The following is a 57,671-nucleotide window of genomic DNA, read 5'->3' on the forward strand; positions in this document are numbered from 1 at the left end:
GGATACACGCAAACTCAGCTAAATGGCGTGGCGAGGAGGCTAAATGAACGACCAAGGAAGACGCTAAACTATCAAACACCGGCTGAACGATTTAACCAACTTGTTGCGTCGACGGATTGAATCCGCACCGAGATTGAGACAGGCAGGTTCTCGGCCTTCACTTTATGGTTCGCTAATTTTCGACACCTAATGTGTTCATGAACACGTTCAATCTAAATTGAATCAATTCCTCGGTATGAACACAGTTTATGTACAGTCACCAATCAAGTTAACTAGACAAATGCACTAAATCCTTTATTAATCATTTTGATAGGTCTGGATTTTAGTTCATATGTACATTTTCCAGTTCTTAGAAGTCAAATGAAGGGGGCGATAGGACAATATCAAGCAGCTCTTGTGAACTCGATTTTCCTTGCTTGCATCAATTCGTCTCCGGCGGCTGCACGATAGGCAGCCAAACCCTGAACGCGGTGCCTTTACCCGCCTCACTCTGCACCTCGATCCGGCCGTGGTGTTTCTGCACGATGCCGTACGACAGCGACAGCCCCAGTCCCGTGCCCTTGCCGACCGGCTTGGTGGTAAAGAACGGGTCGAATATCTTCTGCAGGTGTTCGGGCGCGATGCCGCACCCAGTGTCGGCGATCTCTACCCACACCTCGTCGCCTTCGCGGCCGGTGCGCAGGGTGATGGTGCCGCGCTCCTCGATGGCGTGGGCGGCGTTCACCAACAGGTTCATGAACACCTGGTTGAGCTGCGATGCCAGGCACTCCACTTCCGGCAAGACGCCGTACTGCTTGACCACTTCCGCTTTGTATTTGATCTCGTTGTTGACGATGCTCAGGGTGCTGTCCATACCGTGGTGCAGGTCGGCATAGCGCCATTCGTCGCTGCTGTCCGCATGCGAGAAGTCTTTCAGGTTCTGTACGATCTTCTTGACCCGGGTGATGCCGTCCTGCGATTCGTCCATCAGCGCGCGCAGGTCGGTCTTGGGATAGGCGAGATCCAGTTTCTGCTTGGCCGCCTGTAGACGCGCCAAAACTTCTGGGTCGGTGATCGCCCCTTCCGCCTGCTCGTACAGTTCGATCATGCCGAAGGCGTCATGCACGTATTTTTTCAGCATGCCCAGGTTGGAATACACGTAGCCGATCGGGTTGTTGATCTCGTGTGCCACACCCGCCGCCAGCTGACCGATGGAGGCCATCTTCTCCGATTGCAGCAGTTGGCTGTGCGCATCTTCCAGTTTCCTGATGAGGATATCCTGCTCTTCCTGTTTCTTTTGCAGGATATGTTCTATGCGCCGGTGCTCCGCCAGTTCCTTGCGCAGTCCGCCATTGGCCTCGGTCAACTCTTTCGACATCAAATCAAGGGAGCGTTCGATCAGCAGGCGATCGGCATCGGCGTTGTCATAAGCCTCGTCCACAGCGGCGATGAATGCCGCAAGCCCCGCCGGCAGTTCGGCCGGATCTCCGAGGTGACGCTTGATCTGGCGTGCGAGCAGCCTGTGCATGGTTCATCGCTCCGAGAAAGTGGTGATCGTCATAGTCTGGTTGTGCAACTCGCATTTGGTGAACGCACCGTACGGACAGATCTCGCCGTAGGAATAAAAGCCGGCGAGCACAGTGTCTTCGCCCAGCACCTCGCGCACGCCTTCCACCTCTTCCTCCACACGCTGTTTGAGCACCAGCTTGCGTCCCACACAACTGACTAGCAGAGCCAGTTCGGGGTTGGACGCGCCCAGCGTCTCGCTGGTGGCGTGCGCCGCATCGGCTGCGCCGTCGATGAGGCGTTCGAAGTTGGCCTTCATCAGACGCGCATAGCCCCCTTCCGGCATGTCGCCGGCGAAGGTCATGCTTTGTTCTTCCTCGTTTATCACCATGACCGAACGCACCAGGCCGTAGCCCTCGCCGTCGGTGCGCAGCGCCAGCGGGAACAGCAGGGCTTCCGCCGGCCCGGCCGCATGTTCGCCCAGATATCGTTTGTACAATTCAAGGGCGGATTGCCCGTCCAGTTCATACAGCACGTTGCCTTTCGAGCGCGTGATCAGTCGTTCCGCGCCGAAGGAGTCCCAGCCACCGAGGGAGCCATAACCGACCTTGAGGCGATCACCGTAGAAACCCAGCGCGGCGATCATGCCTTCGGCGGGCGGGCCGTCGGCACAGACCAGTGTCTGTTTGAAGTTCGCGCCGTCGCCGGCCATGCCGCCGGTCACGGCCACGCCCTGCGGTAGGTTCTCGCGCAAACCGCGCGCCAACTCGGTGCCGTTGACCTTGAGCCCGTCCGACAGCACCAGCACATGCACCAGTTGCGGCTGCACCAGATCCTGCGCCAGGCGCTGGCCGGCATGCGCGCTGTCTGCGCTGCCGTTGACGGTCGTCTGCGCCAGCTTGATCGCGGTATGCTCGAAACGGACGGCGGTCACGACAAGCGAGTCGTCGCGCACGCGGGTGCCGCAGATCTCACCCGAGGTGGAACACCCGAGCAGCGGGGCGGCGGGATAGAACGCACGCACCTCGTCCATCCGCGCGGCATCGGCCAGCACATGGCCCGCGCCGAAGACCAGCACCAGCGAGGCATTACCGTCGACGGTGGCCGCCGATTCCTTTTGCCAGCCGTCACTGGCCGTCCAGTATTGCTGTTCGATGTACATGATCGCCCTCCGTTGGAGTTGATGGAAAAGCGGGCGTCAGACGCTACGCCTGTCCCGGCCTTTTTTCATAGACATACAGGGTCAATTTGTCGCCCTGTTGTTCGAAGTTCCTGATCTGCCCGATCAAAAGTTCGTCCAGCCGGTAATCCTTGGACAACAGCAGTTCGCCTTGTTTGGTCAGCAGATCGCGCGAAAGCACCATGCCGGGCCTGAGCTGCTCCGGATGCAGCGCCAGTTCCGGCCGCACATGGGCAGTTTCAGTGTTCGCTCCCATGACGCTGATGAAAGCATCCACCACCGCCGGATCGTAACGCCGCCCGCGGCCATCCTGGATGAACAGCAGCGCGTCGGCCTGTTTCAGATGCTTGTTCAACATCGTGCCGATCTGCACCGAGTCGTATTCGTTGGCCACCGCGATGATGCGCGCGCCCAGGGGGATCTCCAGCCCGGCCAGTCTGTCCGGGTAGCCGGAGCCGTCGAAATGCTCGTGGTGGCTGCGGATCAGCTTCGCGGCATTGTGCAATTGTTCCAGCGCCATCAGCGCCGTCTGCCCTTTGGCCGGATGTTTGATCACCGCGCCCCGCTCCTCGGCGGTCAGGGTCGAGAACGGCTTCACCAGCAGGTAGTCCGGAAAACCGATCTTGCCGACATCATGCAACAGCGCCGCCAGGAATACGTCCTGCACGTCCGGTTCCTTCATCTCCATCTGCCAGGCGATGGCTCTGGACAGTTCGGCGACCCGGCGCGAGTGCCCCGCCATGCCGCCCTCGCGCATCTCGATCAGGTTGGAGAACACCCGGATCGAGGTGATGAAACCCTGCTTGAGCTTCTCGTGTGCGGCTTCGAGGAAACTCATGGTCTGGCGCAGTTCCTCGGTACGCGCCTTGACCTTCGTTTCCAGGCTGGCGTTCAGCTCCTTCAGCTCCTCGTTCTGCCGGTAGGTCAGTTCTTCCAGTCGCTGCTTGTCCCGCTCCAGCTGTTTCTGATGCAGCGCGTGCCGGATCGTCAGCGTGATGTCGTTGTCTTCCCACGGCTTGGAGACGTAACGGTAGATATGCCCCTTGTTGATGGCCTCGATGGTGGCGTCTATCTCGGCATAGCCGGTCAGCAGGATGCGCAGCGTCGCCGGCCATCTTGCACGGACCTGCTCCAGGAACTGCGCGCCGTTCATTTCCGGCATGCGCATGTCGGAGACCACCAGGTCGACGGGCTCGCGCTGCAGGATCTCCAGTCCCTCGGCGCCGCTTTCCGCCGTGAGGATGCGGTAACCGAACGGGCGAAACAGTCGCTTGAGGGAGGACAGGATATTCGCCTCGTCATCGACGAACAGTATCGTCGCTGTCGTGTCTGGTGTCTCGCTCATACGCGCCCCGATCGTGTGTGCCGTTGCATATTCGATATCCTTTTCCCCGCTGCTGCGGCTGACGTGATCATTCCGTCCTGTTGCGCGCTTGCTCAACGGGCAACCATACGCGGAAGGCCGATCCCCTGCCCAATTCACTCTGCACTTCTATCCGGCCGTGGTGTTTCTGCACGATGCCGTAAGACAGCGACAGCCCAAGCCCTGTCCCCTGCCCCACCGGCTTGGTGGTGAAGAAGGGGTCGAACAGTTTCTTCAGGTGTTCCGGGGCGATGCCCTTGCCGGTATCCGCCACTTCCACCCATACCTCATCGCCTTGCCGTCCGGTGCTGACAGTGATGGTGCCGCGCTCCTCGATGGCGTGGGCGGCGTTCACCAACAGGTTCATGAACACCTGGTTGAGCTGCGATGCCAGGCACTCCACTTCCGGCAACTCGCCGTACTTTCTGACCACTTCCGCCTTGTATTTGATCTCGTTGTTGACGATGCTCAGGGTGCTGTCCAGTCCGCGGTGCAGGTCGGCGTAACGCCACTCGTCGGCGCTGTCCGCGTGCGAGAAGTCTTTCAGGTTCTGCACGATGTTCTTCACGCGGGTGATGCCGTCCCGCGATTCCTCCATCAGCGCGCGCAGGTCGGTTTTGAGAAAGGCGATGTCCAATTTCTGCCTGGCTGTCTGCAGGCGCGCCCGCACGGCCGGGTCGGTGAGCGCGTCTTCCGCCTGTTCGTACAGTTCGAGCATGCCGAAGGTGTCCTGCACGTACTTTTCCAGCGTGCCCAGGTTGGAATACACGTAGCCGATCGGGTTGTTGATCTCGTGCGCCACGCCCGCCGCCAGCTGGCCGATGGAGGCCATCTTCTCCGATTGCAACAGCTGGTTGTGTGCGTCTTCCAGTTTCTGGTTGAGCTGTTTCATCGCATGGATGTCCGCCTCCAGCGCCTGCTTGGCCTGCTCCAGCTCGGCCGTACGGTCACGCACGCGCAGTTCCAGTTCCGCCTTGCTGTCGGCCAGTGCCGCGGTGACCGCCAGCAAGCGCGTGATGTCGGTGCGGATGGCGATGTACTGGCGCGGCAGCCCCTGCTCGTCGAGCAGGGGCACGATGGTGGTCTCGACCCAGTAATGTTCACCGTCCTTGCTCCGGTTGCACAATTCACCCTGCCACACGTTGCCGGCAGAGATCGTTCTCCACATGTCGATGTAGAGTCCGTCCTCGTGCATGCCGGATTTGAGAATGCGGTGGTTCTGCCCGAGCAGTTCCTCGCGCCGGTATTTGCTTGCCTTGCAGAATTTCTCGTTCACGTAAACGATTTGCCCCTTGGCATCGGTGATGCTGACGATGGCATGCCTGTCCAGTGCGAACTTGAGGGAGCGCAACTCTCCCAGCGAAGCCTGCAACACCTTCGCGTCATGTGTGCGCCGGCGCAGTTGCGCCACCATGGGCCGGAACAGGAACAGATACAGCGCGGGCGAGATCAGCACGACCAGCATGGCCGCATCGGCGAACGCCTCCTGCAGCATGGAAAGCGGCGGGAGATAGTTCAGCAGCAGCATCACCGACGCTTCGGCCGCCACCACGGACAAGGCGATGACCAGCAGGATCAGGGCGGGAGAATTCTCCAGCAGGGATGCGCTGCGCTTTGAAAGATCCATGGTCTCCGTTGCCTCCTCGCAATATCCTTGTGCATCAATCCTGCGTCGCCAGCATCAGTCTTGCCGTGGCATCCAGTTGCTGCGGCTGCGGCAAACAGACCTCCAGTTCCGGCCAGCTCAGTTGCAAACTCTCGCGCAGCGTTTCCGGCAGACTCTCGATCAGCGCCTCGCCGCCCGCGCCGCGCTCCAGTTCCACCGCGATATGCACCATCGCGGTCACCGCCTCGAACGGCTCATGCGCCGGCGCGCGCCAATAGCGGATGGCATGTTCCAGTTTGGCCGGAAAATTCCAGCGCCTGGCCATATCCGCACCGATCTCGGCATGATCGAATCCCAGTTCTTCCCGCTCGCATTCGAGCAGATCCCGGCCGGAAGCCGCTTGCTGCGCCAGTACGTCGGCGAACTGTTCCGGCATGCATACATCCAGCACCAGTTGGCCGACATCGTGGAACATGCCTGCGCTGAACGACATCGGCCGCTCATTGCCCAGACATTGCGCCAACGCCTCGGTGTAGGTCGCCACCCGGAAACTGCGCAGCCAGTAGGCATGGCGGTCGAAACCCTTGCCCGCGGCGGCGGGGAAGGCGCGCATGAAGCCCGCCGACAGCACCAGCGAACGGACGGTGTCGAAGCCCAGCACCGTCACCGCTTCCTGGATCGAACCGATCTCGCGCGGCAGGCCGTAGAAGGATGAGTTCGCCACCCGCAGCACTCTGGCGCTCAAGCCCTGATCGAGCGCGATCTTGTGTGCCAGAACAGCGCTGCCGATCCGCTCGTCATTGAAACTTGCCAGCACCTCCTGCACCACCAGCGGCATGGCGGGCAACTGATGCAGGCGGTCGAGAATCGCGTTCTTATCCATCGTAATTCGCGTAGTCATATTGGTTCGGGCCAAATTTCGGAATGATTAGTTTCATATGCCGGCATCGATAACGAGAACGAAGCCTTTTGATAACGAAAACGCCCCCATCCTGCAGCACCAGCAGCTGGCTTGCCGACCATCGTCCAAACGGTACGGGTATTTTTCATCCGGCCTGTCGCATTCCGCGCCCGCCATGCACGCCAGCAATTCGGGCGGGATGACGTCGCTGGCCGTCTCGCCCAGCAAGGCACGCGCTCCCTGCTGCGAGAACAGGCTGTGCGCGGCCCGGTTGGCAATGGCGATCACACCGTCTTCGCCAATGCCGATGACTGCCACCGGCAAGTGTTCCAGCACTTCCTGCGACACCCGCAGCACGTTCAGGTTGCGCATGACTTCACTGGTTTTCTCCTCCACCCGCCGCTCGAGCTCATGGTTGATGCTCAGCAACTCTGCGTTCGCGCGCTGCAACTCCTGCGCCAGCCGGACGTTCTCCATTTTCAATTCGTAGCGCTGGAACGCCTCTTCCACGTTGGCACGCAGCAGTTCGTCCTCCCATGGTTTGGTGAGGAACTTATAGACCGCACCGCGGTTGATGGCGTCGGTCACCGAGTTGAGTTCGGTGTAACCGCTCAGAACGAGGCGCACGGTGTCGGGATACAGTTCGCGCACCCGGCCGAGGAACTCCACTCCGGTCATACCCGGCATGCGCTGGTCGGAAATAATCACGCCGACCTCGTTCTGCGCCAGCAATTCCAGTCCCGCCTCGCCGCTGTTCGCGCGCAGGATGCGGTAGCCATCCCGGCGCAACAGGCGCAGCAGGGCGGAAGTGATGTTCTCCTCGTCGTCGACCAGTAACAGTGTGCGTTCCATCACACCTCCAGTGGCAAACTCAGGGTTTCGCCGTTTTGCAGTAAACGTGTCATTTCCGCCGCGGACACCGGCCGGCTGAACAGATAGCCCTGTATCTCGTCGCATCCCATCTCGCGCAGGCGTGCAAGTTGCGTTGTGGTTTCCACCCCCTCGGCGATGACGTTCATCCCCAGGCTGTGCCCCAATGCGATGATGGCGGTGACGATGGCTGCATCGCTACGGTCGCTGGACAGGTCGCGCACGAACGACTGGTCGATCTTGAGGCTGCTTATCGGAAAGCGTTTCAAATAGCTCAGGCTGGAATAGCCGGTGCCGAAGTCGTCGATGGAGAACTCTATTCCCGTTGCGTGCAGTTTGTTCAGCGTGTCTATCGCCCCGGCCACGTTGTGCATCAGCAGACTTTCGGTCAACTCCAGTTCGATCATCCTCTGCGCGGGGTCGATGCCGTACTCCTCCAGGATGGCGGTCACCACCCCGGCAAAATCCGGCTGCCTGAATTGCAGTGTGGACAGATTGACCGCGACATGGAAACCGGAAAGTCCGGCCGCTTGCCATGCGCGCGCCTGCTGGCATGCCGTGCGCAGCACCCAGTCGCCCACCGGCACGATCAGGCCGGTCTCTTCCAACAACGGGATGAACTCGCCAGGAGAGATCAGGCCGCGCTCCGCGCTCTGCCAGCGCAACAGCGCTTCCATGCCGATGATCTTACCGTTCTCCAGATCGACTTGCGGTTGGTAATGGAGCACGAACTCTTCGCGCTCCAGCGCCCGGCGCAGCCCTGTCTCCAGTTGGAGACGCTGCCATGCCGAGGCGTTCATGTGGGCGGCGTAATACTGGAAATTGTTGCGACCCTCGGTCTTAGCATGATGCAATGCCGCATCCGCATTCCTGAGCAACGTCGCGGTGTTCGGCCCGTCGAGTGGATACAGGCAGACGCCAATGCTGAGTGTAACGAATATCTCGCTGTCGCCTATCGATATGGGGTTCTGCGCTATCGAATCGATTATCTTCTGCGCCACGTCGCCGGCGTCATGTGCGGCTTTCACGCCCGTCAGCACCACGCCGAACTCGTCGCCGGCGATGCGCGCCACGGTATCGCACGCGCGCACCTTGCCGACCAGCCTTTCCGCCACCACCTGCAGCAGCTGGTCGCCCATGGGGTGACCGAAAGAGTCGTTGATCTGTTTGAAGCGGTCCAGGCCGACCGCCAGCACGGCCACCATGCGCTCTTCCCGCTGCGCGCGGGCCAGCTCCTGATCCAGACGGTCGACGAACAGCAGGCGGTTGGGCTGGCCGGTCAGGGCATCGTAATGGGCGATATGCTCGATCTGGCTGTCCTTGTACGCCACCACTTCCGCCAGCTCAAGATTGACCCGCGCCAGCAAGTCGTTCGCGGCCTGTATCTCCTGCAGCAGAGTCTCCTTCTCCCACGCCAGTTCGTGGTGCCTGAAGGCTTCCAGCACCTCGGCCCGCAACGTTTCGTTGTCCCATGGTTTGGCGAAGAACTTGTAGATGGCACCGCGATTGATGGCATCCATCACCGCATCGAGATCGGCATAGCCGCTCAGCACGATTCGTATGGTGTGCGGATAGAGTTCCTTCACCCGGGTCAGGAACTCCACGCCGGACATCTCCGGCATGCGCTGGTCCGAGATGATGACGCCGACTTCGTGTTGCGCGAGCAGCGCCAGACCTTCCTTGCCGCTGCTCGCGGACAATATCCTGTAACCGTCTTTTCTCAGGACGCGCGCCAACGCGGAAATGATATCCGCCTCATCGTCGACCAATAACAGTGTGCGTTCCATACCCCTCCCGCAATACATGCTTAGGTCACACTCTATCACGTCATTCGCCGCCTATTAACGCCACGCGTAGCAATGCGCAAACTCTCTTGCAGGGGGCAGCATAACGGGCAAAAGTATTTGGCGATTCCGTTTCGCCGTATCTAGTCATAGCGGCAGGGGTTGGGTCAGATTTAAACGCAATTCAACAATATGTGGCAAACCAACTGGCAAACTCTTGGGGACTTGGGGGAGGTAGGATTAGCTTCTAGTGAATTAAGGAAGTGAGCACGCCTGAAGTGATGCAATGAAAATGAAAAAAGCCACGCAAAAAATAAAAAACTGCTACAGCTAACGCTGCAACCGCCTGATATTAAAACTAAATTTGTGCGCCCGAAGAGATTGGAACTTCCGATATTGATTCAATAGCAGACGAAAGCTCAAGTGACTGATTCGGCCGCAATGGCCGAGCTCCTGACTAGGCCACCTTCTCGCCCATATCGGTCAGTTGGTGTGCTGCTTATCAGCAGCCACTTCCAGTGGCCGTCATTGACCTGCTTGAAATGGTTGTCTATATAAACTCGGTTGCGGTTGGTCAACTTTAGCAAGTTAATAACTACGGAAGCTGGGTACCAGACATTGCCAAGATCTAACGGTTTATGTTTGTATCGCCCACGAAGCAGTCCAAGCAACCTTGCGTAGACTCGCTGAGAATAGGCGGTCAGAAAGGTCTCATTGGTTCGTCGAGAGAGCGGATGCGAAAACAGTCATCGCAGAGACGAAGCGTCCCTGGTCCAGCTGCTGGCATACTCACCAAGACGTAATCACGGGCCGGATCATCCGCACAGACACTGCACACATCTGAACCTCCCGCCCTCTGAATGGCTGCTTCCGACATTGCAGCCTGCTTTGGATCCCATTCTCGTAGCGAAGCAAACCACTCATGTGTGTGTGGACGGAGGAGTTTTGGAGGTGCCGGCTCGCGTAGCCCCTTACTCTCAAGCCAAGCAGTTGCTGCATTGATGCGCCGAGCATGAAGTAGGGTCAGGATGTCGTACAGATTCACCATCAGGGCAAAGTATTGGCGAGGGTGCAACGTATTCAAGGTCACGTAGCCCGCGTGGTTCAGGATAAATCGGTTTGGGCTCAACTCCTCGTCTGCCAGCACAACTTCGCAGTACCTCTGCTTGCGTACATCCGAGCCGTTATACCCCTCCACCATGGCAACGTGGTACTGCCAAGAATTCCTTTCGAGCTCATCTCTCCACAGTTCTAAATACCTTGAAGATCTCAGTGCTTGCACAAGTTGAGCATCTCCCTTTGGATGCTCTACCAGGTAAGCATCGATATCGTTCAGCGACTCGATCTCAGGGGACAGTTTGCGGGCCTCCTGGAGCAAGGCGTTGGTTGAATCGCGCATAGCCTGGACACTGTCAATATCCTCACACCGGTCAGCCTCTTCTTCTGGACTGAGATTCCTAAGCACATTTGGAACTTCAACAAGCGCGGCGCTATTCAAGAGCTCTCCTGGGTGGCAGAAGTCGGCATCCGATACTAGGTTCACGCCGGCATCGCGGTAGGCTTGCGCGACTAAACGCGAGCAGAACTGCCTTCGGCCTGCCACGAAACCCGCCAACACGCTCTTTGCAGCGCCGGCCACCGTATATCGAGTGCCAACCGCAGCTCTGGCGAAGAAGATGACAGAGCGTAATTGATCAGTCGACAGCGGCTTCACAGGTCGAAGCACATGACCTGCACATCCTGGCTCAAGAATGATTCGCCCAAGGTTACGTGCGTGAACACCGTCGCTTGTGGAATCGATCACGCTCGACGTATCCACACAAATCATGGCGTGGGAGATGTCCGTGCCGGTGAACTTACGTATCGTTTGGCTCATCGGGTCGGGCGTGGTCGTCAAGACAACATCGCCGGGCTGGATGAGGTCGGCGACGAATACCCTAGGCCGCAATTCAGATTCACTCATTTCACAACTCCGATTGACCAACGATTCGGTACCGGTACTGAACGATGGCCACAACCCAGAAGGCTTTCATGCCTGCTTGATTGAACCCGTTTTGCATCTCCTTGTAGTTGCAATAAACAGTTCCATGCGCCCTTCCTGCCCCCGATAAGCTTCAGCGACCGCCTAGCCTACCTTGAAACAGGCTCACCTTAGACCGGGTCGCACTGAATGAACTGCACGAGTGTCACAACGGCATGTCCAGCCATCCGCGCGTAGCTCAGCCTAGACTCGCCGGTGGGGTGGTCCATGTAGGCCACCATCTCGATAACGGTCGCATCTCTGCACCGTTATCGCATTTAACGCTTATCCCCGCGCCCGATCCTGATTCAACTGCACCGCATTGAGGTTCTGGTTTGCCTGCCCCAACGCCATCAAGCTGCTGATACTCATGTCCTTGAAGGATGAGCTGCCCAGTGCGGCATCGTCGCCGTCATCCACATGGGCTGTTGCCAGCGTCTGTGCCGCGTTCCAGTGCTGGATCGTGCTGTCCGCCGCCCAGGCCTGATCAAAGGCTGCGACCACGGCACTGAAGTCGTACTGGTCGAGCGTAGTCTTGATCTCTTGATGGTCGGACTTATGTTCAGACTTGCGTTTCGACTTTTCGTCGAACTCGGCAACCGCTTGGGAGATGATATCCAGCGTGAGCACGCTCTTGTAGTTGGCGGTGGTGTCGTACCAGTTACGCAGGGTGATCTGATCGGCTGCGCCGACTTCCAGGATGAGGTCGTTAGCATTTCGAGTCAGGGCAAGGTCGGCCATCTGGATGCCGTCGGTCAGGATCAGGGTGTTGTCCGTCCCTTCTCCACCGTAGACCGTGTCCTGCCCATCGCCGCGCCCGAATAGGATGCTGTCCGCGCCGTTGCCGGTGTGGACGATGTCATTCACGCTACTGCTGACGATGATCTCGTCCTGCGTGGTGTCTGGGACGGCGTGGTGGTCATGCTCGTCATCATCATGCTCATTGTCATGATGCTCGTCATCGCGATGTTCATCCTGTTCGTGCTTGCCTGTGTTGAGGGTGAAGACCTGCGAGACGCTGGCGCCGGCTTGGTCGGTAGCGGTGAGCAGGATGTCGTAGCTGTCCGAACCTTTTGCCTTGCCACTGAAGGTGCCAGTGGCGGCATCAAAGCTGAGCCATTCCGGCAGTTCCTCGCCGTTGGCAAGGGTGGCGCTGTAGCTGAGGCTGTCGCCATGCACGATGTCCCAGTCGTCGAAGGTGCTGGCCGGGATGGCGATGCTGAAGCGTTTGCCGTTGTCGACACGCTGATCGGCCATATGCGCCGTGACGATAGGGGCGTCGTTGACGTTCTGCACGTCCAGACTGAAGGTGCTGGTGGCAGTGGCTCCGTGGAGGTCGGTAGCTGTTACCGAAACATCCATAACCCCAACGTCCCAGTTGGAGGGGATGCCGCTGAAGGTCTGTGTGACGGCATCGAACTTGAGCCAGTCTGGCAGAGCAGATCCATTAGACATGGCGGCCTGATAGCTCAGCACATCACCTTGGTCGATGTCGGTGAAGGTACCGTCCGGCACACGATAGCTGAAGGCCTGGTCTTCCAGAGTGCTGGCATCGGTCAGCGGTACAGCGACGATTGGGGCATCGTTGGTGCCGGTGATGCTGACGGTCAGGGTTGATGGGGTCGAGGTGATGCCATCGGTGGCTGCGTAGTCGAAGGTGTCGGTAACGATCTGACCTTGGGCCAGAGATTGAACGCCCTGCGAGGCATTGTCCAGAGCGTAGCTGTAGCTGCCATCGGCATTCAAGGTGAGCGTGCCGAACTGGCCGATGAAGACGCCAGCGTTGGCGACCTGCAATACCGTTCCTTGGTCGATGTCGCTATCGTTGGAAAGCACGTTGCCGGTGGCGGTGATACTTAAGTCCTCCTGTACGGCGTTCACATCCGCAACGACTACCGGGGCATCATTGGTACCAGAGATGCTGAAAGTGAGTGAGGAAGGCGTTGAAGTTATGCCATCCGTTGCCGCGTAGTCGAATGTATCGGTGACGACTTGACCTTGGGCCAGAGATTGAACGCCCTGCGAGGCATTGTCCAGTGCGTAGCTGTAGCTACCATCGGCTTTCAGAGTCAGGGTGCCAAACTGGCCGACGAAGACGCCTGCATTGGCGACCTGCAGCACAGTGCCTTGGTCAATGTCGCTGTCGTTGGTCAGGACGTTGCCAGTTGCCGAAATCACCACATCTTCTTGTACGGCGGCGGTATCAACAGTGGTGATCGGTGCATCGTTGGTACCCGTGATGCTGACGGTCAGGATCGATGGTGTTGAAGTGATGCCATCTGTCGCGGCATAGTCGAAGGTGTCGGTTACTACCTGCCCTTCGGCTAGAGACTGAACACCGTAAGAGGCATTGTCTAGCGCGTAACTGTAGCTGCCGTCGGCGTTCAGCGTCAGCGTGCCGAACTGGCCGACGAAGACACCCGCGTTGGCGACCTGCAATACCGTGCCTTGGTCGATGTCGCTGTCGTTGGTGAGGACGTTGCCGGAGGCAGTGATATTCAAATCCTCCTGTACAGCATTTACATCCGCTGTAACCACAGGTGCATCGTTTGTGCCAGTAATGCTGACGGTCAGGATCGATGGCGTGGAGGTGATGCCGTCTGTTGCCGCATAGTCGAAGGTGTCAGTAACAACCTGGCCTTGAGCCAAGCTCTGAACACCGTAAGAGGCGTTGTCCAGTGCATAGCTGTAGCTACCATCTGCATTGAGAGTGAGCGTGCCAAACTGACCGACGAAGGTGCCCGCACTCTCCACACTGAGTACTGTGCCTTGGTCAATGTCATTGTCGTTGGCAAGCACATTGCCGGTCGCAGAGATCGCTACATCCTCTTGCACAGCGTTCACATCAGCCGCAACCACAGGCGCATCGTTAGTGCCTGTGATGCTCACTGTCAGAGTCGAAGGCGTTGAAGTGATGCCGTCCGTTGCTGCGTAGCCGAAGGTGTCGGTGGCGACTTGGCTTTGAGCTAGAGACTGAACGCCAAGTGAGGCGTTGTCCAGTACATAGCTGTAGCTGCCGTCAGCGTTCAAGGTGAGCGTGCCGAACTGACCCACAAAGACCCCGGCATTCGCCACTTGCAATACGGTGCCTTGGTCGATGTCGCTGTCGTTGGCAAGCACATTGCCGGTTGCAGAGATCACTACATCCTCTTGCACAGCGTTCACATCCGCAACGACTACCGGTGCATCGTTCGTGCCGGTGATGCTGACGGTCAGAGTCGAAGGTGTGGAGGTGATGCCGTCGGTTGCTGCATAGTCGAAGATGTCGGTGACGACTTGGCCTTGGGCAAGAGATTGGACGCCAAGTGAGGCGTTGTCCAGTGCGTAGCTGTAGCTGCCGTCCGCATTCAACGTCAGGGTGCCGTACTGGCCGATGAAGACACCCGCGTTGGCGACCTGCAATACCGTTCCTTGGTCAATGTCACTGTCGTTGGTCAGGACATTCCCTATCGCGGAAATGTTGATATCTTCCTGCAATGCAGTTGCATCATCAGCCACAGTGATCGGTGCGTCATTCACACCAGTGATGGTGACGTTAACCAATGTGCTGTCTGTTTCGCCTTTGCGATCACTGATGGTGTAGCCGAAGGTGTCTGTGACGGTCTGGCCTTGGGCAAGGGATTGGTAGCGCTGTCCAATGTCCAGAACGAGATTGCCATTTGCATCGTGTGCGACGGTGTTGCCCAGTGCACTGACGGCATCGAATCCTGCCAAGCTGATGACGTCACCCGTGTTCGGGTCGGTGTCGTTGGCAAGCAGTGTCGAGACCGGGATGGCAGTCTGTGCGGTATCTTCGTCAACGGTGATGTCATCCGGATTCGCGACTGGTGGACGATTCAACAGGCCTTCAATGCCGACTGCGTCCAAGAATGAGCCATCTGCGAATTCGATACGTTGCACACCTTGCCCTTGGGCGAACCAGTTGGTCAGTGTGATGGAGTCGGTCGTACCCATCACACTGATCAACATGTCGTTCCCGACACGGAATCCTTCGAGATTGACTTCGATCAGGTTGCCGCCCACAAAGAGCGTATCGAGACCCGATGCATCAACAATGGTGTCGGCCCCGTCACCCAGGTTGAATTCGTAGCGATCATTACCTGCACCACCCATCAGCGTATCGTTGCCTTGTCCACCAATCAGGGTATCCGCCCCTGCTCCGCCATCCAGTACGTTCGCACTGCTATTGCCAGTGAGGATATTATCCAGCGCATTGCCGCTTGCATTGATGGAGGCTGCGCCCGTCAGGGTGAGGTTCTCGACGTTGTCGGAAAGGGTGTGAGTGACGCTCGATTGAACGGAGTCGATGCCCGCGTTCATGGCTTCTATTACAACATCACCTGTGTCGTCGACGATGTATGTGTCATCACCTGTTCCACCGGCCATAGAGTCTGCGCCAACACCACCATTGAGGGTGTCGTTGCCAGCATCACCGATCAGTGAGTTGTTGCCAGAATTACCGATAATCTCGTTGTCGAGCGCATTTCCTGTACCACTAATATCGGCAGTGCCATCGAGGACAAGATTTTCGATATTAGCCCCCAGCGTGTAATTTGCACTGGCTTGAACAGTATCGAACCCCTCACCCGCAGCTTCAACAATCACGTCACCCGTGTTATCCACCACATACGTGTCATCGCCTGCGCCGCCCGACATCGTGTCTGCACCGGCTCCACCATCGATCAAGTTGTTGCCGCTATTGCCGACGATTACGTTGTTCAATGAATTCCCCGTAGCGCTGAGCGAATCTGCGCCTGTGAGAACGAGATTCTCCAGATTGTTGCCGAGGGTGTAACTGATGTTGGATTGAACCGTGTCAGTACCAGCGTTCAATGCTTCAGTTACCACATCGCCTGCATTGTCCACGACATAGGTGTCATTACCTGCACCACCTGCCATCGCATCTGCGCCAGCGCCACCATCCAACACGTTGTTGCCGTTATTGCCAGTGATCGTGTTGTCGAGTGCGTTGCCCGTGCCGTTGATCGCAGCCGTCCCGGTAAGGGTTAGGTTCTCGATATTGTCGGCAAGCGTATAAGTCGCGGACGAGTTCACGCTATCGGTTCCCTCACCAGCGTTCTCCACAATCACATCGGCCGTGTTGTCTACGTAATAGGTGTCATTGCCCCCCAGGCCGGCCAGCACATTAACGCCGCTGTTGCCTGAGATGACGTTGTCCAACGCATTGCCGGTGCCATCGATGGCAGCTGTGCCTGTTAGCGTGAGATTCTCGACGTTGTCAGAGAGCGTGTAAGTGGCGCTGGACTGTACGCTATCCGTACCGGAATTGAATTCTTCCACTATGACATCACCGACGTTGTCCACGACATAGGTGTCGTTACCCGCACCACCGGACATCGTGTCTGCACCCGTGCCTCCGTTCAGCACGTTGGCTGCTGCATTACCGATGATTATGTTGTCGAGCGCATTGCCTGTGCCGTTGATCGCGGCGGCACCCGTCAGAGTTAGGTTCTCGACGTTTGCAGTCAGTGTGTAACTGATGCCGGATTGAACCTGATCAATACCCGCATTCAACGCTTCCGTCACCACGTCGCTGGCGTTGTCCACCACGTAGGTATCGTCACCCGCTCCGCCCGCCATGCTGTCCGCACCTGCCCCACCGTCCAACACGTTCGCGGCTGCATTGCCCGTGATCGTATTATTCAAAGTATTGCCGGTGCCGTTGATGGCATCCACCCCAGTGAGAGCGAGGTTCTCGATATTCGCACCCAGGGTGTAAGTGATGGACGACTGAACCGTATCAGTGCCGGAGTTTGCTGCTTCGGTCACTAGGTCGCCGATATTGTCCACTACGTAGGTGTCGTTGCCTGCACCGCCCGCCAGGCTGTCAGCGCCGGTGCCACCATCAAGTGTATCGTTGCCAGAGTTGCCGGTCAGACTGTCGTTGCCCTCCAAACCGGACATGACGTTGTTACCTGTATTGCCCACAATCACGTTGTCCAGCGCGTTGCCAGTTCCATTGATCGATGCCGTACCGGTCAGAGTGAGATTTTCGACGTTGTCCGTCAGCGTGTATGTGACGCTGGATTGAACGTTGTCGACACCTTCAGCAAGATTTTCGATAACAAGGTCGCCGGCATTGTCCACGACAAATGTATCGTTCCCGGTGCCACCCAGCATGGTGTCCGCACCCGCACCACCATTTAGCGTGTCATTACCTTCCAGACCCGTCAGCAGGTTAGCACCGCTGTTGCCAAGGATGACGTTATTGAGCATATTGCCCGTACCGTCGATGTTGGCCGCTCCGGTCAGGGTGAGGTTCTCGACGTTGTCGGTCAGCGTATAAGTGATGGAAGATTGAACAAGATCGACACCCTCATTCAGATTCTCTGTAACCAGATCGCCGACGTTGTCCACCACATAGGTATCGTCGTTCAAACCACCGGACATCGCATCTGCGCCCACACCACCGTCCAGAATGTCGTTGCCTGCCCCACCTAGCAGCGTGTCATCACCCGCTCCAGCATAGAGCGAATCAGCACCTGCACCGCCATCCACGATATTGTTCGCAGCGTTGCCCGTGATGATGTTGTTGAGTGTATTACCCGTACCGTCGATGACATCAGCGCCGGTCAGGGTCAAATTCTCGACATTGGCGGTGAGCGTGTAAGTGATGGACGATTGCACCAGATCTGTTCCCGCATTCACTGCCTCGGTCACCAAATCGCCAACATTGTCCACCACGTAGGTGTCGTTGCCCGCGCCGCCCGCCATCGCATCCGCCCCCGTGCCACCGTTCAGCGTGTCGTTGCCGGAATTGCCGGTCAGGCTGTCGTTGCCATCCAGGCCAGACAGCACATTGTTGCCGTTGTTGCCCACGATCACGTTGTCCAGCGCGTTGCCCGTGCCGTTGATCGAAGCCGTACCGGTCAGGGTGAGATTCTCAACGTTGTCCGTAAGCGTGTAGCTGATACCAGACTGCACATTGTCGATACCTTCGCCAAGGTTCTCAATGACGATGTCACCCGCGTTATCCACCACATACGTGTCATCGTTCAAGCCACCCAACATGGTGTCTGCACCCGCACCGCCATTCAACGTATCGTTACCTTCCAGACCCACCAAGGTGTTGTTGCCTGTATTTCCAAGGATGATGTTGTTGAGGATGTTGCCCGTGCCGTTGATCGCAGCCGTACCGGTCAGAGTGAGGTTTTCGGTGTTATCCGTGAGCGTGTAGGTAATGGACGACTGTACAAGATCCGTGCCTTCTGCGAGGTTCTCCACGACAAGATCGCCGACGTTATCCACCACATAGGTATCATCGTTCAAGCCGCCCTGCATCGTATCCGCATCTAGGCCGCCATTCAGCGTATCGTTGCCCGAACCGCCCAGCAGCAGATCATTTCCCTCGTTGCCGTAAAGTCCGTCATTGCCGTCGCCGCCAATTAGCGTGTCGTCGCCTGTGCCTGCATAGATCGTGTCCGCGCCCGCGCCGCCGTCCAGCACATTCGCCGAGGTGTTGCCGGTGATGATGTTGTTGAGCGCATTGCCGGTGCCGTCAATGCTGTCCGCGCCGGTCAGGGTGAGGTTTTCGACGTTCGCGGTGAGCGTGTAAGTGATGCCGGATTGCACCAGATCGGTTCCAGCGTTCAGCCCTTCTGTTACCAGATCGCCCGCATCGTCCACTACATAAGTGTCGTTTCCCGCACCGCCCGCCATTGCATCCGCCCCCGTGCCACCGTTCAGCGTGTCGTTGCCGGAATTGCCAGTCAGGCTGTCGTTGCCATCCAGGCCAGACAGCACATTGTTGCCGTTGTTGCCCACGATCACGTTGTCCAGCGCGTTGCCCGTGCCGTTGATCGAAGCTGTGCCGGTCAGAGTGAGATTTTCGACGTTCGCTCCCAGCGTGTAAGTGATGGAGGACTGCACAGTATCGACACCTTCATCAACATTCTCCGTCACTGCGTCGCCCGCGTTATCGACGACATAGATGTCGTCGCCTGCATTGCCAGCCATGCTGTCTGCGCCCGTGCCGCCATTCAATACATCGTTCCCGGTATCGCCGATCAGCGTATCGTTTCCTGCCAAACCGTACAAACCGTTGTTGGCCGTGTTGCCGATCAGAGTGTTGTTCAGTTCGTTGCCGGTCGCATTGATGTTGTTCGCGCCGGTGAGAGTGAGGTTTTCGACATTGGAAGCCAAGGTATAGCTCACAGAAGAGAGCACGGTATCGATACCCGCATTGAGCGCCTCGACCGTCTTGTCACCCACGTTGTCCACGATATAGGTGTCGTTGCCCGCCCCGCCCGTCATGGTGTCAGCGCCTGCTGCGCCATCCAGTACGTTTGCACCGCTATTGCCGGTGATCGCGTTGTTCAGCGCATTGCCCGTGCCGTCGATGTTGGCTGTGCCAGTGAGGGTGAGGTTTTCGACGTTATCAGAAAGCGTGTAGGTCGCCGAGGCAAGCACACTGTCTGTGCCTTCGTTGACGTTTTCTGCGATGACATCGGCTGTATTGTCCACATAGTAGGTATCGTTACCGATACCACCCGCCATTGCATCCACACCCGCGCCACCATCCAGCGTGTCGTTACCCGCCATGCCACTCAAGACGTTGTCGCCAGCATTGCCGGTGATAAGGTTATTGAGCGCGTTGCCTGTGCCTGATACTGCGCCGCCCGCGAGGGTGAGGTTTTCCACATTGTCCGATAGCGTGTAATCCGCCGAAGCGATCACGCTGTCCGTCCCGTCGCCTGTCAGTTCGACTACCGCGTCTGCGGAATCGTCCACGATGTAAGTGTCATTTCCCGCACCGCCAGCCAAGCTGTCCACTCCCGCACCGCCGTCCAGCACATTGTTTCCGGCCGTACCGACGAGGCTGTTATCCAGTGCATTGCCGGTACCGTCCAGATTCGCCTCGCCAGTCAAAACGAGGTTTTCAAGATTGGCTCCCAAGGTATAGGTAATGGAGGACTGCACGGTATCCGTGCCAGCACCGGTAGATTCATTCACCACATCGCCGACTTCATCCACGATGTAAGTGTCATCACCCGCGCCACCCGACATGCTGTCCGCACCGAGACCACCGTCCAGCAGGTCATTGCCCGCACCACCGATGAGCGTGTCGTTGCCTTCCATACCATTCAGGATATTGCCGCTGTCATTGGCGGTGATGACGTTGTCCAGTGCGTTGCCGGTTCCATCGATCGCGGTCGTGCCGGTAAGGGTGAGATTCTCGACGTTGTCGCCCAACGTATAGGCGATGGAGGACTGCACGGTGTCCATGCCTTCGGCAAGATTTTCAGTGACGACATCGCCGATGTCATCAACGATGTAGGTGTCGTCGCCCGTGCCGCCGGACAGGGTGTCTGCGCCTGTGCCACCATCCAGCAGATCGTTGCCCGCACCACCCACCAGCGTGTCGTTACCTGCCAGAGCGGAAAGGATGTTGTCGCCTGCATTGCCAGTGAGGGTGTTGTTCTGCGCATTGCCTGCGGCATCGATATTCGCCGCACCGGTTAGCGTAAGATTTTCCACATTGTCCGAGAGCGAGTACGCCACCGAGGCAAACACGCTGTCGTCACCCTCACTTGCGTTCTCGACCACAATGTCTGCGGCATTGTCCACTATGTAGGTATCGTCACCCACTCCAGCGGCCATCGTATCTACACCGGCACCGCCATCCAACGTGTTATCGGCACTATTACCTGTGATGTTATTATCCAGCGCATTGCCAGTGCCGCTGATCGCAGCCGTACCGGTCAAGGTCAGGTTTTCAACGTTATCGCTCAAAACATAACTGACACTGGCTTGAACAGTGTCCGTGCCTTCTGCGGCATTTTCGACAACCACGTCTGCCGCGTTATCCACGATATAAATATCGTCACCTGTCCCGCCCAGCAGGGTGTCAGCACCCTTGCCGCCGTCCAGCGTGTCGTTGCCTTCCAGCCCAATGAGCGTGTTGGCAGCATCGTTACCGACGATGACGTTGTCGAGCACGTTGCCGGTGCCGTCAATGGCAGGATGCGTTTGCCCTGCAATGCCGGTCAGCGTGAGGTTTTCTACGTTATCGGTAAGGGTGTAGGTGATGCTCGACTTGACCTGGTCGATGCCTTCGCCTGCGTTTTCAATGACAAGGTCGCCCGCGTTGTCCACCACGTAGGTGTCGTTGCCGGTGCCACCCAGCATGGCGTCCGCGCCCGCGCCACCGTCCAGCGTATCGTTGCCTTCCAGCGCAGTGAGCGTGTTGTCGGCGATATTGCCGGTGATGACGTTGTCCAGCGTATTGCCGGTGCCATCGATGGCAGCCGTTCCGGTGAGAGTGAGATTGTCGAGGTTGTCCCCCAGCGTCCAGGTCAGATCGCTCTTGACGGTGTCGATGCCCTCACCTACCGCTTCAATGGTGGTATCGAGCAGGTTATCCACCACGTAGGTGTCGTTGCCCGTGCCGCCGATCAAGGTATCCGCACCGATGCCGCCATCCAGCGTATCGTTGCCCATATGTCCGGTCAGCGTATTGTCGTTGCTGTTGCCGGTGATGACGTTGTTCAGCTCATTACCCGTACCCGTCAGAGAAGCTCCTTCAGTCAGAACCAGGTTTTCTACGTTCGCACCCAAGGTGTAGTCGAAGGGGCTGATGACGGTGTCAGTGCCTTGGTTCCAGTATTCGGTGATGGTGTCGCCCAGATTGTCGAGCAGGTAGGTGTCATTTCCGCCATTGCCGTACATGGCATCCGCACCCACACCACCATCGATCATGTTGCTGCCATGATTCCCGACAATAACGTTGTCCAGCGCATTCCCCGTTCCAGTGATGCTGCCTGAGCCAATGAGGGTGAGATTCTCTACATTGTCGCCCAAGGTATAGTTGATAGTGGATTGAACGGTATCCGTACCCTCGCCCGCCAGCTCCACGACCACATCCCCTGCGCCGTCCACCACATAGGTATCGTTGCCGGTTCCACCGATCAGCGTATCTGCACCACCCATGCCGTTCAGTGTGTCGTTGCCCTCCAACCCGGTGAGGGTGTTGGCGGCATCGTTGCCGATGAGCGTGTTGTCCAGCACGTTACCCGTGCCGCTGATTGCCGCTGCACCGGTCAGGGTGAGGTTTTCGACGTTATCGGTGAGTGTGTAGGTGATGGAGGAATTTACGAGGTCTATGCCTTCGCTCGCGTTCTCAACAACGAGATCTCCAGTGTTGTCCACAACATAGATATCATTGCCCGTGCCGCCCAACATCGTATCCGCCCCCGCGCCACCATTTAGCGTGTCGCTGCCCGCCAGACCAGACAAAATATTGTCGTTCGCGTTGCCGGTGATGACGTTGTTGAGTTCATTACCCGTGCCATCCACTGCATTGGCACCGGTCAAGGTCAGGTTCTCGATATTGCTACCGAGCGCATAACTCAGATCGGTATAGACCGTGTCTGTACCCTCTCCCGCTTGCTCAGTAACGGTGTCGGCCAGCGTATCCACGACGTAGGCATCATTACCCACCCCGCCCGCCATCACATCTGCACCCGCGCCGCCATCCAGCGTGTCGTTGCCCGCATTGCCGATCAGCGTGTCATTGCCATCCATGCCTTGCAGGTGATTGTCTGCCGAGTTGCCGGTGATGATGTTGTCCTGCGTATTGCCAGTACCGGCGATCGCGCCGCTGCCAACGAGGGTGAGGTTTTCGATATTGTCGCCGAGGGTGTAGCTGGCGCTAGCCTCCACTACGTCCACGCCCTCTCCGGCATTCTCGACAACGACATCAGCTGCACTGTCCACCGAATAAGTATCGTTGCCGAGGCCGCCACTCAGGGTGTCCGCACCTGTGCCGCCCAGCAGCCAATCGTTGCCTTCACCGCCGATGAGTGTGTCGTTGCCCGCACCGCCCACCAGAACCTGGTTGATCGGCACACCGCCCGGAGTAGTAGCCAGCGCGGTGAGCACGTCGGCATCAATACTTCCCAGTTGCAAAGTGGTGAGATCGAAGTTGCGCCCATCGGCGAAGGTGACGGTGTCGAGCTTGTTTTTATCAGACGAGAACCAGTGCGCGACGGTGACGCTGTCCCGACCGTTGATGTGGCGGAACACCAGCGCATCGCCTTCCATCGCAATGCTGATGTCGCCCACCGTGATCGGCAATTGATTGGTGAGTGCAGTGCCTGCGCCAAAATGCAGCGTGTCTACGCCGGTATCACCTTGCGTTTCGAGAATGGTGTCCGCGCCGTCACCTGCGTTGAAAACATATGTGTCGTTGCCCGCACCGCCATGCAGCAAGTCGTTACCTGTGCCACCGACGAGCGTGTCGTTGCCATCGCCGCCAAGCAACCAGTCGTTACCCGCGCCGCCGGAAATCGTATCGTCTGCCGCTTGACCGACGAGTAGATCGTTATAGGATGCAAAGCCACTGAGATTGCCAGAGCCCGTTTGGATACCACCTAAATCAGAGCGGGTGATGTAGTAATAACTGCCGGAGTTACCACCACCGAGCATGGTCTGATGCTGAAACCCGAACTCGGCCAGTGTGTCGGCCACGGCACGCCGGGCTCCATTTCGGGCCAGCAAAGCTTGGTACTCCTGTTGCTGCAAATTGTATTGCTGTGTCAGCGCAGCATAGTTTTCGGGGACATAGTTGCCAATCATGGGCGGTATCGGCGGATTACCTTCAAATTCAAAACTGCCGATTTGAGCCGCCCAATCTGTCAGCAACGCAAGTCCATCCCACCCCGCGCCTTCGAGGGTGTCGCCCATCAGTCGGCGCATATCCATCAGGTCGCCCACGGCTGTGTTGGCGTTGCCTGCCTGCGTGGCATCCAAATGCGCATCCACTGCACTGAAATCCAAACTGAAATTCCCCTCCGCATCCAGCGCCAGGCTGATGTCGTCCAGATAAGGTTTCAGGCGAGTCTGAGGTATCAGCGCGTCATACACCGATTCCCTGAGCGCTGTGTAGGCGCGATCCAGCAACGCAAGCTGCGTGCTGTTCATGCTGATGGTGATGTGGTTGCCGCTGACACTCATGCCAGTAACGCCGCTTTGGGCGTTGGTGTTGTCCCACGGCATGCTGTAGAAACTTCGGCCGTTGAAGGTTTCGAGGACGTGCAATTTGTGTTGCCATTCTGGTCCGAGGTTGCTGGTGAGGGTGTAGCCGTGCGCGGCGGCTTGGGTGACCATGTCTTCGAAGCCGCTGGTGGCGGCCCAGTCGGTGATGAGTGTGTCGAGTTGAGCGCGTTGTTCGTTGCGGGTGGTGCTGGCGGAGAATTGTGCGAGGGCCATCGCAAGGGTTACACCTTCTGCAGTCTGGATGCTGGCGGCTTCGCGCAGGTCGCGCACGGCCCCACTGCCCTGCATGTCCGGCAGGGTTTCGGTCTGCGGAGTGAGCGGAATGGTGTCGGCGAAGGTGCGGTGGAAGGTGTCCACGGCGAGATTGACATCGGCCATGCCGGCGGTGACACCTGCGGTGCCGGTAGTGCCGTCTGTTTTGGTATAGGTGCCGGTGTCGGCGATCTGGTTCCCGTTGGCGAGTAGCTGGCTGTGCGCAACGTTGGCGACGTTGAAGCTTTCAATACCGAGTTCGGCGAGGGTCTTAAGTTCGCCTGTCTGTGAAACACCGTCCTGATTCAAATCCTGCCAGACGCGCAGGTTGGCGAAGTTTGCATCGGCGGAATTCACTACGCCGTCGGCGTTGGTGTCTTCCTGAGCCAGTGCCGCAAAACCATCGGCAGTCTTGCCGGTGGTTGGTGTTGTGGTTCCAGCTTCATAGGCAGGTGTGGCATCGCCAAACAATTCCGTGCCGTCGTTGATGAGGCCGTCGCCGTTGCGATCCAGCGTGAGAAAACCATCCGATGGCGCAACCCAGCCGACACTGCTCTGCACACCTTCGCCGGTCAGGTCGAAGTAGACGGGATTCGCGGCGTTGATGGGAAGGGTTTCGAGGCCGTTGCCGTTGAGGTCGAGGGTTAGGGGGTCGCGGCGGGGGATGAAGCGTTGGGCGGCAGCAAAAAATGAGCTTGCACTTGAGTCAACCTGATTTAGTTCGTCAGCTTGCGCGTTATCTTGAAACCATAATGCAAAGCCAAGCCAACCTACCCCTCTCGAAATATAGTACGCAGCCCGTGCTGCATTACTCGCTGGGTTTAAATAAGCAATTGCAAGTGAAGAAATTACAAGAGCATTCCCAGCTATTGAAGCAAGATCCCCCACACTCGGAGATTTACCATTGCTAATATCCAATAATATTTTTTGAGATGTAACAAGCATCGCCCCGGCATTCGTTGCAGCCGCAGTAACCGCAAAGCTCGGGTTCGCCATACCGGCGGTAACCGTCGCAGCCAATTGCCCCAAAGAGGACAACATCGCAGCACCATCTGGTGCCTGATTTACATCAACAACACCAGTAAGAATATTTACCGTAACTTCTGCCGCGTCCGCTGCTCCAGGCATATTTCCTCCTCATATCAAATAAAACTTCGATACATCACAATAGCCAATACTGAAAAGAAACAAATTTTGGCAATACCTTCCGAGATTTTGCAAACACGAATTAGCGTGTTCTCTAAATTGCTCTTGCCATCCTCTGGCTTGAATGAGATAAATGAAAAAAATTCAAAACGCCTCTCTTTATAGTAAAGATACGTTGAAGCAATAACCGGTACTAGCAGGGCACAAAATGCGCCGAAAATAATTAAAACCATCCCAAGATCGTATGTTGATGTATTCATAATTCGCTCCAAAATGATGGAACCATCAAAAGGGGGGTATTCATTTTCATCCCACCCTCCTCATCTCAAACGCCACATCATTCGCCGCCGCAAGTAGCACCAAAGGTACCGGGTTCGATTTATCACCCATAGAAACATTAGGAAACGTGCCACGATTCTCTTTCATACAGTTTTCCTCCACATTTCTTCATTCGTAATTCCGCTAGTCAGCGAACCCGCCAAGTATTTCATTTGCACAGCCCTCACCGCTCCCTCCCCGCCTCCTGAAACGCCCCCATCACCGGCGAGAGCAGATATTCAAGAATAGTGCGGGTACCAAGATGTATCTCCGCCGTGACTTGCATGCCGGGACTGAGGGCGTGCTTGATGCCGTTGACGATGAGCTCTTGTGCTTTGAGGTCGACCAGTGCGCGGTAGGCGTAGGGTTGACCGTTGGGGGATTTGGCGCTGGGTGGAGCGGATGCGCCTGTGCCTTGCTGGTTGGCGTCGGTGGCGTCTGCGCTGAGGTGGGCGACTTCACCTTGCACCATGCCGTATTTCTGGAACTGGTAGGAGGCGAGTTTGACTTTGGTGGTTTGGCCTTGGTGGATGAAGCCGACATCCTGATTGGAGACCCATACTTCGGCTCTGAGTATCTCGTCCTTGGGGACGAGAGTCATGAGGATGGTGCCGGGGCTGATGACGGTGCCGATGGTGTGGGTGGCGACGTCTTTGATGATGCCGTCTTGCGGGGCTTTGAGTTCGAGCAGTTCGTGGCGGTATTGCTGTTTGGCGTATTCGGCCTGGGTCTTGTCCAGCTTGCTGCCAAGGTCGGCGCGTTCAGCTTGCAGGCGTTGACGGTAGTCGGCGCTGATCTGTTCGAGTTTTCGGCTGGAGGCGGTGAGCGTGGCTTGGGCGCTGGCGATGAGGTGTTGCTGGGTTTTGAGGTCTTGGGATCTTTCGGTGTATTCGCGGTGTTTGTCGGCGGCTTCGAATCTGCTGACGTAGCCGTCTTTGGCTAATTCGGCGAATGCCTCGGCTTGCTTTTGATAGTGCGGCAGGGTTTCAGTGAGTTTGGTGCTGGCTTGTTTGGCGGCGGCCAGTTCGCTTTGGGCTTTGTCGCGGATGCTGCGTTCTTCTTCGAGAGCGGTATGGTAGGCGTGACGGTTGGCGCGGTATTGGGCGAGTGCTTCGTTGTAGAGGGCTTCGGGGTCGCTGTCTGCGCGTTTGAATTCGATGTCGGCCAGCTCTGCGTCGATGCGCCGCCGGGCGATCTGTTTGATGAAGTAGTCGGCGCTGATAGCTTTGCCGTCTGCATCGGACATGGTGGTGTCCAAACGCATGAGGACTTGCCCGGCTTCGACATGCTGACCTTCGCTGACGAGGATCTCGCTGATGAGGCCTTGCTCGAAGGGTTGGACAATCTTGACGTAGCTTTGCGGGATGAGCTTGCCTTCTGCACTGGCGACGATATCCAGTTTGCCGAAGATGGCCCACAGGATGACGGCAAACAGCAGGATGAGCAGGATGCGCAACATGGCTTGCGCGAACGGCGCCGGCGGCTGGTTCTGCACGCGCAACAGGTTGGGAGCGAAATCCTGGGGATCGACACCGACGATGCGCGCCTTGCGTGCTATTTTTCTACCTGCCACAAAGCTCCCTTTCTATTACGCAGAACCAATTCATTTAATTGCACGCGATTCGTCGCTCGCGATTCTGAATTTATCTAGCAATAGCGCCTGCAATGCCATTTACATGCAGGCACATAATCGTTTCACCACTCAATCAGGAGTTATCAACAATTATCGTTGTACTTCCGTTGGCTTTAACAGAAGCGATACCTGAGTCTCGGGCAGAGGTAGATGAATACATTTGGCTTACGCCGATGATTTGCCCATTGGCCGCCTTCAATACAAAGTAAGGCTCGCTTTTAATCGATGTCCTCTTTTCATATCTTGCGTCGATTGGACTGTTGGTTTGTACTGATGTGATACCACCTTGGGCAGCTAGTTTGGTCTGGTAGATCTCACTACTCAGTATCGTTTCATGATTGTCAGCTTTGAGCACAAAATGGAATTGTGAAGTTCCAGATTTGTTCAATACAAAATATCCAGACATGGGTTCTCCCTAGGCGTTAGTTTGTTTATTTGAAATCCATACTGCTTATCAGGTTTTGTATTATGGCAAAGCTGGAATAAAAGTTAGCCTAGTAAAACTGATAGGTGGCGCCCTGTTGCGACCTTTTCAAAGATATATACCTATATATATACCTGCCCATGATTTCTCTATATCTCGCCCATCTCATATTTAACTAAAACCCACTGGATTCAAGCTTTGGTAAGGCATATATATTCCCCGCCATGAGAGAGAATCATGAAAGCCTGACTCTTTATCGAGAAATATTGCACATAGCATCTGCGCTCAATGCCTCCTCCACCGATATAGCCAATCCCTATTTCACTACTAGCACTTCAGACTTTGTTTCCCCGTATAAAAACGACGTATCTGTAGCGGTAAGTTCTTCTCCCGTAAGCCGCCCGCAAGCTGCCTGAAGTCTGAGATCATTGAGCATGTTGTCATAACGTGCACGGCGCCAGTCGCGTTGTGCTGATGCCAGTTGTTGCCGTGTTTGCAATACGTCTATGTCCGCCTTGATGCCGCGCAGGCGCGCAGTCTCGGCCCCCTTCACGGCCATCTCGGCGGACTGCGCCGCCAGCTTTGTAGCGGCTTCGCGCACTTTGCTTGCTCGCCAGCTGAACCAGGCTTCTTTCACAGACATCCGGGCTTGACGGCGTGCCGCTTCCAGTTCCTGTATGGCCTTGTCCTGCATCGCCACAGCTTCTTTCACCTTGGCACCTTGCCCGCCGCCGACCGACAGTGGCATGTTGAACTGCAGACCAACACTGCCAACGTAGGAATCAAAGCCGCTTTGTCCGCCAGTCAGGCCTGCGGCCTGCGAGGTCTTGCCATAGGAGGCGACAAGATCGAGGGTGGGTTCGTATCCCGCCTGTTGCTTGCGGACTTCTTCATTTGCAGCGTCCAGCGCACGTTGGGCAGCCCGCACCGAGGGGTTGCCGGCTTCTGCCTGTGCCAGCCAGTTTTCCAGCGTCTCGCTTCCCATCTGCGGGGTCGCTTGGCCGTCCACCAATTGCGGTGGCTCGAAGGAAACCGGCCCAATGATCTGTTCCAGAGCGCCCTGCCGAATCGCCATCTCGCTCTCTGCGACAGCCAGTTCCGCGCTGGCAATTGCTTGCTGCGCGCGAGCATCCTCCAATTCTGTTGTCGACAGGAAGCCTTTCTCATGAGAGCGTTGCGCCTGTTCGAATAGTTGCTGCATGACTCTCACTTCCGATTCGGCGACGATCCGGTTGTCGCGCGCCTGCATGACGTCAAACCAGGCTTGCGTCAGCCGTATCAACATGTCCTGCCCGGCAGCCTGCAACTGATAGTCCGCCTGCTCCAGGCCGATCTTGCTCTGCATGAAGGCTATCCAGTTTCCATGCCGCCACAACGGCTGGGTAAAACTGAGCTGTGCCGAACTCATGTTGTAAGCTTCGAGCGGATACTGGGTAGGGGGGACTGTGCGCGTTTGGTATTCGCGCCGATTATTGCTGGTACTGACGGAGATGCTGCCCTGGAAGAAATTCTCGGCAGCCGCCTGCGTGACGCGCGCTTGCGAGGCCTGACGGTTGGCTTGTGCGGCAATGAATTGTGGATCGTTGGCTACAGCACGCTCTATCGCTTCCTTGAAGGTGAGTGCATAAGCATCCGTTGCCGTCAGACAAGCCCATACAATAAGCAAACCGCCAAACGATGTACTTTGAATCGGTCCCATGCCCCGCATGCTGTCCTTATCGCACCGGGGATGCATGTGCCACAGGGGTTGCGGCATCAGACGGTGCACCCGCCTCTTGTGTGCCGAACTTGAGCACCTCGTCCACTTGCAGGGATTTGGGCAACTGATGCGTGATGAATAGCATGGTGACCTTGCCCTTGAGTTTGTTGATGGTGGTGGCGAAGTGTTCGGCGGTTTGCATGTCGAGGTTGCTGACCGCTTCGTCGAAGATGAGTACGCGCGGATGCTTGAGCAAGGCGCGGGCGATGGCAATGCGCTGCTTCTGCCCACCGGAGAGGCCGACACCGTTCTCACCGACGGGCGTTTGGTAGCCCTGCGGCAGTTGTTCGATAACCTGATGTATCTCGGCCATCTTGCACACGTGCACGATCTCTTCGAAACCGGCGTGCGGGTTGGCGAGTTGCAGGTTGTCGTAGATGGTGCCGGAGAAGAGACGCGTCTCTTGCGGCACGACGCCGAAGTTGGCACGCAGCTCGTTGGCCGCTAGATGGCGCAGATCGTAGCCATCGAGCAGGATGCTGCCATCGCTCGGCCAGTAGAAGCCTTGCAGCATCTTGGCCAAGGTACTCTTGCCGCACCCTGAGGGGCCCATCAGCACGGTGAGCTTGCCCGCTTGCAGGGTGAGCGTGAGATTGCGGTACAGATAAGGATGTTTGTCGCTGTAGCGGAAGCTGACATCCTTGAGTTCAACGCAGCCCCCTGCCCCACCCTGCGCACGGGCCGGCGTCAGGGAATAGGGTTCGTTCGGTACATCCATCAAATCGCCCAGACGCTTCACCGCAATATCTGCTTGCTGGAACTCCTGCCACAGACTTGCCAAACGCAACATGGGTTGCGTCATGCGCGAAGCGAACATCTGGAAAGCGACCAGCATACCGATGGTGAAGCCGTCGTTCTGCATCACCAGCAATGCGCCGACCACCAGAATGGACAGCGTCATGACCTGCTCCAAGGCATTGACCACGACGTTGAAGGAGTTGGAGAGTTGCTTGGTGGCAAAACCCGCAGCAAGATACTGCGCCAGATAGTCGCCGTATTTCTGCACCAGCACAGGTTCCATCTGCAGAGATTTGACGGTTTCCATTCCGGCGATGTACTCGGTGACGAAGGCTTGGTTCTTGGCCCCCAGCATGAACTGTTCGTTGAGCCGATCGCGCAGCGCTGGTGTGACGAGCAAGCTGGCGAGGGTGATCAGCGACATCAGCAACAGGGCAATGAGGCTCAATTGCCAGCTGTACCAAAACATCACCGCGAGGAAGATGAGCAGGAAGGGGAAATCCAGCAGCAGCGACACCGCTGCGCCGGTGATGAACTCTCGCACGGTCTCGACACCATGCAGGCGGGCCACCAGCGTACCCGTAGGCCTTTGCTCGAAATACGGTACGGGCAGATGCAGCATGTGGCGGAAGACATGACTGCCAAGCACCGCATCGATGCGGTTGCCGGTGTGCAGCACGAAATACTGGCGCAGCCAGGTCATGGCGCTGGAGAACAGCATGAACATGACCAGCCCGACCGCGATGGCGATGAGCGTGCTCTGCGTCTGGTGCACCACGACCTTGTCGATAATGACCTGGGTGAACAACGGCGTGACGAGTCCGACAAGCTGAATAGCCAGCGAGGCGATCAGTACATCGCGCCAGATGCGTTTGTGTTTCATCAGCTCGGGGATGAACCAGCGGAAGCCGAACGGTTCAGGCTCCTTGGGCGAACTGGCCGCCTCCTCCCCTTCGCTTGCGTTTTGCTCCTTGCGCGCGATCAGCAGAATGTCAGTGCGGAACAGTTTGAAGAATTCATCGATTGCGATCGTTTCTGGAGATTCCGATCCAGCCCGGAAAAACATCAGCTGTCCGCCGCTGGCCTTGATGAGCAATACAGGGACGGTGAGTACAGGGGCTTCTTCTGCTTCCGGCTGTTCTAAACTGTCGGGTTCGGCTGCAGGCTTGTCCTGCTCGGCATCTGGTTTGTCAGCCGTCTGCTCTGTCGGCTGGGGGCGCAGAAAAGCAACTGCCGGGAACGGAAGCTGTTCAAGCGTTGTGAGTGTCTTGTTATCCAGGTTTCGCTCACCGACTTTGAAGTCTAAAGCCTGCAGTGCATTGAGCACTGCCACGCGCGAGTAAGGCGGTGGGAACTGTTGACGAATGAGTTGCGGATCAAAAGGTAAACGGAAGATGCGCGACAGACTGCCGATCAGCCAAATCATGTCTTGACCTGTGTGGTGCATTGATCCTTCTGGCCTTGTATCTATATTCAATTTTCGGCATTGCATACCGCATGCCTGAGCGGTATGGTCAAAATACTGATCAGCAGGATCTGTAGGTAGATTTACTCGGCTGCTTGCCTTTACTCCGCCCAACTCCAGTCACCAGCATCGCGAAGTTTTTCACTTCGCTACCATGCCCCCTAGCCTTCAATATTCGCCAATACATCGATCCAGCATGCAACGATTGGATGCCCATCGATGATCATCGGCGGCCCTGCGCGATGCGAGCGGAAACCGGCACGCCTCAGTAAGCGCTCTACACCAAGCGGCGATACAGTAATCAGGCCTTTAGCACCATGTTCTGCAGCACAAGCAATCGAACGGCGAAGAAGCTCCACCGCGATCTCGGATGAGAACTGCCCCATGGCGGAAGACATTTGATTGGAAAAATCAACAGCCGCAAAACGGGATAGCTCCCATATTTCCGGGCTGGATGGTGGGGTCTGCCCATTGAGCAACTGCGGAAACACCTCACCAAGCAGATATGGGCGATCCGTCGGCAACAATCTCGCGCAACCATTAACGGTTCCGTCATCATCCTGTGAAACGACGTACACCGTATCCGGCCGGTCAAATTGGTCGACTTCGATACCTTGCTTGGTTTGCAATTCCCAACCAAGCATTTCAATGAATACCTTGTGACGATAGCTTGAAATCTTTGAGAACAGCTCCCCGGATAGTTCATTCGGCATCCCCGAAATTACTCTCATGTCCACTCCCCTACTGTTGTTTTTCAGTGGTGTGGATTAAATGAGATAGGTCAGCACGAGGTAACTATCAAAGTTGCTAGGTTGAGCCGGCAGAATGCGTTTGACTTTGATGCAAAACAGGCTTTACAACTTACCGGTATCGCAGCTTAATCTGCTCCATCACGATGGATTGCCAATCCATTCCGTCAATGAGCAATTCTTGCAGCAGCAAAGATTTTTCGGGTCCGAGGTCATTCTTGTCCCCGTCTTGCAGCATGATATTGCTGCGCGGCGAACCTTGCCTGCGCAGGCGCACGGCTCCTTGGGAGAATTCCATCTCCCAATCCCAGCCAATGCTTATCTGCGGCGTGCCTGAGCTCAGCCATTCCGTATACCCAGTGATAGACGCTCTAGTTGCGTTGGCGATCTTGCCCGCCACATCGTTATCGTCTAGCCCGGACATCAGGTGCTTTAGCCTGATCATTTGCAACTCGGCATAGGTAAGACGGATATAACCATCCGCAGATACCTTCAGCATGCCTGCAGGTATTTCCTGAAGTGACGCATCCGACCGAGCAGTGTGTAAATTGTCACGCATTTGATAGTGGTATTATTCGACTGGATCATGTTACTCATTCTGTCCATGTTTCGATATTGGGAGAATTATCAGGTAGTCTTCCAGCGCAATCTGGATCTATTGACAGGCATACCATGGACTCGTGGCAAGAAGAACAGTTGCAGTCATTGCTGAACGCCAATTCAGAAGGCGCGCTTTTCGACGCACTCTCTAACTGTGTCGCCCAATTGGGCTTCGAGAACTGCGCATATGGATTACGCGCCCCCTTACCTGTCTCATCACCCAAAGTAGTCCTGCTGAACAATTACCCCACTAGTTGGCAAGACAGCTATGTTCGGAACAACTATCTATTAATTGATCCGACTGTTGCGCACGGAATGAAATCGGTTCTGCCGCTGGTCTGGTCAGACGGCCTGTTCGCAACCTGCCGCGAATTCTGGGAAGAGGCCAGGTCTCATGGACTTAGAGTCGGATGGGCTCAGTCTTGCCATGATGCGCGCGGCGTCGGTAGTCTGCTCACGTTAGCTCGCTCCCACGACAATCTCTCACCCTCGGAGCTATCAGAGAACAACTTGAAGATGTCTTGGGTTGCACAATTAGCTCATGAGGGGCTTTCCCGCCTGTTGCTCGACAAGCTGATGCCTGAATCAAGCGTAACGCTGACCGCACGAGAATGTGAGGTGATGCGCTGGACTGCAGAAGGCAAGACATCTAGCGAGACTGGAGACATCATGAACATCTCCGACAGCACCGTGAATTTTCACATCAACAATGCGGTCAGCAAGTTAGGCGCATCCAATAAGACCGCTGCTTCCATAAAAGCAGTCGTTTTGAGATTAATCTAGCCTGGCAGGCAAGATGCCTCACCTACTACGGTGAGGTTCAATCCGTTCATCTTCATGCCATCCACTCGCAAGAAAGTCTCAGCGCCTTATTTCCCCAAGTCCCGGAATGCTGAGAAAGCACTGAAGTTCATCTGCACACCAATCAACCAACGTCCCGAGTCGCCCGCAGCCCCTTTTGAACGGAACATTGCTCGTCCTGCAACTACAGCAAATTCAGGCGCAATATCGAATCCAATACCGATCGCATTCACCTCTCCGTCTATGCTCGCCGGATCGAAGTTTCCCATCGATCTTCCATAGAATATGGAAAAGCGATGCTTCCATTCCTCACCGACCAGTGGATATATATCCTGATCTTCGAAGAGTCCCCTCAGCTCTGCTTCGGCCGCGGCCCTTTTTTCTGCATCAGACGGATTGGAAGCCGCTTGGACGACCTTCTCTGCCGCCTCTTTAGGTGTCGACCCTTTTCGCACCGCATACCATTTCCCGCATGGATAAACCTTGATTGTTGCGAGGATCCCTGAAGCAGCGAGCCCCCCTGCAACATTGCCGATGCTTGCATAACCTAAACCGACATCAAAATATCCCGGCTTCTCAGTTTGGAAAGTCTGTCCAGTGCTCAGATCTTTTGCCTTCCACTCCAACTCGCCACACCCCGCCGCATGAGCACTCTGTATTGCCATACACAACATCAATGCAGGGAATATTTTTTTCATAATCGCACCCTACTATTGAATTATCAATTTATCGCCGATGATTCTGGTTGGATTCCGCAAACTCTCAGCTTCTGAAATGTCTTCACAATTCTTTCTGACTAACGTGCCCCTGTCGCCAATCGTTCTCGGGCAGTTTTCATATTGACCCAGCATGCTTCGCACCAACTTGTTCGCTTCCATTCCTATGTGCAAGGTTTTGGGTTTCCACCCCCAGTAGTCAGAGTGACCTGCGCCATCCACCGGCTTCTGTTCGATGTATGCATTCCCATCCACCCAAATGTTATGCCCGAGTGCTACCGGCAATATCCCTTCATCTCCCGGCGCAAATGTTTGTCCAAGCGGGAATGCCGTCGACAGTACTATGTCGGAATTAGAGTACAGACTTTTGACCGGCACATTCTCGATCACGGAACGCAAGTTCCCTCGATTCGAGTTTTCCAACTTAAATGTTGGCACTGCTGCCGCCATAAGCACCACGCAATTGATCCGGTCATACAGCCAGAACATTTGACTGAGTAGCTCCAGAGTCAATCTGCACCCCATGGAGTGGGCGACGATCTCTATCTTCAATTGCGGGATCTCACGACAGAGCTGAACAATCACGTTCGCCAATTCTTTAGAAGACTGGAGGGCGTGCTCTATGCTGCCCATATAGAACAAGAAGGAAAACAATCCCCAGTTCGCGTCACCCGGCCAAAACACCTCTCCGACCACTCTGTTGTCGAGTATCGGCTGATTGCCCCGCTCCTGCGCAATCCTGCGCTGGCAGTCGCGAAAGCCGTTCTCGTAAGCTTTTATCGCGTCAGCTTCGTCGTTGTTGTATCCGTGTACCAGCAGCAGGAGTACCGGCAGCGGTTTGGCACTCAATTCCCGCCTCAAACTCTCGAACAGTTTCTGCCGCTCTGCCGGATCGAGCTGCTTGACCTCTCCCCCTTTAGTCTTTTGCCTGAAAGACAGAGAGGTGACCGTCCAGTCTGCGTCTGGCATCGCCTACTTTCTCTTGGCGCTCAAGCCAGACAGTGCCGACACGACATCCTTTGCAAAGGGCGAGACCATTCCGCCAATCACAGACAAAATCGCGATCTCAAATGGTCCAAGATGACTTCCTGCGTCACTACTCTTCAAGACGTAGTACATGATTATCGAGCCGAGAACGACGGCGGCACGCTGGTTATATTCAGCCCACAGATATTGCGTTTCGTTCTGAAATCCATCCAGTTTCCTGGCGACCAGGTTTGCCAGCCTTGCGCGAGATTGCGATGCCTCGCGCCCCAACTTATTCTCTCCATAGCTCTCATACTCCATCCCGTTTGATGCCATCGCACAGTAGTCCACCCACTGTCTTGCATCCTCATGCAGCCTGTTGGCGGATACGCTGCCCGTCAGGAATGCATACAACGCCGGATACCTCGCGGGAAAATCCATGACGATGTTGGCCGCCGACTGGAATTGCCCCATCATTTTCTCTGTCGGCTGGTCGAATATCACATCGTTGAAATGTACTTCGCCCATCGCTTTGTTAGTGATTCTGACGGAGTGGTTCTTCAGGAAGTCATCCTTGATTGGGTTGCCTGTGGCAATCGACATCATCTCTGAATAGGCGTCTGGATCACGGTCAGCGTTCAGCCACGCGCGAACGCGATTTTTGTGGAAGTGCAGTCTGGAATTCATCATGCTTTTGTATAGCTCGATGAGAGCCATGGTTATCGTACCTATCGCCGCCAGAATGATCGCGTAACCCAATATCTCGCTGGAGAACAGGTTCACAGCTTCTCCCGTCCTGTCGATTAGATTTGATTGCACCGAGGAATTTGCGGCAACTACCGAGCTTGCGATCACCTGATCCATGAGTATCTCTCCCGCCCCTGTTTGCGCATGGATAAAATCCTATCGCCTTCCGCAAAACGTTTGTCCTATCAAAGTTCACAGGTTGTCTTGGGAATATCGGAGTGCGCAGAATCCATCTCGTTTCCCGCACACTATGAGAATAGCCATGCCAGACAATCTGAACATCCGCCAACCGCAGGATCCGAAACGTATCAACGTAAATGAACCGTGGGAATTGCGATACTGGACAAAGTGGATGGGTGTGTCGGAAGCGCAGCTAAAACAGGCCGTTAAATCAGTCGGGCCGATGGTGATGAAGGTAAAAATTTATCTGGGCGTCAGGTAGCGTCACGCAAACGCTGGATGCAAGGAGGCCTATTCCTAAGGGGATGACTGCTGGCTGTCGATATGTCGCTACCCTGTTAGCACAAATCCAGCGGATTATTTTTTCAGTCCGGATACATTAACCCCTACTTTTAGGATGGATACTGCTAGTATCCGTATGCAACACCCTTAATCGGCCAAGGATAAACAACTTCATGCAACTTGAACAATCCGGCTCCACATTGATACAAGCCGCCATCGTCATGGCGATCTTCTCCATGTTCATCACACTAACCGTCAAGGGACGCGAGATGCTAGAAAGCTCACACTGCAGTGACCTTTCTCATAAATTCAGGTCGATAGAGCAGGCACTCTATGAGGGACAGTTTCGTTCCGTTACTTCAGGCGGCACCAGTCATGGCAACAAGCGCAGAACGCAATACAACGAGAGTACAGGCGTCACCCAAGACAATCTACGCATTGCTGATCTGCTTAATACTTCCCTAAACGAACCGTTTTATATCTTGCAAAAGATACCGGTAGCGGAATCAATGCATAGCGCCTCGAAAAATCGCGTGAGCGGCTATGCGCTTATCAATTTGTCCAAGGAGGGAGTGAATGCAAGCGACATCCGAAACGCGCCCGTCCGCGGCATGGGCGGCGAATTCATCATCTGCTCCGATAACATCCCGGGTCGCCTGGCGAAACAGCTGGACATGATGCTGGATGATGGCATCACGACAAAAGGTGCGATGCGGATTTCTCACGCGCAACATGGTGGCGAGCCGCTCTCGTCAGACTTTCTTAATGCGCACGAATTCTATCTTGCTTGTTTGAGCATCAATCGGGCACCTCAATTTAGCCCACCTAACTGACTAATTAGTCTTTGCAGCCGATTGGCTACAATGTAGACGTAGTAATAATTGGGTATTACAAGTTAGATACACTCATATTTGAGTAGTTTGGAAATACCGCACCACCTCCACCATCGCCTGCGTATCCAGCTCGCAGTACTTCAGCAGGTTCCGGATTTTCCGCTCACGCTCATCTGATTCCGTGGATGGATCGATGATGTCCAAGTAGGCCAACTGGGCCAGCGTCCCGTTCTGCACATCTTCCAGTTGTGTGTAGTCGAGGTGTGGTGCAATCGTTGGCAGCACGGCCTTGATCGACCAAGAGCCTTTCATATCCGGATGGTAATAGTGGTTCTGCAGCCAAGGCAGCAGGTTCACCAGCCGATCCAGAATCTCCGTGAGCGGCTGTTCGAGGTCTGGGCAGATTCCTATCAATCCCTTGATGATGGTACTTTCGAAGCTGCCATAGACGATGATCGGCCCGTCTGCTTCGACAGCTGCAATCAGACTCTCAGCAAAGCGCCGCATCGGTGCCTCACCAGTGGTATCCAGGAACTCCCGATGCGCCAGTCCTCCTTCCTCGCGCTCGATATGGCACGACCACTGGAAAGGCAGTTGCTGGTGCGGCCGGGTACCCGCCCAGCGCGGAACCACGAAGTTGATGGTCTCGAAATCCAGATAGAACCGAGGAAATGGCAACTTTCCCAACTCCACAGCCAGCTCATCTGAGATGAATGGCTCGTTGGCGCGTGTCGCCTGCCACACCGTGATGTGCCGCGCATTCTTGAGGACGCCATCAGGGATGTCCCGAACATCCGCTATGCCTGCATCCTGCAGATCAGTGATGAGCTTGCGACCATTGGGCAGTATGGAAACAGGGAACTCTGGCAACGCCCTCTCACAGTAAGACATGAACTGACAGTCTGGCTTGCACTGGCCACCGATTCGAATATCAGGCTCGCCATCGGCCAGCGTGTGCCGAAAGTTCGCCAGCCAGCCCGGCACTTCTTCCAGCAACGCCCTCACCTGTTCAGTGACATCCTCCTCGACAAGCAGCCCTGCGTAGTCCCCATCACCGGCATAGACAAAACTGGTGTCGACGTGGGCGATGCCGACCGTCGAGATCGGCACACCTGCCCCCTCCACAACCCACAGCTGGATCGCACAATCGAGTAGATGATGGTCTTTGACGCTCCCCGAGGACTTGACCTCCACCATGCGCCACGCATCCCCGTCCAGGACGAGAATGTCGGCGCGCACCAGCGTTCCAGCATGGACGAATGCAGCCTCGAACAACGGTGTAGCTGGCTGGTGGCCCAGCAGCGCCATCGTCTCGGCCACCGCCCGTTCAGGTTGTTCGACATGTCCGACCAACCTGCCCTGCGGATAGTTGAGCCTGGCCATCCGGCCGACCTCGATGCCGTAATCGATAGTCAGCTGTGAGGTCGCGGAGGGCTCAGCCAACTCCGGCTGGTTTGTTTGCAACCAGAGACGCTTGGGACAGCGCAGCCCCGACATGAGACGTGATTTAGTGACGAAGGTGGTCATACGCCGATTGTATGTGTTGGCTTGTGTGGAATCCATTACAGACGCAGTGCATGCCAAATCATTGCGCTCAGTCATTCCAGAATCCCTTGAACCGGTCTGCGGACAGCTGGGTGTAACGGACGGTGTGCTGGATGTTCTTGTGCCCCAAGTAATGCTGGATGGCACGCGTATCCTGTCCGGCCTGGGCCAGCTTGTAGCCGCAGGCGTGACGCAGCATGTGCGGATGGATCGTGAAGGGGAACCTGGCCTCCCTCCCTGCCCGGCTGATGATCTTGCGGACTGCATCATCGGTAAGCGGTGCCTTGCGTTCGCTGATGAACACATAGGGCAGGTTCGGATAGTCACGCTGTAGCCGGCGCAGCGCACGCAATTCCGGACCGCGTAAAGGATGGACGCTGGGAGTGCCCTGCTTCAGACGATTGATGTGCATCAGTCCTTGCTTGAGATCGACCTGCTCCCAGCGCAGGCTGACCAACTCGGTGACGCGCAGGCCATGACGATAGGACAGCATGATGAGCGTGGCATCGCGATGGCCATGCCGTCCGACTTTCCCGGCTGCACGGATCAACTCATCGACCTCATCTTCGGTCAGATACTCGCGGCTGCGGTATTCGGTGTTCTTCAGGCGGAGCGGAACTTTCCGATTTTCGATGTTTGGCGCAGCCTTGATGGGGAACTGCAAGACCGCGTTACTGCGTGGTGCCATTGTGTGAACTCTCCGTATAAGGGGCTTTTTACGGAAAGTTTCCAACCCCTCCCGTCGTCAGCTGTTCACACAATTTACCTAGGTGATCAGATTTCCAAAGCGAAACTTAATTCTATTGAAGCGATGGGCTAGCGCGTCCGTAACAGACGGGAAAGGCTGCATTGGGTGTTCATGCAGATGTCGGTCACTGTCACTTAAATATTTTTATAGGGAGTCAATTCACATCGAGGTTTGTTTCAAACAGATTGCCCTCTGCGTCTCTCACTCGGCCAAAGCCGCCGGTGCCAACCTTATGGATCGAGGGCCGTTGAGGAATTGTCACCGGTCATGAGGGTAGAAAACATTCCGAACGGAAGTTTTTTGGAATCGCGACTGACCCTCCTAAGCTGTCATTCGTGCTTTAAGAATAATGAAGCTCAGCAATTGACATGAGCGGCGTGAGATTGGCGAAGCCGGTGGCATATCCTTTTTCGATTGAAAAGTTAGGTTGTGCAAACGACTGTAGTCACAAGGATGAATGTTTCCAGTGTTACAACATGTCATTGGAGAATTTTTTAAAATTGATAGGGTGATATAGTTAGATCACTCTCCTTAATTTGTTCAACAATATCATGATGACAACTCACATTGATTCAGCCATCACTGAAGCAGCTCAGTTGCTGGACTCTCATCCTGACTTCAAGATCATTCGAAGAATTACCCCTCGAACATCCTTCGCAGAGAGCTATGGACGCGAGTTATCAAAAGGGGTCGTTATTGATACCGAAACCACCGGAATTAGCCCTGACAAGGATGCCATTATCGAACTTGGAATGGTTCTATTCGAGTTTGATCCTGATACGGGAATAGTCTACGGTATTCTTGAGTCATTTGATCAACTGGAAGATCCGGGATTTCCAATTCCCCATGAGGCAACCGCCGTGCATGGCATCACCGATGAAATGGTGAAGGGAAAACGAATTGACGAGTCCAGCGTAGAGCGGCTCCTCGAAGGCGTTAGCCTGGTTATTGCGCACAATTCAAAGTTCGACCGAGTATTTCTTGAAAAGCGTTTGCCCATATTTGAATCGCTGCCTTGGGGGTGTTCTTTATCGCAGGTCGATTGGAGCGAGCAAGGAATTAGTTCTGCCAAGCTGGAATACATCGCATATAAATACGGGTTTTTCTACGATGCACATCGTGCTGACGTGGATTGTTTCGCACTGCTGGAAATTCTGCAGCAACGACTTCCAAAATCTGGTGATTTGGTTTTGAAACCCATATTAAATGCGCTAAGCCAGAAATCCTATACGGTCTATGCAACTGGTTCGCCTTTTGAAACAAAAGACACACTTAAGGCTCGTGCTTATCGGTGGGATGGGGATAAGAAATGTTGGCATTTAACTGTATTTGGGGATGACACGCTTAAGGAAGAAATGGGTTGGTTAAAAAGCAACGTATACAAGAATCGGCCCGCAAAGATTGAGATTGAAGTTCAAAATTGTAAGAGCAGATTCTCAAGCAGAACAGGGAATCGAACTGTAAGAGAGATATAGGCGCTTGTTACGTCTCAACAGCAGAAAGGGACGGCGGACGCACTAAGATGATCGATTAATCGTTGTTGGGTTCATCTTCCTGTGCTTGCGGGCCAAACGAATTCTCGACCTCGCTTGCGAGTTGAGCCCAGTCAACCGCCCGCCCAGCATCGCTTCCGAAAGGAGAGAAGCTTGCCAATCCTCTTAACAGCCAGGGCAAGAAATTAAAGACAAGACTATCGATGAGCGTGACGAACTGGTCGAATTGCTTATCGACGTTGTCTGCACCTGCCTTCGACCTTGCGCGCGCAGGTAGTTGCTCGAAGACACTTCGCATGTCCTGACTCTGAGCTAGTTTAGTTAGCACCGTCTGCATATCATCTGGCTTGAGAGGATGTCGCTGTCCCGGTTCGCTCACCACCTTTCTCCACAAGTAGTTCTGCTGTTCGTCCAAGTGACTGAAAGCACGTAGCATCTGTACCATCAACTCGATTGCCAGAGGCCGCACCGAGGTGTCCGCAAGGTATTCCAAAATCTTGCGAGCAGAATTTGGCGAAAACCCAGAGAGATTGGCGGCATTACCAACTTGGGTAAGACGCACGGGACTGTTCATGACTGCGAGCGCCCCACCAGTTCTGCTGCCATCCAACAGCCCTGCTAGTGACTCATTAAGTAGCGCCTCGATACTGCCCCGAGAACGGTCTCGAACAGCATAGGTAGCGCTGCTTAGTAAACCAGCGATATTGTCAGCCCCCTCATTTTCTTGTATCGATGCGAGTAATTGAGAGGAAAACACAGATCGAATCGATGCTTGTTCTTCCTCCCGCAGGTTTGGGTATTTGTCGCCCGCTGTTGATTCAATGGGAGCCGAGCTGAACATCACTGAATACAATTGCTCCCTCATTACGACGCCACGGAAAGCTTCGGGAGAGCCACCTGTATTTTCAAAAAGAATTGTGTCGCCTTCTGTGAAAGCTCCAGCGCGACCGTTTCGCCCCGCGATGTTTCGAAACGTCATCGATTTTAAGGGCTGACCATCGCTCCCCAGCCAATGAGATACCAATGTCCATCGAAAAGGAAGATCTGCTCCTTCGGCGAGTGTTGTCGTCGAGCAAACGATATCTAACTTTCTAGCTCTTGTGGCCTGCTCAATTTCGCGCCGGACATCATATGGCAGAGATGCATTGTGATAGGCAACCCCATGGTGCAGACAGGCTGCCAAGGAAGACAGCCAGCCGTATCTTGCGACTATAGAGTCTGCAAGCTGCTTGGTTTCTTCATGGCTAGTCAGTGGCAATTGATTTGCGAGCGCTGTCGCTAGCAATCTTGTATCCGCTCTCCGAGGGGAAACCACAAGAGCAGGCCACCCAAGTCGTTGAAGCAAATCTATTGCTACTGCGGCGACATTGCGTGAAGCTTTCGCCTCATAGGTCACAGGATTTCGCGCCGGCACTACGTTTTCGGGCAAGCCGACTCGTACCGCACCTGAAATCGGGGTGTTTGGGAGAGAACCTGACGGGCGAAGCGAGTCATTCCCATGCACCCAGTGCATGTTTCCGTCAGCACGGCAAACTGCAATTCGTCTTGCGGTAGGCCGCCATGACAGTCTGTGAATATTGTCGTGCGTGACTCCCATCCACTGACATAAACGCTCTGGCTCAGCAAGTACTGCTGAGAGCCCCAGAATGCGCAATTGCGGCAGCCGCTGCTGCAGTAATCTAAGGCGAGAAATTAATCCTTCAACCCGCGCCCCTCGGGAGCCGTTTTCAACGATGTGCACCTCGTCAAATACTACGAGACGAAGATCCTCGAGATGTTCTCCTCCTCGCAACCATGCATCAAATCTCTCCGGTGTCATCACCATCAGTGCGCGTCCACCAGTTCCCTGTAGTGACTCGTATTTGAAGCCTCCAAACATCGACACCATGGAAATATGACCGCTAACTTTGGCCTCCAACGAGGCCCGAACTTGTTCTCCAATCGCAACATAAGGCGCTATATATATGCTTAGTCCACTGGTCGCAGATGCAGAGGCCATGCAAGCCTCTGCAATGAATGTTTTTCCAGTGCTGGTGGGGAGTGTTAGCAGACAATTCCCACTTGCCTCAGCGACTCGGCGACGAGTTAGCAAGTCGTGTTGAGGAGGGAGAAGCGTTGCAATGCCAGCCCCTATGGATCTCTCGACGAACCAGAAAGGTATCTCCGGAGCCATTTCGTACAACGATGCCGTTGATAGCCGGTGAGCTTGTCTCATTGCGACGTTGATGCTCAAACCAAGTGCTTGGTCCGACGAACTGCTTCTATTTACAGCGAGGTCTCTAAGAACTTGCTCCGCCCCTTTTAGCATAGCGTTCCGCTGCTCGCTAGTCATATCTCGAAGCGAGTGGAACCAATTCCATCGAAATCCTTCGATACCGAGAATCGGATCTTGCTCTTGGATTGCCAATTGACCTGTCGGATCGCACACCACGGAGGCAATGAAGCGCATTGGAGTCGCAAGCACGTATTCAGGCGAAACTCTTCCTAACGCTGCCTTGGCACTCGGAAAATTTCCGTACATCGCATGTGCAATGCTCGCAGAAAGCATCAATTCATCGATACTTTCAAAATCTGCGGAGTCCATAGTCGCTAGATGTTCGGCGCATGACTGTAATGTTCTGGCCGCAGCTATGAGAGGAGCCGCATTATCCTCATCATCGAGTTGCCTCAGCTCTTCTGGAGTGCTTTGAAGTTGGTAGCTTCCGATGCACTTCAAAGCGACAGCCACATCTAGGGAGTCCGTTGTAGATTCCGCTGGCATAGCTCTTCGCGCCTTTGCAGCAGAAGAAGCGGCACTTGCCAAGAAATTAACATTACTAGGTACGAGACTCATGGTGTGAATGGAATCCGGTTAGCCATGTGAAGGAGCGCTTGATTCAACTGCGCGATTGAGATGCTCCAAGCTTCAATGCAGCCTTGAGGCCACCCTTGATTCTGAATCTCAGTCATTACGTGGCTGAGCGCAGCAACTGGATTGCTATTTCTATCGTGAACTAGTGTCGGTAAAAGTCGAATACGAGTGCAATCTGATGGACTAGGCTGAGCAAGGTCTTCCACGCGTTGTACTTGCGACTGCGATAGGCGATGCTCCCACATCAGAGAACACTTGAGAGAGCTAACACGCGACATGAGAGACAACGTGGGTTTGGTCGTATCTAGGAGCTTTTGATAGTCGTCGATGAGAGCCGTCGAGTATCCCAGTTCTGCCGCGCCCGTTGTCTTAATCTCTTGGATAAAAAGTCGGTCATTCGCCACAATCCCGTTCGGGTCAAGATAGATAAAGATGATGTCCACACCCGTCACTGCGGATGGATTGAAAGGAGTGAGAGCGCTGCCCAACTTTGCAATGAAGGGGCCGCTAGCGAATCGTTCAGTATGACCAATAAGAAAGGTAATAGCTTCACCAAGGTTGCCCATCTGGCCTGTAGTGATTTTCGTTAGAGGAGGTGATGGGGGCCCAAACCCTGGATGCATGAGCGCTTCAAGGGTTTGAAGAATCCACGCATAAAAGGCAGCGCAATCCGGTGCTCCAACGTAGCAATGGATTTCTCCTATGCCCACGACGGGTGTTTGCGTACTTGAAAATGAAACCATGTATCTAAGCAGCGCGTGAAAGTCGCCTGCCCCCCATATTTTTTGTGCGGAGATATTACAGGCTAGAAACGTATATGTCGCGGATTCGGCAAAATCGAACTTCATTTTGTACAGCTTTCGCACTTTCCGAATCGGTCGTGCCCTGTTCCTCAGCTGATTTTTCCCAGGCAGACTTGTCGCTCATCTCTATTCTGAGGTTCCGAAAAACATAGTTTGACTGGCATCTACAAATGCATCGTACGCTCTGATCACATTGATTGAGCGAACCAAACAACTAAGCTCGAACCAAATGCCTATTGCGTGGGTACGCCAAACACGATTTCGTCGGCGCTAAACCACCCTTCCCTGAGCACAAAATCTTGGATTCGCTCGGGCGAAGATGAGTATGCAACGAGTGCGAGACTCTCCTTGGCACGGCTTGCTGTCACATAGAAGAGACGCTTGGTGTTTTCAACGGTCTTGTCACCTGCGGCCTTGCCGCCGAACAGGTCTTCGTACTTGAATAGAAAGCCTCTTGCCTCTTTGTCATCCATGATGACCATGACCCGATCAAACTCGAGACCCTTGACGCCCTGATGAGTGTCGAAGTGGGCATTCCCCGAAAGATACTCAGCCATCGGCTCAATCTGTGAAAAGGAAACATTGAGGAACGCTTCTATAGCGAGAGCCCGTTGGGTCTGACGATCCTCTTGATCGTCTTCCTCTGAAGCATTGAACGAAGCCTTTTCTATCGCCCCGGAGGCATTGGCCAGCAAAGAGTCTGGAATCTCCAACAGCCTGAGCTCTGCGACACGTCGCAGAATTTGCAGCAAAGTCGGCTCGTCCCCACCTTGCCACAGCGCTAGGAGCGAGTCTATTGCTGCGTTCACCTGTTGCAAATGCTTCTGTGTATCCTTTGTTTCACGTAACGCAACTTGAGTGAGAAGCGGAGAGTAGGACTTGGCAATGCGTGCAACCGCGAATCGATCATTTCGACGCTTTGCGTTTACGAGCGGAAGAACCTGATCTGAGAAGAATCGCGATACGGGCAGAGTCCCTTCTAGAAAGCTGGTTCTCCAGCTGTCTATGTCGTATAGCGGTGAGAAAGCGTCGAGGAATCCCATGCGCGCAGCTGCCATTCGATGCTCTAGGGTTAGGGTCTTGATCGTCTTCGGCTCACGCCATTTGTTGTCGCCAGTTACCGTCGACATGTGGGCAGCAATAGCGCTCTCTGCGACAGGTTTCCCTTCCATATCGCTCGGCAAGAGGAATAGACGGACTACACCGTTGACTGCCGCTGCACGCGGCTCCTGATGCTGCTTGTCCGTTGTGCTACGAACCTTGTTGATCAGCGTGATGATTCGCTTTGGACAGCGGTAGTTGAGCTTCTTGCCAGGTGTCGCCCAATCCTCCGGCAGATTCTCGCCGAGCCCGTCCTTTCCGTCGCTATAGATGCGCTGCATCATGTCGCCGAGAAGTCCAAGCAGGAATTTTCCTTTGAGAGCGGCCTGAACTGTGAAAAGAGCGTCGATCAGATGCTTATTTGTATCTTGGCTTTCGTCGATGAGAAGGATGGGATATCGACCAGCAAGAATACTTTGCATCGTTGGCTTGGTGTTGAGGAAATGTGCTGTGAGTTGCAGAACCTCGGAATGATTCAATGCGTCACGCCCACGGTTGTCGCTGGTCGGGCTGTAAGTAAACGACTTGATATTAGGCAGGTTCTGAAGTCGTTTCGACTTCGACCCAATTTTGCTCAGGCGAGTTGCCGATGCTTTGGTGCCTTTTCGACCTTTGGCCTCATCCGCTTCTAGCTGGACGATGTCGTTTGCCAACTCTACGCGTAACCATTCTCGAATGTCATGATTAAGCCCTTCGATAAGTGACCACGCGAAGCTATGAATCGTGCGAACATCGATTAGGGGATCAAATAGAAGTCGCCTTTTGATTTCGCCACTAGCAGCGTTCGTAAAAGTGACAACCCCCACGCGCTGCCCCTTGACTCTAAGTCGTTCGCCCAAGTTCTTTTGCACATGCTGGAGGGCAGTAACGAGTGAGCGTGTCTTTCCAGAACCTGCTCCAGCGAAGAGGAAAAAGCTCTTCGGAGAATCAAGATTCAGGCAGGCCGCAATCTCGTCATCGACGTGATCATCGACGTGATCATCCGCTATGACCATAACCGCGATTTCAGCAGAAGCACTCATTCAGGTGCCCCTTTGTCCTTTGCATCGCTTGTTAGAGCTGTCACTGAAACCGGCACTTTCCCGGCGATCCCGTCCTCCTTGCGCTCAAGCTGTTTTGCGAGCCACAGCAACCCCTCTTCAATGTAAGCCGGAGGCTTCGTTGTGTTGATCTCGTCGCTGTAAAGAAGCTCCATCGCGAATTCAGCCTTGCCCCCCTTAGCCAAGTCTGCAGATAGTCGCGTGGCAAGATCGCCAAGATCAGTGGCACTATCCAGAGACTTCCGGATTCGACCCATTAGCCCAGTTCCATTCATCGCCTTGAACATATCTATGTTTTCATAGACTAGCGCGTCCTCAAACGTATTGGCGAGAGCCTCTTCGTGCTTATTGGATTTGAACTTAGCCTTGATCGGCTGCTGGTAGGCGACGCGAATGGCGTAGCCACTAGGATCAGAAATCACAATCTGCTCGGGCTTCTTGTCGAGCAACGAATCAAGCGACTCGTCCTTTGGAATCCATGTCTTGAGGGTTTCATTTCGAGCCTTCAGGCTTGCGCCGCGCATTGGCGGAACCGCCTTTCCATCCGCATCTTTCGCATCAATGTCGGTGATAATCAATGTGTTCAATCCAAGGTGATTTATCAGGGATTTCAGTCGATGTGCATGACTTCCCCCGATCTCAAGCCAAGTGACATAGCAACGCCGTAGATATTTGAACTGCTCGCGGTTGCGCACGAAGTGCGGAACAAGAATGCGTTCGGCCGGGCCTTCGACCAAAACAGCTCCATCAGCAAAGAACAAATCGCAGTGCGTTGCCTTGAGGTAACGCTTCACGAAACGGCCTGTCTCATCCTCATTTCCGAAGGTCTCAGATAGGTTGATGACGCACGAGATCGGTACCGCCCCATCCACCGCGTTGACAGGCAACCGCCGAAAGTATCGCAGGGAAGCGAAATCGGCTTCATGCGCGAGGTGGCTTGAATGCGTGCTGACGATAAGCTGAGTGCGAAGATTCTTTGAGCTCATCAGTTTGTCGTGCTTGCGCAAAACGTCATAAGCTTGCTTGATGAAGACCTGTTGAACCTGCGCGTGAAGATGCGCCTCGGGCTCCTCAATGAGTACAAGATGGAGGGGAGGAATAAGAGCTTCGTCTTCGTCAGTTGATTTTGAGGCCTTACCGACTTTCATCCACTTGTCGCGGAAACTCATCAGCGCGAAGACAATCGACACCAGATTCTGATATCCCAAACCGTTTGAGTCCTCGGGAAGGTGGTGTGTAAAGCCACCACCTGTTGTGAGATACGTTGGCACCTCATACTGAACTGCGGAAGCATGGTTTAATCCATCGACAGGCTTAATGCTTGTAGTGATTGTGAGCTTTGGATCGGTGACCCCGGGGTACCCGATCTCCTCAAGCTCCTTCAACGCAGTTGAGAAGCAAGTTTCAAGACGCTTGCTAAATGCAGCCTGCGCCCCATGCAAAGCCTGCAGTGCCTCTATATCCTTCGGCTCGGGTTTATCAAATGGGTCTAGGTGTTGGGTGTAATAGTTCCGAAGCTGGTTAGAAAGCTTTTTTCCACCTCTCGTTCTCTCTTCCTCGTTCGGACCATCACCACGTGGCGAAGCGTTAGCGAAGCCGAACCCGCGCTGTGCACTGATCTCATCGATTCGAATAATTTTCTTGAACGGGTCACCGTCGATCGGCTCGCTTCCTGGGGGAAGAGCCTGCGGAGAGGCAATACCGTTCTTTGGCATGACAATATTTTCAGGATCAAGGAGATATGCTCGGACCTCAAAAGACGAACGCAATCTGAGAGACAGGAAGTCCATCATCGACCTCGGCCACAGGGCAAAACCTTCCACGAGCGGCACCGCGACCCCCACTGCACCACCTTTTGTAGGCTGTGCTGTGCTCATGACCGCAGCTGCGTTTAATTTAGCTGTAAGATATTCCAGCTTTAGCGCTTGGACATCCTTGGGTTCATAGCGCAGGCGCACGCCAATATGAGCGCCAGCCCAATCGAGGGTAGGAAGGATCTTCTGAACGAAGTGGAGATCCTCCTTTGGCACGTTCATCCAAACATCCAAATGCGGAAGAACCGTACCCCAGTCAAATGTCTCTTCTTGCTCTTCGGGGACGGAATTCTCCCAGGCGATTGCAATCGCGTCGAGCTTACCCCAATGGGCCAACGTGAAGTCATGGATCGAGAAGTTCGTTCGATCAACGAGGAAGTGACGAAGTGCGACCATGGCTGAGGTCTTTCCGCTGTTATTTGCACCAACGAACACCGTTGTTTCCTCGGCGAAATCTACCCTGACGGCTTGGAGTTTTCGGAAGTTCCCGATTTCCACGTGTTGAATATGCATGCTTTTTCCCTTTGTTCCCTGCTTCTAAGCGCGCTGAAATCCGCTTTGACTGGTCTTTGTAATACTGATGCGAGGATGACGGAACTCCAAGCTTCGTGACCCATCAACCTATGAGTGCGCTTCGGTTTGGTTCTTCACTAGAGCTTATTGCCAGTTGCCACGAATTGCTAAGACCGCACTGCCGTTCAAAGTTAATAGTTTTCATCTGGGAGGGCTTCAATTTCATTGTTCATGAATATTGCCAGAGTTCGATATGCATGCTCAACGAGGAAACAGTCCCTCTTGATATTCGGGTCCTTGGTGCCATGAAACAGATTATTTCTTACGCTGTACCAGAATTCGACCATGTTCCCCCAGTCGGTGAGGGAGTTCACGATACCTTTCTTGGATTTGTTTTCTTTATCGACGTTGTTTCCCACGCTATTCCACCACACATCTAGTTCCGGAAAATCCAAGTCCTTGGATGTGTTATAGAGCGGATGGCGCGCCAATTCTTCAATCACGGACTGCCATTGTTTACGCAAAGGCTTTTCACTCATTATGGCCTGCAAATAAGCCTTTTCGAGTTTCGCATTTTGTTTTACAAGTTGGATCGCTCTTCTGTCGGTTGTTGCGCCAATAAAGATATTGTTTCTTATGTGAGCAATGAATGCCAGGTACTCAAAAACAAATCGAGAGAAGTAATCGCCTTCTTCAGCTTTTTGATGCCACCTGATAACGAGCGCGCGGTAGTCTTTCAACTCGTCACTGATTACTTCAATAGTCTTCATACAGCCCAGACATTGATACTCGACAATTCCAATATTCCATGCGCCGTTATCACCTGAGAGATCAGCAGCGAGATAGTCGGCCATTTGGCCATCCGTTGCATCGTCGTCCATCTCTGCCATTTCCTGTCGGCGGTCGATCTTGATTAACTTCTGATTGCAATGCTCACATTTCATTGGTGCGCTCCCTCAATCCAATAATACAGTTTTCAAATATCCGACGCGTTCATTTTTCCTTGATTTCCCTCATGTAGCTTGATAGCCTACTCACAGGCCGTCTGAGCCAAACCTGCCGCCGGGTTAAAACAGACATTTCCAGCAGTTCTTGCACGACCTTCAATCCGGGTTGATGCGTAATCGGTGGACATCAACCAATTTGATTGGAGGATTTATCATGGCATCAATTCCATTGGACGTATCCGCACTGGCATCACTCAAGAAATCCCTGCGTACTGAATATCCGGATGTTCGTTCATCCCATTTAACCGAGGCAATCGCGGCCGCACTAGGTCGGAAATCTCATGCCTCACTTCTCGCCGACTTGTCCAGGCAGGACGATTCGCCCGATTATGACTTGCTGATTGATGAAGATTTTGACAAACGATTACAGGAGTTTGGTTACCCGGCTGATCCGGAGTTCAGCTTTGAGTGGATGGACAAGACTGTCCCAGAAATCATCTCAACCATACCGTTTTCTGCTTATGATATTGAGTATCGAACTGAGCGGGAACGTGCGTGGCGCAATTTGATGGTGTGCGCTATCAATGAAGGGCTTCGCCAGAAACTGTTCACCCTCCATCCAGACAATTACAACTGGGCACCCCAGGAAGACGCTCAGCGCCGGAGAGAGGGGCGGATATTTGAATTTTCACTGCCGAATGGGTTGCCGGCACTTGGGTATGTCAGCGATGCCGGATTTGGTGAATTATCTATCCATGCTGCAGTCAATCCGATTGGTAATTGGGTAGAAGCTTCTAATTCCGGGTTTGCTGCAGGTGATGCATTCGCGACTAGTTGGCTTGAGCGTGCGAAAGGTGCCTGGCTTCAAAACGCCACGAATCAATTTAACTGCCGCAAGCCGTTGCTGAAACTACTCGCTGACATCAAGGTTCGTCCGCGAGGATTCGGTGATCGCGGGAAGATTATGTAGCTTTATCCGCCCCCCTCACTGCCACGGCCAGTTTGTGTACTACGGTTGTCTCAGCACACAAACAAGTCGCTTGGTTGTGAGGGTTCCCGTTCTAGTGAATTGAAAAATGCCCTTTCATTAAGACCGTTTCTGGCCGCTTGCGGACAATGTAGTTCATATGCCTATTCGTCTGCTTAGGCCGATTATGTAGACCGCTCGATTATGTGGACTATCGGAGGTGGAATGTTTTAAACGCCATGCGTAGCGTGGCTCTACGACGATTGATGTAACGGTAAGCTCGACATAATTTCTGGAACTAGACAACTGCCTGTCAAAGCAAAATCGGTCGTTGATTTAATGTGAGACCGCACAGGGGCTGGCAGTGCCGCAATGGCGATCATCTGAGTGACGCCTCGGCTGCAACTCTCTAACCTTGGTGGATTGCGGATTATGTAGACCGTTACATTAACGTCCTCTGCACCAGCCATGGCCTCAGGGTGGGCGCAGAGCATCAAGTCCACATAATCAAGCAGTCTACATAATCGGCCTTATGTGGAGCGCCACATAAGGCCGATGATCCGCTAGGACGGCAGCCGACTCCAGTACCGTCCAGAATAAACTCGACGCAGACATCTAACACCTCACATAAAACGTGCGCCTCATGTTGTGGCAACCGACTGCGTTATTGGGCTAGAGAAATGGCGAAAATTATCGACCTGCCCTATTCACTCTTTCACGCACAATAGCAACATCAAACAATGGATGTGCGTATATTTGATCGTGCATTGCGGAGACTTTATCCGTTATTCTCATTGCAACAATCCTCTTGGGAATTTTCATTGCTTGAGAAATGTGCTCATCAGGATTGGCTACCCCTGAAAATTTATCCAGAGAATCCTTAGAAAGCAACATTTCAACTGCCCCCATATACGCTTCAAATTCGCTCTGGAGATAAATTGAATCATCCCGTAAGTCATGCGGATTCAGTAGCCCAGTAATTGTATTGACTATGATTTCAGCATCAACTGTTCTGAGCATGTCCAATTTGTGGTTCATCAATAGATGAGCCAACTCTTTGGCAACAAAAAATCTCGCCCAGCAGTAATTATGTTTTTTATTAACAAAGACAATAGCTTTGTCTTCAAACTCGGAGCACATGCCATCAATATTCGGAGCGGTTGTGTCGTCAAATAGCTCTATTTCGACAGGTTTCGAAATTATCGATTGGACGGCATCCAGTAGAGTGGCAAGGATATTCAGCCCCTGAGCCCATCCAGGCTTATTTGCCTTTATGCTTCGGATGGGGACAGGACTGCTTAATGGGTAATTTGAATTGCGCTGCCTAAATTCTTGATTTGAAGCAACGCATGAAAGCGCGGAAGTAACAGTTATTTTGCTCTTATCGTCAGTGGTCGCCATATGGGAGTGTTAGGCCTTCTTTGTACGCTGCAATAATCTTTTCTGCTTGATCAAGAATCGATTGAGCCTCAGGCTTTCCGTTGTCGTTCACAGAAAACTTCAGGTCAATCAGATTACCAATTTCTTTGGTATTCAGCGCTTCAGCAACATTATTCATTTTCGACTCCTCTTTGAGCAACAAGGGCGAATAAACAACTTCAATAGCCGTTTCATTCGCCAGTTATGCCTTAAAGCGGCGGGATTCTAATCCATCTCTGGGGGCTTTTGTAAAGAATTTAACAGCCCCACCTACTTCATTACTGCCCAATTCTGAACTAAGCATATCATTTGCACTCGCAGGAAATAACTGTAATTACACATAATATAGGCCTTATTTCTAAGTTTTCCTTATCATTTATTCAATCTATTTTGACTTCCCCACTGCGACCAGACCAATCTGCCTTGAAAGACTGACGGGAAAATTCTGAAGGTTGGTTGAATTCCTGCTTTAAAAGCCGCTGGCATCCCATATCGAAATCCATATCAAACACACACTGCACACCTTAGCCAGCTCTCTCCTTTCCGCTGGAGAAAAACAAATGTGGGTCTCTCAACAAATGGGGCATGCTGACTGGAGTACCAAAGCCGCCCATTTAAGTTGGAGCTTGAGAAGATTGATACAGCCACAGCCAGACCCGGTAAGCCGATCAGTTATGAGGAACTGGTTAACAGGACAGGAATCGAATTCTTGCCCAACCGTAGCGAGCTTAATTAGCCTGCTGGTTTAGGACAGCTGCCACATCACGCTTACCCATGCCTCTGAGATGAACGATTCGCTCTAGTTGAGATTCGCGTGGACTCGATTTGCCGGCTTCCCAGTTGTAGATGGTTTGGGGTGCGACACCAATCAGGACGCTAGCAGATTCAGCACTCAACCCCAGTCTATTCCTAAGCGACTTGAATCCCTTCGCTGTGAAGCGTTGTTTGGGCTTAGCTGCTACAGGCACTTCGACATCAGACTTCACAGTCGAAGACTTGAGTACGCGAGACAGTTGTTGCTCTAGCGTAGCTACGCGGCGCTTCAAGGCTGCAATATCTGATCTGTATTGTGATGATGCTTTTCTTAAAGTTGAAACCTCACTTTTGATCTCCTTTCGAGACAATCGTGAAATCTCCTCCTTCATTACTGACGCAATGTTAGCCATGGTAAATCCTCCTATTAACAAATCTGGTGTTTTAAACACTCTGGTAAATCAATTATAAGCGTACTCTAATAAACCAAAAAGATGAGTTGATTTATTGCACAACACTGACTACTCGATACAATGGAAGTTCGATTAACCAAGGAGAATTGCATGAACCGTAAAGAACTGATTGACGCACTGGCTGCAAAGACTGACAACAGCAAGGCAGATGCCGACCGCAATATAGCTGCACTGATCGAGATCATCACGGCCACTTTGAAAAAAGGCGACAACGTTGCCCTAGTTGGTTTCGGTACATTCGAGGTCCGCAAGCGTGCAGCGCGTGTTGGTCGTAATCCAGCGACTGGCGCAGAGCTGAAAATCAAGGCATCCAAGGCCCCTGCTTTCAAGCCAGGCGCTACGCTGAAGGCCGCTGTTAACGGTGGGAAGAAGTAAGAATTGAGATGCGCAAGACTGGTGACAACACCGGTCTTGCTGTTTCAATGTTGATATACACATGAAAGAAATTCTCGACTACCTCAAAGCTAACGGTGAATGCATAGATTCTGATATCGCAAAAGCTATTGGGCTTTCACTACCCAAAACACTGGTTCAGTTAGCTGAGTTAGCTGCCAAGCGTGAGATCATGGCTTACCAATCCACTTCTTTCGAAAATGGAAAGAAGGTCGAGGGAATGAAATGCCGGGTGACTGGATTTATTCCTAAGGCGGCTCCTGGCAGGAAGTCTGCGAAGGTTCAGCTGAAGTTGTCGTAACCCCTTTCAAATTTCAAATTCGCTGGTTTCTCAATTCATCACTCTAGCGCTCACACCTGCTGCAAAAGGATCTCTGTCAGCTGCAGCATAGTCGAATAATTACTATCGCATTCTCGATCTCATCATTATCTTCCTTTTTCTCTCTTAGGAAATCTTCACTCTCCCTTTTTAGAATTCTCAGTACCATTTCGTTTGAGCAGGCACTAATATTTCTTTAAACCTCTGCAATTCTCATATCAAGCTCGGATTTCCTCACATGGAGCAGGCTAATGTTCGTCATAATTTCTTCTAAATCCAATGTAATTCTCCCTTTAGTTGACTTTGAGGTGCTATGCACCAACCATTAGTGCTCTTACTTCATCCAAGGTGTGCTGCCGACACTCTAGCTCCCCTAGCAAGTCACGCGAGAGTCTTTCCGCAAGCGCGAAATATTGAAACTGATGTGCGCTGGAATTAGCATGAGCGTTGACAACATCCTGCTGTCTCCGCCTCAAATCACTGTCGATTGATTTTTGCTCCTGCTCTAGTAGTTTGATCACGGAGATAGCTTCGTTTGCGCACAACAACAAGAAGGCTTCTGGACTGTAGCGGTAGGAGTTCTTGATTCTATCGACTCTAATGTAGTTGAGATAACCACTATCAATCATATATCGGCTGACTACCTTGTCAAAACCAGGGTGCTTAATGAGCAGCAACCCCACGTCGTTTTGTGTCGTGACCTTGCCGAGATTTCGCCTGACGGCAAGATCGCGAACTTTAGTAAGCCAGGTAAAAGTAGCACTCTGTAATTCGAGGTTGTAGTCGTGGCTATCGGCAAGTTCGATTTCTGCAGAGCTCAATTTCTTTACGCAATCTTTGATAGTTTCAACTTCTTGTGAGCGCAGGAGATCATTGGGTGAGCAATAGTTTGGATTTCTGACGAGGCTAATTCCAATGGATGCGTACGCTTGCGCAACCAAGCGGGAGCAAAATTGCTTATGCGCCACGGTAGCTAACTTGTTGCTTTTAGAGAACATGAGGGTTGCTCCAGCCTCCGGCACTGAGTACAGCGCACCAACCCAAGAACGGGCATATGTGCATAACCTGTCTTTTTCCTGTTCATTTAATTTACGCTTAGCTCGGATAACGCCAATGTGTTCTACCGCCTCAAATTTTAATCTCTGAGGGTTTTTTGAGTAAACACCGTCAGTTGTTGCATGAATAACCGAATGTCCCACGTAGAGCATTGCGTGAGAAAACGGCCCGCCAGTTGCCTTTGCAATTTGCTTCGGCTTCTTGTCTTCTCCAAATGAGAGGAGAATGTCGCCAACTTCGAGGCTGTTCAGGTTAAATCCGTACGTCTCAGATGATGCTTGGTTCATTGGCGTTATCTCTTAGTACTTTCAGGCTTGGATTAAGTACGTCTATTTGTCTGCAATAGGTCAATTGCTCGCGCTCGCTGAATTGAGAAGCCTCCGTTCAGCGCAGTTCATTCCTAAACGGCAGGTGTTCGAAATATAGCAGACTTGTACCGCCGGACAAGCTAACGTCAGCTTTGGCCGAGGAGTGGACTGTGATTAATCCTGCAAGATATGGAGTATCAATATAATCTTGGAATCTCAATTACGTAGTGTTCACGATATGAAGCAAGCGAAGAAGCTTTATAAGTTGATGAAAAGCAGGTGTGGGAAGCCATACTACAATCAGTGGGGGGATAAGATTTCCCCTTTCAAACAGCGCATCTGCAATCATGCATGGGAACCTGATGGGCAGACCATGACTGAATACCGACTCTACTGCGGTCGATGCCACTCGACTAGGCTTGTATAGCAAACAGTGCCACCCTAACGGACTATCCGTACAAAATAATACCGTTGAGTACTAACAAACTGGGCGTAGTGAGTGAATCGCACACGAAACGCCAGATACCGTTTTCCCTAATAGATTTTCCTAACGTGCAGCTAATTTTTCGTGACTGTCTACGACTAAGGACGGTGATATAGGAAGAACGGTCGTCGACTTATCTGGAAGCCAAAGGCAGCTAAGGCCGACGACCGGGCTTCGACTAAAGCTGCAGTTTGTGTAGTGAAATAATTGCTTCCGTTTTTCAAAAGGCGCCGATGTGCAAGTCTGAGGACAGACAGCATGTTGACCATCCGTATGGTGGAAGTTAGTGGGCCACTATATGATCCAGATTGTTCCTAACCACGCTTTCCCGCCGTGGGCAGCCGATCCTATTGAATCTCAAATACGCGCAACAACTTCATTCATATAGAAATGGATACGATACCTCATTGCCTTGATTTGACCACGAATGCGGCGGAAGACAATCTTGATGGAAAGGTTCCCATCCTTCAGCACCGCGATTGACAACTAGCGCACATATCCCTACATTCCAAACAGCTTGCAGATTCGCTCAAAGTACATCGCCCCGCACGCACGGCGCGAGACTCACAGCGATATCCCCGGAACAGGAGGCCGACGCAAGACGAGATTCCCGCACTGACGGGAACAGTGTCGGCACCAGCCTTGTTCGCAAAAGGGGAAACAGATGATTGCATGCCTCATAAATATATTCGCGCTAAGCCACGAACAAGCGCTCTTCTCCTCTAGACAACTTAACCGAGGAGCTTGAGCATGCCCGGTGGATATACCCATGTCACATTAGTTCAACTTGCAATCGAAGACGCCCTTCA

Annotated in this window: 38 protein-coding genes (1 of these 38 running past the window's edge); 8 read left to right on the plus strand and 30 right to left on the minus strand. The window is 54.0% G+C overall.

Annotated elements, in window-relative coordinates:
- Positions 1-421: 421 nt before the first annotated feature.
- From ACYCZ5_RS13010 to ACYCZ5_RS13085, 16 genes are all read right to left on the minus strand, one after another.
- A complete protein-coding gene (locus ACYCZ5_RS13010; RefSeq protein ID WP_461545231.1) occupies positions 422-1,507 on the minus strand; it encodes an ATP-binding protein in 1,086 nt (361 codons plus the stop codon).
- A 3-nt stretch (positions 1,508-1,510) separates the two neighbouring features.
- Complete coding sequence (locus ACYCZ5_RS13015) at positions 1,511-2,647, minus strand: FIST signal transduction protein (RefSeq protein WP_459720681.1); 1,137 nt, start codon at positions 2,645-2,647, stop codon at positions 1,511-1,513.
- A gap of 43 nt (positions 2,648-2,690) precedes the next feature.
- Positions 2,691-4,010 (minus strand): HD domain-containing phosphohydrolase, encoded by a 1,320-nt coding sequence (locus ACYCZ5_RS13020; protein ID WP_461545232.1) that lies wholly within the window; start codon positions 4,008-4,010, stop codon positions 2,691-2,693.
- Between the two features lie 67 nt (positions 4,011-4,077).
- Positions 4,078-5,655, minus strand: coding sequence for an ATP-binding protein (locus ACYCZ5_RS13025; protein WP_459720675.1), 1,578 nt, complete (start codon positions 5,653-5,655; stop codon positions 4,078-4,080).
- A 34-nt stretch (positions 5,656-5,689) separates the two neighbouring features.
- On the minus strand, positions 5,690-6,517 hold the full coding sequence (locus tag ACYCZ5_RS13030; RefSeq protein ID WP_459720672.1) for an HDOD domain-containing protein: 828 nt from the start codon (positions 6,515-6,517) through the stop codon (positions 5,690-5,692).
- A gap of 51 nt (positions 6,518-6,568) precedes the next feature.
- Positions 6,569-7,387, minus strand: coding sequence for a response regulator (locus ACYCZ5_RS13035; RefSeq protein ID WP_459720670.1), 819 nt, complete (start codon positions 7,385-7,387; stop codon positions 6,569-6,571).
- The gene (locus ACYCZ5_RS13040) at positions 7,387-9,192 is read right to left on the minus strand and encodes a putative bifunctional diguanylate cyclase/phosphodiesterase (RefSeq protein ID WP_461545233.1); all 1,806 of its coding nucleotides are present in this window, start codon (positions 9,190-9,192) and stop codon (positions 7,387-7,389) included. The genes ACYCZ5_RS13035 and ACYCZ5_RS13040 overlap by 1 nt, the downstream gene beginning before the upstream one ends.
- 697 nt (positions 9,193-9,889) lie before the next feature.
- The gene (locus ACYCZ5_RS13045; protein WP_461545234.1) at positions 9,890-11,152 is read right to left on the minus strand and encodes a YiiX/YebB-like N1pC/P60 family cysteine hydrolase; all 1,263 of its coding nucleotides are present in this window, start codon (positions 11,150-11,152) and stop codon (positions 9,890-9,892) included.
- Positions 11,153-11,494: 342 nt separating this feature from the next.
- On the minus strand, positions 11,495-25,039 hold the full coding sequence (locus ACYCZ5_RS13050; RefSeq protein ID WP_461545235.1) for a VCBS domain-containing protein: 13,545 nt from the start codon (positions 25,037-25,039) through the stop codon (positions 11,495-11,497).
- Positions 25,040-25,620: 581 nt separating this feature from the next.
- A complete protein-coding gene (locus ACYCZ5_RS13055) occupies positions 25,621-25,884 on the minus strand; it encodes a hypothetical protein (protein ID WP_461545236.1) in 264 nt (87 codons plus the stop codon).
- Positions 25,885-26,126: 242 nt separating this feature from the next.
- A complete protein-coding gene (locus tag ACYCZ5_RS13060) occupies positions 26,127-27,515 on the minus strand; it encodes an HlyD family type I secretion periplasmic adaptor subunit (protein WP_461545237.1) in 1,389 nt (462 codons plus the stop codon).
- Positions 27,516-27,648: 133 nt separating this feature from the next.
- On the minus strand, positions 27,649-27,981 hold the full coding sequence (locus ACYCZ5_RS13065; RefSeq protein ID WP_459724451.1) for a YegP family protein: 333 nt from the start codon (positions 27,979-27,981) through the stop codon (positions 27,649-27,651).
- 334 nt (positions 27,982-28,315) lie between these two features.
- Entirely contained in the window at positions 28,316-29,698 is a 1,383-nt protein-coding gene (locus ACYCZ5_RS13070) for a TolC family protein (RefSeq protein WP_461545238.1), read from the minus strand.
- A gap of 16 nt (positions 29,699-29,714) precedes the next feature.
- The gene (locus ACYCZ5_RS13075; protein WP_461545239.1) at positions 29,715-31,922 is read right to left on the minus strand and encodes a peptidase domain-containing ABC transporter; all 2,208 of its coding nucleotides are present in this window, start codon (positions 31,920-31,922) and stop codon (positions 29,715-29,717) included.
- 200 nt (positions 31,923-32,122) lie between these two features.
- Positions 32,123-32,692 carry an acyl-homoserine-lactone synthase gene (locus ACYCZ5_RS13080; RefSeq protein WP_461545240.1) on the minus strand — a complete coding sequence of 190 codons (570 nt, stop codon included), beginning with the start codon at positions 32,690-32,692 and terminating at the stop codon, positions 32,123-32,125.
- 130 nt (positions 32,693-32,822) lie between these two features.
- Positions 32,823-33,209, minus strand: coding sequence for a DUF4902 domain-containing protein (locus ACYCZ5_RS13085; protein WP_461545241.1), 387 nt, complete (start codon positions 33,207-33,209; stop codon positions 32,823-32,825).
- A gap of 20 nt (positions 33,210-33,229) precedes the next feature.
- On the opposite strand from ACYCZ5_RS13085, the gene ACYCZ5_RS13090 reads away from it, so the two are divergent.
- On the plus strand, positions 33,230-34,093 hold the full coding sequence (locus ACYCZ5_RS13090; RefSeq protein WP_461545242.1) for a LuxR family transcriptional regulator: 864 nt from the start codon (positions 33,230-33,232) through the stop codon (positions 34,091-34,093).
- 86 nt (positions 34,094-34,179) lie between these two features.
- On the opposite strand, the gene ACYCZ5_RS13095 is transcribed toward ACYCZ5_RS13090, so the two are convergent.
- From ACYCZ5_RS13095 to ACYCZ5_RS13105, 3 genes are read right to left on the minus strand one after another with little or no spacing between them, the layout of a single operon-like run.
- Positions 34,180-34,809 (minus strand): hypothetical protein, encoded by a 630-nt coding sequence (locus tag ACYCZ5_RS13095; protein WP_461545243.1) that lies wholly within the window; start codon positions 34,807-34,809, stop codon positions 34,180-34,182.
- 12 nt (positions 34,810-34,821) lie between these two features.
- Positions 34,822-35,796, minus strand: a complete 975-nt coding sequence (locus ACYCZ5_RS13100; protein WP_461545244.1) for an alpha/beta hydrolase — start codon at positions 35,794-35,796, stop codon at positions 34,822-34,824.
- A 3-nt stretch (positions 35,797-35,799) separates the two neighbouring features.
- Positions 35,800-36,657: a hypothetical protein gene (locus tag ACYCZ5_RS13105; RefSeq protein WP_461545245.1), complete on the minus strand. Its 858-nt coding sequence runs from the start codon at positions 36,655-36,657 to the stop codon at positions 35,800-35,802.
- 145 nt (positions 36,658-36,802) lie between these two features.
- On the opposite strand from ACYCZ5_RS13105, the gene ACYCZ5_RS13110 reads away from it, so the two are divergent.
- Together ACYCZ5_RS13110 and ACYCZ5_RS13115 are read left to right on the plus strand one after the other, a co-directional pair.
- Positions 36,803-36,982 carry a DUF3606 domain-containing protein gene (locus ACYCZ5_RS13110; protein ID WP_461545246.1) on the plus strand — a complete coding sequence of 60 codons (180 nt, stop codon included), beginning with the start codon at positions 36,803-36,805 and terminating at the stop codon, positions 36,980-36,982.
- Between the two features lie 193 nt (positions 36,983-37,175).
- Positions 37,176-37,835: a hypothetical protein gene (locus tag ACYCZ5_RS13115; protein ID WP_461545247.1), complete on the plus strand. Its 660-nt coding sequence runs from the start codon at positions 37,176-37,178 to the stop codon at positions 37,833-37,835.
- Between the two features lie 72 nt (positions 37,836-37,907).
- Here the strand turns inward: ACYCZ5_RS13115 and ACYCZ5_RS13120 are convergent, their stop codons facing one another.
- Positions 37,908-39,362: a DUF2779 domain-containing protein gene (locus tag ACYCZ5_RS13120; protein WP_461545248.1), complete on the minus strand. Its 1,455-nt coding sequence runs from the start codon at positions 39,360-39,362 to the stop codon at positions 37,908-37,910.
- 67 nt (positions 39,363-39,429) lie between these two features.
- Positions 39,430-40,068, minus strand: a complete 639-nt coding sequence (locus ACYCZ5_RS13125) for a tyrosine-type recombinase/integrase (protein WP_461545249.1) — start codon at positions 40,066-40,068, stop codon at positions 39,430-39,432.
- Between the two features lie 611 nt (positions 40,069-40,679).
- Between ACYCZ5_RS13125 and ACYCZ5_RS13130 the strand changes: the two genes are divergently transcribed.
- Positions 40,680-41,603, plus strand: a complete 924-nt coding sequence (locus ACYCZ5_RS13130; RefSeq protein ID WP_461545250.1) for a 3'-5' exonuclease — start codon at positions 40,680-40,682, stop codon at positions 41,601-41,603.
- Between the two features lie 55 nt (positions 41,604-41,658).
- Here ACYCZ5_RS13130 and ACYCZ5_RS13135 read toward each other — a convergent pair whose 3' ends face one another.
- The 5 genes from ACYCZ5_RS13135 to ACYCZ5_RS13155 form a co-directional block, all read right to left on the minus strand.
- Entirely contained in the window at positions 41,659-44,454 is a 2,796-nt protein-coding gene (locus ACYCZ5_RS13135; RefSeq protein ID WP_461545251.1) for a DEAD/DEAH box helicase, read from the minus strand.
- The gene (locus ACYCZ5_RS13140) at positions 44,451-45,320 is read right to left on the minus strand and encodes a hypothetical protein (protein WP_461545252.1); all 870 of its coding nucleotides are present in this window, start codon (positions 45,318-45,320) and stop codon (positions 44,451-44,453) included. The genes ACYCZ5_RS13135 and ACYCZ5_RS13140 overlap by 4 nt, the downstream gene beginning before the upstream one ends.
- A gap of 188 nt (positions 45,321-45,508) precedes the next feature.
- Positions 45,509-47,398: a UvrD-helicase domain-containing protein gene (locus ACYCZ5_RS13145; protein WP_461545253.1), complete on the minus strand. Its 1,890-nt coding sequence runs from the start codon at positions 47,396-47,398 to the stop codon at positions 45,509-45,511.
- A complete protein-coding gene (locus ACYCZ5_RS13150) occupies positions 47,395-49,743 on the minus strand; it encodes an AAA family ATPase (protein WP_461545254.1) in 2,349 nt (782 codons plus the stop codon). Before ACYCZ5_RS13150 ends, ACYCZ5_RS13145 begins: the two co-directional genes overlap by 4 nt.
- Before the next feature lie 191 nt (positions 49,744-49,934).
- Positions 49,935-50,624 (minus strand): hypothetical protein, encoded by a 690-nt coding sequence (locus ACYCZ5_RS13155; RefSeq protein ID WP_461545255.1) that lies wholly within the window; start codon positions 50,622-50,624, stop codon positions 49,935-49,937.
- A 280-nt stretch (positions 50,625-50,904) separates the two neighbouring features.
- Between ACYCZ5_RS13155 and ACYCZ5_RS13160 the strand changes: the two genes are divergently transcribed.
- The gene (locus tag ACYCZ5_RS13160; RefSeq protein WP_461545256.1) at positions 50,905-51,660 is read left to right on the plus strand and encodes a hypothetical protein; all 756 of its coding nucleotides are present in this window, start codon (positions 50,905-50,907) and stop codon (positions 51,658-51,660) included.
- 687 nt (positions 51,661-52,347) lie between these two features.
- Here ACYCZ5_RS13160 and ACYCZ5_RS13165 read toward each other — a convergent pair.
- The 3 genes from ACYCZ5_RS13165 to ACYCZ5_RS13175 all read right to left on the minus strand — a co-directional run bounded on the left by ACYCZ5_RS13165 (position 52,348) and on the right by ACYCZ5_RS13175 (position 54,242).
- Positions 52,348-53,058, minus strand: coding sequence for an ImmA/IrrE family metallo-endopeptidase (locus ACYCZ5_RS13165; RefSeq protein ID WP_461545257.1), 711 nt, complete (start codon positions 53,056-53,058; stop codon positions 52,348-52,350).
- Entirely contained in the window at positions 53,045-53,215 is a 171-nt protein-coding gene (locus ACYCZ5_RS13170) for a hypothetical protein (protein WP_461545258.1), read from the minus strand. The genes ACYCZ5_RS13165 and ACYCZ5_RS13170 overlap by 14 nt, the downstream gene beginning before the upstream one ends.
- Before the next feature lie 589 nt (positions 53,216-53,804).
- Positions 53,805-54,242: a helix-turn-helix domain-containing protein gene (locus tag ACYCZ5_RS13175; protein ID WP_461545259.1), complete on the minus strand. Its 438-nt coding sequence runs from the start codon at positions 54,240-54,242 to the stop codon at positions 53,805-53,807.
- Positions 54,243-54,362: 120 nt separating this feature from the next.
- Here ACYCZ5_RS13175 and ACYCZ5_RS13180 point away from each other — a divergent pair, with 120 nt between their 5' ends.
- Together ACYCZ5_RS13180 and ACYCZ5_RS13185 are read left to right on the plus strand one after the other, a co-directional pair.
- Complete coding sequence (locus ACYCZ5_RS13180; RefSeq protein WP_461545260.1) at positions 54,363-54,677, plus strand: HU family DNA-binding protein; 315 nt, start codon at positions 54,363-54,365, stop codon at positions 54,675-54,677.
- 61 nt (positions 54,678-54,738) lie between these two features.
- Positions 54,739-54,996, plus strand: a complete 258-nt coding sequence (locus ACYCZ5_RS13185) for an ArsR family transcriptional regulator (protein WP_461545261.1) — start codon at positions 54,739-54,741, stop codon at positions 54,994-54,996.
- Positions 54,997-55,325: 329 nt separating this feature from the next.
- Here the strand turns inward: ACYCZ5_RS13185 and ACYCZ5_RS13190 are convergent, their stop codons facing one another.
- The gene (locus ACYCZ5_RS13190) at positions 55,326-56,357 is read right to left on the minus strand and encodes a hypothetical protein (RefSeq protein ID WP_461545262.1); all 1,032 of its coding nucleotides are present in this window, start codon (positions 56,355-56,357) and stop codon (positions 55,326-55,328) included.
- 1,255 nt (positions 56,358-57,612) lie between these two features.
- Here ACYCZ5_RS13190 and ACYCZ5_RS13195 point away from each other — a divergent pair.
- On the plus strand, positions 57,613-57,671 hold the start of the coding sequence (locus tag ACYCZ5_RS13195; protein ID WP_461545263.1) for a zinc dependent phospholipase C family protein. Its footprint extends 868 nt past the window's final position; the window shows 59 of its 927 coding nt (coding positions 1-59); the start codon lies at positions 57,613-57,615; its stop codon lies beyond the right edge, outside the window.

It is taken from the genome of Sideroxydans sp., from assembly GCF_054604835.1.

What these genes read in the sequence shown, in the direction of transcription:
- ACYCZ5_RS13170 (WP_461545258.1), bottom strand. Translation starts at nt 53,215, where the DNA reads ATGAATAATGTTGCTGAAGCGCTGAATACCAAAGAAATTGGTAATCTG.
- ACYCZ5_RS13080 (WP_461545240.1), bottom strand. Translation starts at nt 32,692, where the DNA reads ATGAGAGTAATTTCGGGGATGCCGAATGAACTATCCGGGGAGCTGTTC.
- ACYCZ5_RS13100 (WP_461545244.1), bottom strand. Translation starts at nt 35,796, where the DNA reads ATGCCAGACGCAGACTGGACGGTCACCTCTCTGTCTTTCAGGCAAAAG.
- ACYCZ5_RS13035 (WP_459720670.1), bottom strand. Translation starts at nt 7,387, where the DNA reads ATGGAACGCACACTGTTACTGGTCGACGACGAGGAGAACATCACTTCC.
- ACYCZ5_RS13120 (WP_461545248.1), bottom strand. Translation starts at nt 39,362, where the DNA reads ATGACCACCTTCGTCACTAAATCACGTCTCATGTCGGGGCTGCGCTGT.
- ACYCZ5_RS13110 (WP_461545246.1), top strand. Translation starts at nt 36,803, where the DNA reads ATGCCAGACAATCTGAACATCCGCCAACCGCAGGATCCGAAACGTATC.
- ACYCZ5_RS13055 (WP_461545236.1), bottom strand. Translation starts at nt 25,884, where the DNA reads ATGAATACATCAACATACGATCTTGGGATGGTTTTAATTATTTTCGGC.
- ACYCZ5_RS13125 (WP_461545249.1), bottom strand. Translation starts at nt 40,068, where the DNA reads ATGGCACCACGCAGTAACGCGGTCTTGCAGTTCCCCATCAAGGCTGCG.
- ACYCZ5_RS13190 (WP_461545262.1), bottom strand. Translation starts at nt 56,357, where the DNA reads ATGAACCAAGCATCATCTGAGACGTACGGATTTAACCTGAACAGCCTC.
- ACYCZ5_RS13065 (WP_459724451.1), bottom strand. Translation starts at nt 27,981, where the DNA reads ATGTCTGGATATTTTGTATTGAACAAATCTGGAACTTCACAATTCCAT.
- ACYCZ5_RS13045 (WP_461545234.1), bottom strand. Translation starts at nt 11,152, where the DNA reads ATGAGTGAATCTGAATTGCGGCCTAGGGTATTCGTCGCCGACCTCATC.
- ACYCZ5_RS13185 (WP_461545261.1), top strand. Translation starts at nt 54,739, where the DNA reads ATGAAAGAAATTCTCGACTACCTCAAAGCTAACGGTGAATGCATAGAT.
- ACYCZ5_RS13160 (WP_461545256.1), top strand. Translation starts at nt 50,905, where the DNA reads ATGGCATCAATTCCATTGGACGTATCCGCACTGGCATCACTCAAGAAA.
- ACYCZ5_RS13020 (WP_461545232.1), bottom strand. Translation starts at nt 4,010, where the DNA reads ATGAGCGAGACACCAGACACGACAGCGACGATACTGTTCGTCGATGAC.
- ACYCZ5_RS13010 (WP_461545231.1), bottom strand. Translation starts at nt 1,507, where the DNA reads ATGCACAGGCTGCTCGCACGCCAGATCAAGCGTCACCTCGGAGATCCG.
- ACYCZ5_RS13095 (WP_461545243.1), bottom strand. Translation starts at nt 34,809, where the DNA reads ATGAAAAAAATATTCCCTGCATTGATGTTGTGTATGGCAATACAGAGT.
- ACYCZ5_RS13135 (WP_461545251.1), bottom strand. Translation starts at nt 44,454, where the DNA reads ATGAGTCTCGTACCTAGTAATGTTAATTTCTTGGCAAGTGCCGCTTCT.
- ACYCZ5_RS13180 (WP_461545260.1), top strand. Translation starts at nt 54,363, where the DNA reads ATGGAAGTTCGATTAACCAAGGAGAATTGCATGAACCGTAAAGAACTG.
- ACYCZ5_RS13145 (WP_461545253.1), bottom strand. Translation starts at nt 47,398, where the DNA reads ATGAGTGCTTCTGCTGAAATCGCGGTTATGGTCATAGCGGATGATCAC.
- ACYCZ5_RS13015 (WP_459720681.1), bottom strand. Translation starts at nt 2,647, where the DNA reads ATGTACATCGAACAGCAATACTGGACGGCCAGTGACGGCTGGCAAAAG.
- ACYCZ5_RS13155 (WP_461545255.1), bottom strand. Translation starts at nt 50,624, where the DNA reads ATGGACGACGATGCAACGGATGGCCAAATGGCCGACTATCTCGCTGCT.
- ACYCZ5_RS13025 (WP_459720675.1), bottom strand. Translation starts at nt 5,655, where the DNA reads ATGGATCTTTCAAAGCGCAGCGCATCCCTGCTGGAGAATTCTCCCGCC.
- ACYCZ5_RS13115 (WP_461545247.1), top strand. Translation starts at nt 37,176, where the DNA reads ATGCAACTTGAACAATCCGGCTCCACATTGATACAAGCCGCCATCGTC.
- ACYCZ5_RS13075 (WP_461545239.1), bottom strand. Translation starts at nt 31,922, where the DNA reads ATGATTTGGCTGATCGGCAGTCTGTCGCGCATCTTCCGTTTACCTTTT.
- ACYCZ5_RS13040 (WP_461545233.1), bottom strand. Translation starts at nt 9,192, where the DNA reads ATGGAACGCACACTGTTATTGGTCGACGATGAGGCGGATATCATTTCC.
- ACYCZ5_RS13140 (WP_461545252.1), bottom strand. Translation starts at nt 45,320, where the DNA reads ATGAAGTTCGATTTTGCCGAATCCGCGACATATACGTTTCTAGCCTGT.
- ACYCZ5_RS13165 (WP_461545257.1), bottom strand. Translation starts at nt 53,058, where the DNA reads ATGGCGACCACTGACGATAAGAGCAAAATAACTGTTACTTCCGCGCTT.
- ACYCZ5_RS13105 (WP_461545245.1), bottom strand. Translation starts at nt 36,657, where the DNA reads ATGGATCAGGTGATCGCAAGCTCGGTAGTTGCCGCAAATTCCTCGGTG.
- ACYCZ5_RS13175 (WP_461545259.1), bottom strand. Translation starts at nt 54,242, where the DNA reads ATGGCTAACATTGCGTCAGTAATGAAGGAGGAGATTTCACGATTGTCT.
- ACYCZ5_RS13130 (WP_461545250.1), top strand. Translation starts at nt 40,680, where the DNA reads ATGATGACAACTCACATTGATTCAGCCATCACTGAAGCAGCTCAGTTG.
- ACYCZ5_RS13070 (WP_461545238.1), bottom strand. Translation starts at nt 29,698, where the DNA reads ATGGGACCGATTCAAAGTACATCGTTTGGCGGTTTGCTTATTGTATGG.
- ACYCZ5_RS13150 (WP_461545254.1), bottom strand. Translation starts at nt 49,743, where the DNA reads ATGCATATTCAACACGTGGAAATCGGGAACTTCCGAAAACTCCAAGCC.
- ACYCZ5_RS13030 (WP_459720672.1), bottom strand. Translation starts at nt 6,517, where the DNA reads ATGGATAAGAACGCGATTCTCGACCGCCTGCATCAGTTGCCCGCCATG.
- ACYCZ5_RS13085 (WP_461545241.1), bottom strand. Translation starts at nt 33,209, where the DNA reads ATGCTGAAGGTATCTGCGGATGGTTATATCCGTCTTACCTATGCCGAG.